This window comes from Kitasatospora sp. NPDC058492 (assembly GCF_042720685.1).
Taxonomy (GTDB): domain Bacteria; phylum Actinomycetota; class Actinomycetes; order Streptomycetales; family Streptomycetaceae; genus Kitasatospora.
In genome coordinates this window covers 1-55,871 of sequence record NZ_JBHXMU010000008.1, presented here as the reverse complement: position 1 = coordinate 55,871, position 55,871 = coordinate 1, and the positions used below count along the sequence as shown (strand labels likewise).

General features: G+C 72.4%; 51 protein-coding genes and 2 pseudogenes (1 of these 53 running past the window's edge). 24 read left to right on the top strand and 29 right to left on the bottom strand.

Features of this window, described 5'->3' with window-relative positions; genetic code table 11:
- Together ACFWPI_RS07865 and ACFWPI_RS07860 are read right to left on the bottom strand one after the other, a co-directional pair.
- Positions 1-105, bottom strand: partial view of a dihydrofolate reductase family protein gene (locus ACFWPI_RS07865; protein WP_331744967.1) — the 5' end (the start) only. Its footprint begins 468 nt before the window's first position; only the first 105 of its 573 coding nucleotides appear in the window; it begins with the start codon at positions 103-105; its stop codon lies beyond the left edge, outside the window.
- 146 nt (positions 106-251) lie between these two features.
- Positions 252-473 (bottom strand): annotated as a pseudogene (locus tag ACFWPI_RS07860) (hypothetical protein); the annotation flags it as partial.
- A gap of 249 nt (positions 474-722) precedes the next feature.
- On the opposite strand from ACFWPI_RS07860, the gene ACFWPI_RS07855 reads away from it, so the two are divergent.
- On the top strand, positions 723-2,861 hold the full coding sequence (locus ACFWPI_RS07855) for a HelD family protein (RefSeq protein ID WP_380370914.1): 2,139 nt from the start codon (positions 723-725) through the stop codon (positions 2,859-2,861).
- Positions 2,862-2,954: 93 nt separating this feature from the next.
- Here ACFWPI_RS07855 and ACFWPI_RS07850 read toward each other — a convergent pair whose 3' ends face one another.
- A complete protein-coding gene (locus tag ACFWPI_RS07850) occupies positions 2,955-4,991 on the bottom strand; it encodes a BTAD domain-containing putative transcriptional regulator (RefSeq protein WP_380370912.1) in 2,037 nt (678 codons plus the stop codon).
- 163 nt (positions 4,992-5,154) lie between these two features.
- Between ACFWPI_RS07850 and ACFWPI_RS07845 the strand changes: the two genes are divergently transcribed.
- On the top strand, positions 5,155-6,033 hold the full coding sequence (locus tag ACFWPI_RS07845; protein ID WP_380370909.1) for an alpha/beta fold hydrolase: 879 nt from the start codon (positions 5,155-5,157) through the stop codon (positions 6,031-6,033).
- A gap of 127 nt (positions 6,034-6,160) precedes the next feature.
- On the opposite strand, the gene ACFWPI_RS07840 is transcribed toward ACFWPI_RS07845, so the two are convergent.
- From ACFWPI_RS07840 to ACFWPI_RS07790, 11 genes are all read right to left on the bottom strand, one after another.
- Positions 6,161-7,477 carry a nucleotidyl transferase AbiEii/AbiGii toxin family protein gene (locus ACFWPI_RS07840; RefSeq protein WP_380370906.1) on the bottom strand — a complete coding sequence of 439 codons (1,317 nt, stop codon included), beginning with the start codon at positions 7,475-7,477 and terminating at the stop codon, positions 6,161-6,163.
- Entirely contained in the window at positions 7,474-8,163 is a 690-nt protein-coding gene (locus ACFWPI_RS07835; RefSeq protein ID WP_380370903.1) for a hypothetical protein, read from the bottom strand. Before ACFWPI_RS07835 ends, ACFWPI_RS07840 begins: the two co-directional genes overlap by 4 nt.
- A gap of 198 nt (positions 8,164-8,361) precedes the next feature.
- Complete coding sequence (locus ACFWPI_RS07830) at positions 8,362-9,291, bottom strand: ADP-ribosylglycohydrolase family protein (protein ID WP_380370901.1); 930 nt, start codon at positions 9,289-9,291, stop codon at positions 8,362-8,364.
- 117 nt (positions 9,292-9,408) lie between these two features.
- Positions 9,409-10,572 carry a hypothetical protein gene (locus ACFWPI_RS07825; protein ID WP_380370898.1) on the bottom strand — a complete coding sequence of 388 codons (1,164 nt, stop codon included), beginning with the start codon at positions 10,570-10,572 and terminating at the stop codon, positions 9,409-9,411.
- A 187-nt stretch (positions 10,573-10,759) separates the two neighbouring features.
- Entirely contained in the window at positions 10,760-11,587 is an 828-nt protein-coding gene (locus ACFWPI_RS07820; RefSeq protein ID WP_380370896.1) for a phosphotransferase, read from the bottom strand.
- Positions 11,588-11,780: 193 nt separating this feature from the next.
- Entirely contained in the window at positions 11,781-12,707 is a 927-nt protein-coding gene (locus tag ACFWPI_RS07815; protein ID WP_380370893.1) for a hypothetical protein, read from the bottom strand.
- A 359-nt stretch (positions 12,708-13,066) separates the two neighbouring features.
- Positions 13,067-13,711 (bottom strand): restriction endonuclease, encoded by a 645-nt coding sequence (locus ACFWPI_RS07810; protein WP_244293826.1) that lies wholly within the window; start codon positions 13,709-13,711, stop codon positions 13,067-13,069.
- Between the two features lie 228 nt (positions 13,712-13,939).
- Positions 13,940-14,296: an arsenate reductase ArsC gene (locus ACFWPI_RS07805; protein ID WP_380371003.1), complete on the bottom strand. Its 357-nt coding sequence runs from the start codon at positions 14,294-14,296 to the stop codon at positions 13,940-13,942.
- A gap of 52 nt (positions 14,297-14,348) precedes the next feature.
- Positions 14,349-15,353: an ACR3 family arsenite efflux transporter gene (arsB, locus tag ACFWPI_RS07800; RefSeq protein WP_380371000.1), complete on the bottom strand. Its 1,005-nt coding sequence runs from the start codon at positions 15,351-15,353 to the stop codon at positions 14,349-14,351.
- 137 nt (positions 15,354-15,490) lie between these two features.
- Positions 15,491-15,889: an ArsR/SmtB family transcription factor gene (locus ACFWPI_RS07795; RefSeq protein WP_380370889.1), complete on the bottom strand. Its 399-nt coding sequence runs from the start codon at positions 15,887-15,889 to the stop codon at positions 15,491-15,493.
- Positions 15,890-16,121: 232 nt separating this feature from the next.
- Entirely contained in the window at positions 16,122-17,405 is a 1,284-nt protein-coding gene (locus tag ACFWPI_RS07790; protein ID WP_380370886.1) for an MFS transporter, read from the bottom strand.
- A 77-nt stretch (positions 17,406-17,482) separates the two neighbouring features.
- Here ACFWPI_RS07790 and ACFWPI_RS07785 point away from each other — a divergent pair, with 77 nt between their 5' ends.
- The 3 genes from ACFWPI_RS07785 (at position 17,483) to ACFWPI_RS07775 (ending at position 19,618) form a co-directional block, all read left to right on the top strand.
- The gene (locus ACFWPI_RS07785; RefSeq protein WP_363584314.1) at positions 17,483-17,845 is read left to right on the top strand and encodes a MerR family transcriptional regulator; all 363 of its coding nucleotides are present in this window, start codon (positions 17,483-17,485) and stop codon (positions 17,843-17,845) included.
- Positions 17,846-17,954: 109 nt separating this feature from the next.
- Entirely contained in the window at positions 17,955-18,761 is an 807-nt protein-coding gene (locus tag ACFWPI_RS07780; RefSeq protein WP_380370882.1) for an alpha/beta fold hydrolase, read from the top strand.
- A 431-nt stretch (positions 18,762-19,192) separates the two neighbouring features.
- Complete coding sequence (locus ACFWPI_RS07775) at positions 19,193-19,618, top strand: hypothetical protein (protein WP_380370879.1); 426 nt, start codon at positions 19,193-19,195, stop codon at positions 19,616-19,618.
- A gap of 387 nt (positions 19,619-20,005) precedes the next feature.
- Here the strand turns inward: ACFWPI_RS07775 and ACFWPI_RS07770 are convergent, their stop codons facing one another.
- Complete coding sequence (locus ACFWPI_RS07770; protein ID WP_380370876.1) at positions 20,006-21,355, bottom strand: LGFP repeat-containing protein; 1,350 nt, start codon at positions 21,353-21,355, stop codon at positions 20,006-20,008.
- Between the two features lie 176 nt (positions 21,356-21,531).
- Here ACFWPI_RS07770 and ACFWPI_RS07765 point away from each other — a divergent pair, with 176 nt between their 5' ends.
- The 4 genes from ACFWPI_RS07765 to ACFWPI_RS07750 all read left to right on the top strand — a co-directional run bounded on the left by ACFWPI_RS07765 (position 21,532) and on the right by ACFWPI_RS07750 (position 24,588).
- A complete protein-coding gene (locus ACFWPI_RS07765) occupies positions 21,532-21,954 on the top strand; it encodes a hypothetical protein (RefSeq protein WP_380370874.1) in 423 nt (140 codons plus the stop codon).
- A gap of 47 nt (positions 21,955-22,001) precedes the next feature.
- Complete coding sequence (locus ACFWPI_RS07760) at positions 22,002-22,436, top strand: hypothetical protein (protein ID WP_380370871.1); 435 nt, start codon at positions 22,002-22,004, stop codon at positions 22,434-22,436.
- A 156-nt stretch (positions 22,437-22,592) separates the two neighbouring features.
- Positions 22,593-23,210: a hypothetical protein gene (locus ACFWPI_RS07755; RefSeq protein ID WP_380370869.1), complete on the top strand. Its 618-nt coding sequence runs from the start codon at positions 22,593-22,595 to the stop codon at positions 23,208-23,210.
- Positions 23,211-23,604: 394 nt separating this feature from the next.
- The gene (locus ACFWPI_RS07750) at positions 23,605-24,588 is read left to right on the top strand and encodes an alpha/beta fold hydrolase (protein ID WP_380370867.1); all 984 of its coding nucleotides are present in this window, start codon (positions 23,605-23,607) and stop codon (positions 24,586-24,588) included.
- 85 nt (positions 24,589-24,673) lie between these two features.
- Here ACFWPI_RS07750 and ACFWPI_RS07745 read toward each other — a convergent pair whose 3' ends face one another.
- On the bottom strand, positions 24,674-25,420 hold the full coding sequence (locus tag ACFWPI_RS07745; protein WP_380370864.1) for an SDR family NAD(P)-dependent oxidoreductase: 747 nt from the start codon (positions 25,418-25,420) through the stop codon (positions 24,674-24,676).
- A 117-nt stretch (positions 25,421-25,537) separates the two neighbouring features.
- The gene (locus tag ACFWPI_RS07740) at positions 25,538-25,843 is read right to left on the bottom strand and encodes a GNAT family N-acetyltransferase (RefSeq protein WP_380370862.1); all 306 of its coding nucleotides are present in this window, start codon (positions 25,841-25,843) and stop codon (positions 25,538-25,540) included.
- Between the two features lie 204 nt (positions 25,844-26,047).
- Here ACFWPI_RS07740 and ACFWPI_RS07735 point away from each other — a divergent pair, with 204 nt between their 5' ends.
- Complete coding sequence (locus tag ACFWPI_RS07735; protein WP_380370860.1) at positions 26,048-26,818, top strand: maleylpyruvate isomerase N-terminal domain-containing protein; 771 nt, start codon at positions 26,048-26,050, stop codon at positions 26,816-26,818.
- A gap of 15 nt (positions 26,819-26,833) precedes the next feature.
- On the opposite strand, the gene ACFWPI_RS07730 is transcribed toward ACFWPI_RS07735, so the two are convergent.
- The gene (locus ACFWPI_RS07730; protein ID WP_380370858.1) at positions 26,834-27,910 is read right to left on the bottom strand and encodes a mechanosensitive ion channel family protein; all 1,077 of its coding nucleotides are present in this window, start codon (positions 27,908-27,910) and stop codon (positions 26,834-26,836) included.
- A 326-nt stretch (positions 27,911-28,236) separates the two neighbouring features.
- On the opposite strand from ACFWPI_RS07730, the gene ACFWPI_RS07725 reads away from it, so the two are divergent.
- On the top strand, positions 28,237-28,689 hold the full coding sequence (locus ACFWPI_RS07725; RefSeq protein WP_380370856.1) for an SRPBCC family protein: 453 nt from the start codon (positions 28,237-28,239) through the stop codon (positions 28,687-28,689).
- 129 nt (positions 28,690-28,818) lie between these two features.
- Complete coding sequence (locus ACFWPI_RS07720; protein WP_063352503.1) at positions 28,819-29,187, top strand: hypothetical protein; 369 nt, start codon at positions 28,819-28,821, stop codon at positions 29,185-29,187.
- 323 nt (positions 29,188-29,510) lie between these two features.
- Here the strand turns inward: ACFWPI_RS07720 and ACFWPI_RS07715 are convergent, their stop codons facing one another.
- Positions 29,511-29,984 (bottom strand): nucleoside deaminase, encoded by a 474-nt coding sequence (locus ACFWPI_RS07715; RefSeq protein WP_063352502.1) that lies wholly within the window; start codon positions 29,982-29,984, stop codon positions 29,511-29,513.
- 182 nt (positions 29,985-30,166) lie between these two features.
- A complete protein-coding gene (locus ACFWPI_RS07710; protein ID WP_380370852.1) occupies positions 30,167-30,565 on the bottom strand; it encodes a VOC family protein in 399 nt (132 codons plus the stop codon).
- Between the two features lie 96 nt (positions 30,566-30,661).
- Between ACFWPI_RS07710 and ACFWPI_RS07705 the strand changes: the two genes are divergently transcribed.
- Positions 30,662-31,741 carry a helix-turn-helix transcriptional regulator gene (locus ACFWPI_RS07705; RefSeq protein WP_380370849.1) on the top strand — a complete coding sequence of 360 codons (1,080 nt, stop codon included), beginning with the start codon at positions 30,662-30,664 and terminating at the stop codon, positions 31,739-31,741.
- A gap of 128 nt (positions 31,742-31,869) precedes the next feature.
- Positions 31,870-32,784, top strand: a complete 915-nt coding sequence (locus ACFWPI_RS07700) for an NAD(P)H-binding protein (protein ID WP_380370846.1) — start codon at positions 31,870-31,872, stop codon at positions 32,782-32,784.
- A 27-nt stretch (positions 32,785-32,811) separates the two neighbouring features.
- On the opposite strand, the gene ACFWPI_RS07695 is transcribed toward ACFWPI_RS07700, so the two are convergent.
- The 3 genes and pseudogenes from ACFWPI_RS07695 to ACFWPI_RS07685 form a co-directional block, all read right to left on the bottom strand.
- Positions 32,812-33,057 carry a response regulator transcription factor gene (locus ACFWPI_RS07695; protein WP_380370844.1) on the bottom strand — a complete coding sequence of 82 codons (246 nt, stop codon included), beginning with the start codon at positions 33,055-33,057 and terminating at the stop codon, positions 32,812-32,814.
- 362 nt (positions 33,058-33,419) lie between these two features.
- Positions 33,420-34,103 (bottom strand): annotated as a pseudogene (locus tag ACFWPI_RS07690) (cupin domain-containing protein); the annotation flags it as partial.
- 14 nt (positions 34,104-34,117) lie between these two features.
- On the bottom strand, positions 34,118-34,252 hold the full coding sequence (locus ACFWPI_RS07685) for a hypothetical protein (RefSeq protein ID WP_380370842.1): 135 nt from the start codon (positions 34,250-34,252) through the stop codon (positions 34,118-34,120).
- Positions 34,253-34,433: 181 nt separating this feature from the next.
- Here ACFWPI_RS07685 and ACFWPI_RS07680 point away from each other — a divergent pair, with 181 nt between their 5' ends.
- A complete protein-coding gene (locus ACFWPI_RS07680) occupies positions 34,434-35,840 on the top strand; it encodes a helix-turn-helix transcriptional regulator (protein ID WP_380370839.1) in 1,407 nt (468 codons plus the stop codon).
- A gap of 41 nt (positions 35,841-35,881) precedes the next feature.
- Positions 35,882-36,565 (top strand): RibD family protein, encoded by a 684-nt coding sequence (locus ACFWPI_RS07675; protein ID WP_380370837.1) that lies wholly within the window; start codon positions 35,882-35,884, stop codon positions 36,563-36,565.
- Positions 36,566-36,743: 178 nt separating this feature from the next.
- Here ACFWPI_RS07675 and ACFWPI_RS07670 read toward each other — a convergent pair whose 3' ends face one another.
- Positions 36,744-36,917, bottom strand: coding sequence for a CsbD family protein (locus ACFWPI_RS07670; protein WP_063352486.1), 174 nt, complete (start codon positions 36,915-36,917; stop codon positions 36,744-36,746).
- A gap of 140 nt (positions 36,918-37,057) precedes the next feature.
- Positions 37,058-37,897 carry an SDR family oxidoreductase gene (locus ACFWPI_RS07665; protein WP_380370833.1) on the bottom strand — a complete coding sequence of 280 codons (840 nt, stop codon included), beginning with the start codon at positions 37,895-37,897 and terminating at the stop codon, positions 37,058-37,060.
- Positions 37,898-38,007: 110 nt separating this feature from the next.
- Between ACFWPI_RS07665 and ACFWPI_RS07660 the strand changes: the two genes are divergently transcribed.
- Both ACFWPI_RS07660 and ACFWPI_RS07655 read left to right on the top strand, forming a co-directional pair.
- Positions 38,008-38,379, top strand: coding sequence for a helix-turn-helix domain-containing protein (locus ACFWPI_RS07660; protein ID WP_063352484.1), 372 nt, complete (start codon positions 38,008-38,010; stop codon positions 38,377-38,379).
- A 182-nt stretch (positions 38,380-38,561) separates the two neighbouring features.
- Positions 38,562-40,100 (top strand): bifunctional phosphatase PAP2/diacylglycerol kinase family protein, encoded by a 1,539-nt coding sequence (locus tag ACFWPI_RS07655; RefSeq protein ID WP_380370829.1) that lies wholly within the window; start codon positions 38,562-38,564, stop codon positions 40,098-40,100.
- Positions 40,101-40,112: 12 nt separating this feature from the next.
- Here ACFWPI_RS07655 and ACFWPI_RS07650 read toward each other — a convergent pair whose 3' ends face one another.
- The 3 genes from ACFWPI_RS07650 to ACFWPI_RS07640 all read right to left on the bottom strand — a co-directional run bounded on the left by ACFWPI_RS07650 (position 40,113) and on the right by ACFWPI_RS07640 (position 47,342).
- A complete protein-coding gene (locus ACFWPI_RS07650) occupies positions 40,113-41,129 on the bottom strand; it encodes a YihY/virulence factor BrkB family protein (protein ID WP_380370827.1) in 1,017 nt (338 codons plus the stop codon).
- A 114-nt stretch (positions 41,130-41,243) separates the two neighbouring features.
- On the bottom strand, positions 41,244-43,877 hold the full coding sequence (locus ACFWPI_RS07645) for a SpoIIE family protein phosphatase (protein WP_380370825.1): 2,634 nt from the start codon (positions 43,875-43,877) through the stop codon (positions 41,244-41,246).
- Between the two features lie 12 nt (positions 43,878-43,889).
- Positions 43,890-47,342 (bottom strand): HAMP domain-containing protein, encoded by a 3,453-nt coding sequence (locus tag ACFWPI_RS07640; protein ID WP_380370822.1) that lies wholly within the window; start codon positions 47,340-47,342, stop codon positions 43,890-43,892.
- Between the two features lie 334 nt (positions 47,343-47,676).
- On the opposite strand from ACFWPI_RS07640, the gene ACFWPI_RS07635 reads away from it, so the two are divergent.
- The 5 genes from ACFWPI_RS07635 (at position 47,677) to ACFWPI_RS07615 (ending at position 52,076) form a co-directional block, all read left to right on the top strand.
- On the top strand, positions 47,677-48,621 hold the full coding sequence (locus ACFWPI_RS07635) for an RNA polymerase sigma factor SigF (RefSeq protein WP_380370820.1): 945 nt from the start codon (positions 47,677-47,679) through the stop codon (positions 48,619-48,621).
- A gap of 114 nt (positions 48,622-48,735) precedes the next feature.
- Positions 48,736-49,131 carry an STAS domain-containing protein gene (locus ACFWPI_RS07630; RefSeq protein ID WP_380338460.1) on the top strand — a complete coding sequence of 132 codons (396 nt, stop codon included), beginning with the start codon at positions 48,736-48,738 and terminating at the stop codon, positions 49,129-49,131.
- 149 nt (positions 49,132-49,280) lie between these two features.
- Entirely contained in the window at positions 49,281-49,760 is a 480-nt protein-coding gene (locus ACFWPI_RS07625) for an ATP-binding protein (protein ID WP_380370818.1), read from the top strand.
- Positions 49,761-50,010: 250 nt separating this feature from the next.
- Complete coding sequence (ctaD, locus tag ACFWPI_RS07620; protein ID WP_380370815.1) at positions 50,011-51,690, top strand: cytochrome c oxidase subunit I; 1,680 nt, start codon at positions 50,011-50,013, stop codon at positions 51,688-51,690.
- Positions 51,687-52,076: a cytochrome c oxidase subunit 4 gene (locus ACFWPI_RS07615; protein ID WP_063352478.1), complete on the top strand. Its 390-nt coding sequence runs from the start codon at positions 51,687-51,689 to the stop codon at positions 52,074-52,076. The genes ctaD and ACFWPI_RS07615 overlap by 4 nt, the downstream gene beginning before the upstream one ends.
- Before the next feature lie 45 nt (positions 52,077-52,121).
- On the opposite strand, the gene ACFWPI_RS07610 is transcribed toward ACFWPI_RS07615, so the two are convergent.
- Complete coding sequence (locus tag ACFWPI_RS07610) at positions 52,122-53,744, bottom strand: cytochrome bc complex cytochrome b subunit (RefSeq protein WP_380370812.1); 1,623 nt, start codon at positions 53,742-53,744, stop codon at positions 52,122-52,124.
- Between the two features lie 322 nt (positions 53,745-54,066).
- Here ACFWPI_RS07610 and ACFWPI_RS07605 point away from each other — a divergent pair, with 322 nt between their 5' ends.
- Complete coding sequence (locus tag ACFWPI_RS07605; protein WP_380370809.1) at positions 54,067-55,680, top strand: threonine/serine exporter family protein; 1,614 nt, start codon at positions 54,067-54,069, stop codon at positions 55,678-55,680.
- The last annotated feature ends 191 nt before the right edge of the window (positions 55,681-55,871 follow it).

The window sequence follows — 55,871 nt, the reverse complement described above, 5'->3', positions numbered from 1 at the left end:
GATGTCCTTGAAGGTCCAGCCGGAGTTCCGGTAACCGGGCTCCCCGCCCGGGCCTTCCACAACGCCGTCGAGCGAGATGAAGGCGGTGCTGATCAGGGTGCGCATCTCTGGTTCCTCGGTGTCTCGGATCTGGATTCTTCCGGGTCTGCCGACCTGGTCGGCATCGGATGCCCTGCTGCCGGCCGCCGATGTGATCAAGGTAGCCGGGCCGGTCGAACCAGGCCACCAGCCGGGGCCGCGGTGCGTTGCCGTCAGCCCCTGGGGAACTCGCCGCCGTCCACGACGAGATTGCTCCCCGTCAGCCAGCCAGCCAGCCAACCAGCCAGCCAACCAGCCGGCCAACTCGCCCGGCCGGACAGGAGGAACAGCACCGCGTCGGCGATGTCGTCGGGTTGGCCGTCGCGCCCAAGCGGGGGAGTGGTGGTGTCCTGGCCCGGCCCCGCGTCCAGGCGCGCCCACTGCTCGCGCGTCGCTAGGCGCTATAGGGGCGTCCCATGGCGTGCCGGTTCCGTCGTACGCCGTCGCCAGCCGCTCACCCTGCGGCCCCGACGTGCTCAGCGGCCACCCGTGCGCGACTATCTGGCGTTACATCAGATGTGGTGTGTGGGTTGAGAGTTGGGGAAGTTAGGCGCCGAGGGCGCAACGGCGGCGCGTTCGTCAACTTTTACTTTCCCCCGCCCGCCCCCGCATAGTGACGGCCCGAACCAGAGAGGAGGCCCGTCGTGCCGTACAGCGATGACCGTGCCGAGTGCCAGGTGCAGGCGGAAAACGTGCAGGTGGGGGCCGTGTGCGCCGAGTACGACCGGCGTCTGGAGCAGGCGCGCGCCGAACTGGCCCGTACCCTCGCCGCGCCCGCCGACGGCGCCGGGGCCGTGTACGAGCGGGACGTGGAGGCCGCGCGGTGGGCCGGGGAGGTGCGCCGCCTGGAAGGCGCCGGCCACGGGCTGGTGTTCGGCCGCCTCGACACCGCCGACGGCACCGCGCTGCGGATCGGGCGCCTGGGCCTGCACACCGAGGCGGACGAACTGCCGCTGCTGGTGGACTGGCGGGCCGAGGCCGCCAGGCCCTTCTACGAGGCCACGCCCGTCCACCCGATGGGCCTGCGGCGCCGGCGCCACCTGCGTCTGGACGGCCGCACCGTCGCCGCCGTCAGCGACGAACTGCTGGACGGCTCCGACCCCACCCGCGAGGACGTGATCGGCGACGGCCCGCTGCTGGAGGCCCTGTCGGCCCGGCGCACCGGACGCATGGGCGCCGCGGTCGCCACCCTCCAGGCCGAGCAGGACGCGATCGTCCGCTCCCGCCACCGGGGGGTGACGGTGGTGCAGGGCGGCCCCGGCACCGGAAAGACGGTGGTGGCCCTGCACCGCGCCGCGTACGTGCTGTACGCCTTCCCGCGCGCCGCCGAACGCGGCGTCCTCGTCCTGGGCCCCAACGCCCGCTTCCTGGACTACATCTGTCAGGTGCTGCCCTCGCTCGGCGAGAACGACGTCGCCCTGGCGACCTGCGCCGACCTCGCCCCCGCCACCCCCGGCCCGGCGGCGCCCGAGGAACCGCAGACCGCCCGCCTCAAGGGTGACCCCGCCCTCGCCGACGCCCTGGCCGCCGTGGTCCGCGCCCACCAGGCCCCGGCGGCGGACGGCCTGGCCATACGGGTCGGCCAGGAGGAGGTGCACCTGCCGCAGTCCGACCTCGCCGTTGCCGCCCGCGCCGCCACCGCCGACGGCCTCGCCCACAACCGCGCCCGCGACCTGTTCAAGGACCTGCTGGCCGACGCCCTCACCCGCGCCCTCGAACGCGACACCGCCGACACCCTCGACCAGCTCGACGCCGAGGTCGCCCAGCTCACCGGCCTCAACCTCGACCGCGTCGCCGCCGCCGATCTGCGCCGGCTCGGTCTCGACGGCTCACGTGCCCACGAGGCCGTGGGTAGCGACGATGCCGCGGGTGCTGGCGGCACCGCGGGAACCGACGGCACCTTCGACGCCGAGGCCGTCCGCGCGGCCCTGCTGGACGACCCGCACCTCGACCGCGTCCTCGACACCCACTGGCCCGCCCTCACCCCGCACGACGCCGTCCGCGCCCTGCTCACCGACCCCGCCGCCCTCGCCGCCCACCTGCCCCACCTCTCCGACGACCAGCGCGCCCGCCTGCTGCGCGCCCCTGACGCCCCGTGGACCGACGCCGACCTTCCGCTGCTGGACGAGGCCGCCGCCCTGCTCGACGGTCCCCCGCAGCGCAGTTGGGGCCACGTCGTCGTCGACGAGGCCCAGGAACTCACCGCGATGCAGTGGCGCGCCGTGCTGCGCCGCTGCCCCACCCGCTCGATGACCGTCGTCGGCGACTTCGCCCAGGCCGGCCCCGCCGCCCAGGCCCGCGACTGGCACGAGGCCCTCCACCCGCACACCGGGAGCCGCTTCGACCTGCACACCCTGACCGTCAGCTACCGCACCACGCAGGAGATCCTCGCCACCACCACCGACCTGCTCGCCCGCATCGCCCCCGGCCAGGCCCGCGCCCGCGCCATCCGCCACGGCGAACCCCCGCGCACCCTCACCGCCCCGGCCCACGGCCTCGCCGCCGCCGTCCTGGCCGAACTGCGCGCCCAGACGGCCGCCCACCCCGGCGACCTCCTCGCCGTGGTCTGCGCAGACGCCCGCCTGCCGGAGCTGGAGGCCGCCGGCCTGCCCGGACACGTCCGCCTCGTCCCCGCCTCCGAGGCGCGCGGCCTGGAGTTCGACGCCGTCCTCGTCGTCGACCCCGACCAGATCACCGCCGCCCGCCCGGCCGGCGAACGCGACCTGTACGTCGCCCTCACCCGTGCCACCCGCCGCCTGTGCGTGATCAGGACCGCGGGGTAGGCCGGGCAGGAGCGGGAGCGGGAGCGGGAGCGGGTTCGGCCCGGTAGACGGTGAGGTGCCGGCCGGGGGCGCCGGGTACCCGGGCGGCACCGCCTACCCCGCTCCGGCGCATGCCTCCGCCTCCGCCAGGTACCGCGCCACCGGGCCCAGCGTCAGCATTCCACTGGCGGCGCCGGCATGTTCCGCACGGGCACCGCGCAGGGAAGCCCCGGCGCGTGCGGCGATTCCGGGCTCGCCGAGGCGTACGGCGGCGCGGGCGGTCAGGCACCACATGGCCTCCTGCATGTGGTCACGCGCCGGTTCGGGCACCGCGGCGAGGGCGGTACGGGCCTCCTCGACCCGCTCCTGGGCGAGCAGCACGAGGGGGCGCGCCCAAGGCCGGTACGGGCCCCAGTCGAGGTGCGGGTCGGTGGGCGCGGGCCGGTCGTGCAGCAGGCGCAGCCCGAGGAGCGCGAGCGCGAACAGGCCGCGGTGCAACCCCGGCATTCCGGCCTGCTGGAGGGCGTTCTCGGCGGCCCGGTAGTGCGCTGCGGCCGTGGCGGCGGTCGGCCCGCCCGGTTCGGTGCTGCGGGAGGCCGTGGCCTGGGCCCGGAACCACCCGGTGAGGACGGGGACGAGGGGCGCCTCGGTGGTGGCGGCGAGCCGCTCGGCGGCCTCGGCGTGCGAGGCCGCGGCGTCGAGGTCTCCGAGGGCCGAGGCGGACTGGAGGCGGACGAGTCGGCCGAGTACGGCGAAGTTCGGCAGCTCGTGCCGGGCGGCCAGATCGAGGATCTCGGCGCCGATCCCGTCCCGTACCGCCGCGAGCCCGGGGCGGGCGAAGGACTGCAGGAACACCCCGTTGAGGGCGAAGACCAGCAGGGCGGGATCGGCCAGGCCCCGCGCCAGCGCCTCCGCCTGTTGGGCCGCCTGCCGCGCGCGGCCCAGCTCGGCCGCGGACAGGTCGGCGCTGCGGCTCTCGACGGCGACCGTGGCCAGGAGGCGGGCCGACAGGTCGGCGGGGCCGTCGGTGCTGCCGGTGCCGCCGGTGCCGCCGGTGCCGAGCGCGGTGAGCGTGCGCTCGGCAGCCGCGACGACTGCGCGGGACTGCTCGGGGTCGTCGGCCCGGCTCCAGATGGCGGGCACGTCGTAGGCGCCGATGATCCGGGCGGTCAGGGAGAGGTCTCCCGTGCGTTCCGCAGCCTGAATGGCGGCGAGGCGGTCGCGTCGCGAGTGGACGAGGGCGTCGCCACCCGCCAGTGCGAGGGTGCGGGCCAGATCCACGGTGGTGCGCGGGCCGAGCCGGACGCCCGGGCCGCGCCACCCGGTACGGGCGCCTTCGAGGGTCGCGGCCCCGTTGAGGATGTCCGTCTCCAGACGCCGGAGTTCGGCGCCAGGGTCGAGTCCGAGTTGATCGACAAGCATCGCGCGGGCGCGGCGGAGGGTGGCCAGCGCGTCGGCCTGGCGGCCCGCGCGGTACAGCGCGCGGGCCAGCAGCCCCCAGGCCGGCTCGCGCCACGGGTGTTCGGCGACGTGGGCGCCCAGTTCGGCGACGAGACCGGCCCCTTCACCGGAGTCACCGGATTCACCTGAGTCATAGGAGTCACCGGAGTCGAGGAGGAGGCGGGCGCGCAGTTCCACCGCCTCCAGCCGCAATTCCTCCAGCCGGGTCCGCTCGCGTTGCGCCCATGCGGCGCCGGTCACGTCGGCGTACGCGGGGCCGCGCCAGTCCTTGAGTGCCGCGCTGAGGTCGGCCGCCGTGTCGGGGTTGGGCACCGTGTCGGGGCTGGTCACTGTGCCGGGGCGGCGCCGGGCGCGGGCCAGGGTGTCCTGGAAGCGGTGGGCGTCCACGTCCTCACGCGGCAGGCGCAGCGCGTAGCCGGGCCCTTCGGTGACGATGACGCGCGGCGCATCGCGGGGCGGCCGGTCGGGTTCGAGGGCGCGGCGCAGCGCGGCGACGAACGTACGCAGAGCGCCCACGGCGCGGGCCGGTGGATCGGTCCACAGGTCGTCGACGAGGGTGTCGGTGGTGACCATCCGCCCCTCGGCGGCGACGAGCCGGGCGAGCACCTCACGATGGCGGGGGCCGCCCAGGTCGATCGGGCTGCCGTCGTCGCGGAAGGCTCGCACGGCACCGAGCACGTCGATTCGCATGCCCCCATCCTCCGTGCCGGGGGTCGCCTGCGCTTGACCGTACTGATCGGCTGCTGATCGGGGCGTGGTGACCGGTCTGTGCTGGCGACCGGTACTGATCCGTTGCTGATCGCCGTCGCCCAGGCTGGTCCGGTCAGCCCCCGACCGACAAGGATGGCCCTTCATGACGCTCACCATTCCCGGCTTCGACCCCGTCCGCCTGCCCGGTGCGGACGGGGTGGAGCTGGCTGCCGCCGTCGGCGGCAGCGGGAGCCCGGTCGTGCTGTTGCACGGTTTCCCCCAGACCCACCTGATGTGGCGCCACGTTGCCGAGCGGCTCGCCGACGAACACACGGTGATCTGCCCCGACCTGCGGGGCTACGGCGCCAGCGACAAGCCGGCGGCCACCGACCCCGAGGTGTACGCCAAGCGCACCATGGCCGCCGACGTCGTGAACTTGGCGGCCGCCCTCGGCCACGAGCGCTTCGCCCTCGTCGGCCACGACCGGGGCGCCCTGGTCGCCTTCCGGGCGGGGCTGGACCACCCTGAGACCGTCACGCACCTGGGCATCCTCGACGTCGTGCCGACCCTCGACATGTGGAACGTCCTGCACGGCGTCCCGGCGGCGGTCGGCTACCACCTCTTCCTGATGGCGCAGCCGCCGGGCCTGCCGGAGGCGATGATCGCCAACAGCGCGGACGCGTTCTTCGGCTCGTTCCTCGACTCCTGGGCCAACGACGCGACCGCCGTTCCCGAGGATGTCCGTGCCGAATACCTGCGGGCGAGCGCGGCCGCGGTGAGGTCGATCGTCGCGGACTACCGGGCCTCGGCGGGCATCGACGTCACGCACGACCGAGCGGACCTGGACGCGGAGTCGCAGCTGGCCATGCCCGTGACGGTCGTCCAGCAGGACTGGGGCGCGCAACTGGGCTATGACGCGGCAGCGGTGTGGAAGGCGTGGGCGCCGGACCTCGACCACCGGCTGACCCGGGCGGGGCACTTCATGGCCGAGGAGGCTCCCGACGAGATCGCGGAGGCGATCCGGGAGCTGCTGGCCCGCTGAACCTCCCCTTCCCGGCTCGCCGACTGACTGACCGACCGACCGGGCCACGGTCGGTCGGTCGGCGAGCCTTGGGCTTCCTCGGCGGTCGGGAACCTCTTCCCGTGTCGGGTACCCGCCCGGGTCGGTGTCAGGTGTGGGTGCCGTCCGCCGGGGGCTCGTCGGCGAGCTCGGCGAGCTCGGCGGCGTAGCGGGCGGCGGCCTCCGCCAGCTTGCGGGTCTTCCGGTCCGGTTTGTCGCTGAGGTGGGCGGCGACGGCGCGGTGGGCGTCTTCGAGGTTGCCGTCAAGGTCGTCGCCGAGTAGTTCGCGGGTGATCACCAGGGAGTTGTCCGGGAGCACGTGCCGCTGGGACATCCGTTGCTGGACCTCGGCCATGCCCTCGCGCGCGAGCACCTCCCGCAGTTCCTCGATCAGCGGGGCCAGCCACTGGGCGCGCAGTGCGTACTCGCCGTGGTCGGCGAAGGTCGCGTGGAGCCCGGCGAGCAGCTGCGCCGGGTACTCCTCCACGGGTCCGGTGAACTGCGGGTAGTCCTTGGCGAATTCGTCCCAGTCGACGTAGAGTCCGGCGATCTGCTCCGGGAGGACCGGCCAGCGCGACCAGCTCTCGTCGGACTGGGTGAAGACCTGCCGCAGCAGGTCGTAGGGCACCTCGTCGGTGCGCGAGAGCAGGATCGCGTCGTAGAGGTCCTTGCCCTGCGGGTGGTTGTCCGAGACCAGCCAGAGGATCTTCCACGCGAGGGAGAGTTGTGGCGTGGCGGCGAACAACCGGCCGGTGACGCCGGGGAGCTGGTAGGACTGCGGTGGGACGGGCAGGTGTTCGGTGAAGACGAAGTCCAGCTGGACGGTCCCGCCCGGGATGCCGGGTGCCGACCACGGCAGGACGAGCCGGCGCCCGGGAATCCGGCTGTACGTCCAGATCTCGTCGCTGACCGCCTGGTCCGCGTGCAGCCGCACCGCGCCCGAGAGCCGTTCGGCGTCGGCGGCGAGCTCCTCGAACATGCGGTCCGTGCGCTCGTCCTCCAGCTGCCAGTCCGTCGGGCGGACCACGAAGTCCAAGTCCCCCGGCTCCCGTGCCTGCTCGCCGTACCAGGCCCGCAGCAGGACGCTCCCGCGCAGGACCAGGTGCTCGGCCCACTGCGAGCCGGCGACGGCGGACAGCACGGTGTTCAGCGCCTCGCGCCGCGCGGCGAGCCACCGTTGGGCGAGCTGCGGGTCGGTGAAGGCGGGTTCACTGGGCCGCAGGGCCCGGGTGTACCCGGCGAGGGCGGGGTCGAAGACCGGCTGCTGGCTCACCGCCTCGTCGTCGATCGGCCGGACGCTCCTGGGCAGGCCCCGGTCCTCGCGGACGTCCTCCGGCGGCGGCTGCCGGGGAAGCCGGACGCCCTGCCACGGCCCGTATTGCAGTTCCTCCCACGCCACTGGCGACTGGGGCTGGTCCTCGGTCATCGCGGGTCTCCCTCTCCGTACGGTCCGGCACTGTGTTCGTGTCCGTGCTTCTGCTCGCGCTCGCTGATCCATCCGTCGTCCAGGGCCTCGTCGCTGTCCACGGCGACGAACTCGCGCTCCACCGACACCACCTCGCGACCGTCGGCGGCAAGGCCCCGGAGCAGCGCGTCCAGGCGCTGGCCCGCGGTGCTCAGGCCGACCAGGCGGCACCGCTGGGTCACGAACCACTCGCGCCGACCGTCGTCGCGTATTCGGCGCGGGTTGTGCGACAGGTGCGCGCCGTGGCGGACGGCCAACTCGGCGAGGTCTGCAAGGCGGGCAGGGTCGGCGAGACGGGCAGGGTCGGCCGTGGGATGCGGGTCCGGGAGCAGCAGCTTGACGTGGTGCTCGAAGTACCGGCGCGCCCCGTGCGGCACGGCGTCCTCGTCCGAGACCGGAACGCCCTCCGCCCATGGCGTGGCCTCGATCTTCGTCCGCAGGACAGTGAAGCCGGCCCGAACCAGCCGGCCCGTGGTGCGGGACGTCGCCGCAGCGACCTCGTCCAACGAGCCGTTGGCGCGCAGGGTGAGCATCGGCTGCGAGGGCGCCGCACCGCGTGCCAGCAGGATGTGGGTGAACTTCAGGCCATGACCGTCGGCCCACCCGGCCAGCGCCTCGGCGGCGCCGGGCTCCACGGTCAGGTGCACCTCGAAGTCACCCCGGAGATCGGGAGGACCGGACCGGTCGTCACGGTGTTGGTCAGGACGGATGGCGAGCATGGGAGCATCCTGCCAAGCCCCTGTGACAACGCCTCGCGCGCCCGGGCGCGCAGCGAGCTTTCGCTGGACCGGTCGCGGTCCTGTCGTCATACCGGTCGGTGGCGCGCCGCGAGTTCTCGGGCGAGGTCAGCCCCCGAGGCCGTCCACCAGGTCAAGGAGATCGGGCAGTTGCAGGACCCGTCCGCCGGAACCCGGTAGCGGGATGTGCAGCGGCTCGGTCCATCGGGAGGGGATCGCGTCCAGTCCGTAACGGGCACCCGCAAGCCCGCCGGTGACCGCGGCGACGGTGTCCGTGTCGCCGCCCAGGTCGACGGCCGCGCGCAGCGCGCCCTCGAAGCTCGTCGTGGTGCGCAGAGCCCAGACCGCTGACCCCAGGCAGGGCCAGACGGCGCCGTTGAACTCGGTTGCCTGGTCCGGGTGCCAGCCAGGATCGAGGACCGTCGCGTATCGCGGGCGGTGATCGGGATGGATGAGCGCCAGAACGTCAGGGAGCGCGCGGAGGGCGTCGTTGTCCTCCAGCGTGACGCGTATGAGTTCGTGGAAGATCGCGGTGCCTTCCCAGGCGGCGCGGTCGCCGTGGGTGAGGGCGGCGATGCGCCGAGCGGCATCCATGGTGGCGGCCTGTCCCGCACGTGCGAAGTGGACCGCGGATGTCGATGCCCGCATCAACGAGCCATTACCTGCTGCCCGCAGGTTGACCTGGAAGTGGATCGCGGCGGCCAGATCCCAGGGCATGCCGTTGGTGAGGACGTCCTCGGTCTGCAAGCCGATGTCCTTGGGTTCGGATGCCGCCCACCGCTGGAAGCGGCCGAAGATGTCCGACAGGTCCAGCCCGCCCCGCTGCACCAGTGACTCCGCCACCATCACGGCCATCTGCGTGTCGTCCGTGGCCTCGCCCGGATCCCAGCCGCCACCTCCGCACATCTCGGCACCGGCACCGGGGACGGGGAACCGCGCAGAGAACGCTCCTTGGGGACCGAACTCAAAAGGAGCTCCAAGCGCGTCACCCACAGCCGAGCCGACAACCGCGCCGGCAGCCCGCTGAATCCGCTTCATTGGTGCAGGCTATCGGTGCGGCTGGTGCCAGGCGGCGGGCAGGCGGTTGGGGACGTTCCGTCGTTCGTGCAGTTGTTGATCCCGGTGAGCCCGTGACTTGATGTCTGTGTCGGTGGGTCAGTTGGTGGCGGGCGAGTTGTTGGTGCTGCGGTCGTCGAGGACGATGTGCGGCTGGTGCAGGCGGTCGGTGCCGGCCTGCTCGTCGGCGGGCCGGGTGCTGTTGATGACGGCGGCGATGCGCTCGTAGCTGGTGACGGCGAGGGCCCACGTTCCGATGCTGGTGCCGATGCCGCCGCCGACTCCGCTGTAGGCGGTTTCCCGGAGCGCGTTGAGGAGGGCGATGGTGCTGGGGCCGGACAGGATCGTGTCCTCGTTGCCGTCGTTGACCGGCTTCGAGAAGTGGTCGGCGCCCTCGGCCTGGGCGGCCAGGAAGTCCCAGGTCTCGGGGTGGCAGGAGATCGCGACGGTCTTCACGGCTGCGGCCTTGAGAAGGGTGTTGACGTGGTTCTCCCAGAGGAAGGGCTCCGGGATGAGACCGGACACGTCGTCGGCGCGGCCGCTCGGGAGGTCGTCGGTCACGGCCTGGTCCGGCGCGACTGCTTCCGTGTTCTCCAGATCGACCTTCGTGTCCTGCTCCGTGGGGCCGGAGGGACGGTACAGGTCTGCGAGTCGGGCGGCCACCTGGGCGGCGACCTGGGCCGCGATCTGGCTGAGCTGGTCCTCGGCGAGGACGTGCGGGGCGGTCGGCGCGTCGTCGGCAGGGGTGGTCTCGGACACGGTTGTCTCCTCGCTGTCGGATTCCGCGGCCTCGCCGGTCACGGAGGGGGAGGCCGGCTCTGTGGCCTGCTGTGCGGCCTGCTCGGATGCCGGGGGCTCGGCGCCGGGGAGTTCGTTGGTACCGGGGGAGTTGCTACTGGCATCACCGCCGGGCGGGTGAGCGGCTTCCGTCGGCTGGCCCGCGGCCTCGGGGGAGTCGACGGCGGGCAGGGGCGCCTCGGCGGGGCCGCCGTCCAGGGAGGCACGGCCGCTGCTCTGCCGAGTGCTGAGTTCGTTGCGCAGGTTGCCCAACTGGAGGTGGAGGCTGCGGTTGGCCTCCTGATGTTCTCTGGCGATCGCCTCGAAGAACTCGTCGCGGTGTTCGCTCAGGCCGACCGCCAGTGTCGCGGTGAGTTCGGCTCGCAGGCTGTCGGTGTGGTTGCGGATCTCCTCCAGGCCGGCCTGAAGGGCCGTCCCGACTTCTGCGCGTAGCAGTTCGACCTGGTGGGCGGTGCCCCTCGCCATGTCCCCTCCTGATCTCGCGCACCCGTAGGGGTGGCGGCGGGTACAGCGTGGCGGCAAGGGCCCGTGCGTGATGAGCGGATCGGTGGGACTGTCGAGAACGCGTCGATCACCGTCTGAAATCGGATCATCACGCAGATGTGTCACATTGTCGGTTGATAGACCGAATGGAGCGTCATGCTGGTGTTCATCACGGTGCGGACTCCTTGTCGGAGTTCCGGAGGATGTCGGTGGTCCAGGCCGGCCTGATCGCATGCCAGCTGTACCGGTAGCCGTTGGTGCCGTGGTGGGGCGTGGTGAGGATGTGGTGGAACTCGCACCATGCGGCGAACTCCCGCCAGGAGCAACCGGGAAGACCGCGTTGCTCGGGATGGCGGTTGTAGGCGGCTACGGTCCGCCGGATGGTGTCCTCGGGTAGGGGGCCGGCGGTCATGGCGATGGTGACGATGATCTTGGCGAGGTCGTAGCCGAAGGGGGCGAGGGTGAGGGAGTCGAAGTCGATGACGGCGACCGTGGTGTCGGTGATGAGGAAGTTGCGCGGGTTGGCGTCCTTGTAGAAGGCGGCGGGCATGGTGGCGGCCTGCTCCAGCCAGCCGTCGATCGCGCCGGGGGTCAGGAGCGGGGCCGGTACGGTGCCGGTGGCCAGAAGCCGGTGGAGGCGCTCGCGGCGGCTGTCGGCGAAGTCGGCGATCGTGACCTCGGCGGTCGCGACGTCGGCGGTCGTGGCGTCGGCGCTGGTGTGGTCGGCGCTGGTGTGGGGTGTGTTCAGGTGGGCGGCGTGCAGGTCGTGGGTGTGGGCGGTGGTGTGCTGGTGGCCGAGGAGGTCGGCCAGGGTCAGCAGGTCGTCGGGGGTGCCGTGGTGACCGTCGAGGTGCTCGAAGTCGATCGCGGTGGGGTGGATGTGGACGACTTGGGGGATGCGTACGTCGGGGTTGGCGCGGGCGATCCAGCGGTGGTGGGCCAGGGAGCGCTGCTGGGTGTGGGGGTCCGTGAACGTCTTGGTGAAGATCCGCATCATCGTGTGTGCTCCTCCTCAAACGTGGCCACACCGGCCCCGCAGGCCCGCGCTGCTACAAGGACGGTACCGGCGCACGGTGGACGTTCACAGGTGGCGTCGGCACGGTATGAACAACTGCGAGTCGCTCATTTGAAGTGTTCTGGGGCCGGCGCTGGGCTGCGGCCGCGCGCCTGAACTCGGCGCTGGGGAAGGGCTATCCGACAGTGGCCAGTCTCCCCAGGTTCATGCCGGCGGTCTTCGCGGCCCGCAGGGCCGTCCTGGCGCAAGCCACACCGTGGCGGGTGGCCGCCTCGCCCCCACCGACGGCGAGCGTTCGTGTGCCGAGGCCTGCGCATGTGCGGCAGATGCCGGGGTGGGGGACTGGGTCGTGGCATTTGGTGCACTCGGTGTAGCGGGTTGCTGTGGGTCGTTCGGCGGGTTGGTCGGGTGGCATCTTGTGCTGCAGGCGGTAGCGGAGCACGGCGACCGCCGAGTGCATCGGGGTGGGCAGGCCCGGCAGCAGGGCTTGGGTGAGGTCGGTGGGTGTGCTGCCGCGTTCGAGCCATTGGGCGACCAGGGGTGCGAGTTCACGTGCTTCGGCCTCGCCCAGGTGCAGGCGTGGTTCGGGGCGGATGACCCGGAACAGGGTGGCGACCGCGTCGCGGAGTTGTTCGTCCGGCGCGTCCTTTTCGGAGTCCCTTTCCCGCCTTTCCGTCCCCGGTGTGGTGACGGGCTCTCGGGACTGCGGGGAGGGGTGGGTGGGTTCTTTCGCCGGGTTCTTTACCAGGGCGTCAGCGCCGCCGGTGGTCGCTTCACCGGGCGCCGGGCGGGTGGTACCCGGCGGCATCGGCTGCGGGGTGTCGTAGACGTGGGTCTCGGTGATGATCGTGCCCTCGGGCATCCGGATCTTCTCGGCCCGGTAGAAGCCCGCCTCGGTCAGTTCCTTGAGCGCCTTGCGGATGGCGCTGCGCCCCTGGGGGCTGGTGTCGGCCATGTGCCGACCGTCCTCGCGCCAGCCGTCCGGGCGGGAGAGGAGGTCGGCGAGCAGACCGCGAGCGGTGTAGGACAGCCGCCGGTACTGGAGCATGGTGTTGGGCAGCACGGTGAAATCGCGCACGTGGGCGCTACGATGGACACGCATTGGGAGTTGCTTCTCCTGTTGCCGGACCCCGGAGCGTTGGCGCGCTGCCGGGGTCACCTATTTGTGGTTAGGGCACGGAACGTAGCACGCACACCGATCGAAGGTCGACACGGTCGGCGAGCGCTCACGTTCACACGTCAGTCGGTCAATAACGGCCTCTCCCTGATCGCTGATTGGCAGTCAGATTCCCCGAGGCTGCCGACAGAAAGGCGCTGGCCTGCACCGTGTGGTGCAGGCCAGCGCTCACATGCACAACCCCGGCCCGAACCGCATGAACCAACAGGTCAGAGCACACACCGATCTGCCCTCCGGCCTTCTGCAACAAGTTCAGGGCCGGTGCGGGCTCGGGCGGTCAGGCGTCAGGCCCAGGGGGGTTTGCCGGTTCCCTCGGCCCACAGGGCCAGGGCCCGGCGGTCGATGGCGTGGATGCCGACGTTCGCGCAGAACGCGGCGGCGGCCTTGGTGAACGAGCTGGTCGTCACCACGGCCGCCAGGTCGCAGCGGTGGACGTCGCGGTAGGTGCCGTTGACCTTCTGGACGTCCTGGGAGCCGACGGAGGTCCGTGGCCCGTACCGCTTGGCCTGGATGAGGAGCCGCTGTCCGGACGGGGTGGTGGCCAGGACGTCCGCCGCGAGGTCGCCGGCCCCGCCGACCACCGTCACCTTCGTGCACCCGTCCCGCCTGCACAGGTCCGCCAGCGCGTGCTCGAACGCCTTCGGACTCATGGTCAGGAACGGGCCGATGTGCCGCAGCTGCGCCGTGCGCGCAGCCAGCTCCCGCCGCCGGGCCAGTTGCCGCAGGCGCAGCACGACGGCGCACACCACCAGGCCGACGGCCAGCAGCGCGGCGACCAGGAGCAGGTGGTGGGCCAGCCACGTCAGCACGAACGACACCACGGCGACCGCGACCAGCGCCGCGATGCCCAGCGTCAGCGCGTTGTCCCGGGCCTGTTGTGCGCGGCGGGCGGCAGTGGACCGGCGTCGTCGTACGGGCCTACGGGCCACGGCGTTCCCCCCTCGGACCATGGTGTGGACGCGAGCGTAGAAGCAGCCGCCGCCCGGCCGCCGACGGTCCCGGCGAATTCGGACGGCTGCGGGCCCGAGTTGTCCGGATCTCGGTGGCTGGTGGCTGGTGGCTGGCGGTCGGTGGCTGGTGGCTGGTGGCTGGCGGCCGAACGCCCGGTGTCGGGGTGCGCCCGGCGTGTAGGGCTGCCCCGGGCTACCGATGGGCTCTCACGCGCGAGGCTGGATGCCGAGGTCGGTGAGCAGGCCGCGGATCCGGGTCTCGATCTGGTCGCGGATCGGGCGGACGGCATTCACACCCTGGCCGGCCGGGTCGTCCAACTTCCAGTCGAGGTAGCGCTTGCCGGGGAAGTACGGGCAGGCGTCGCCGCAGCCCATGGTGATCACCACGTCGGAGGCCTGCACGGCCTCGGCGGTGAGGACCTTCGGCACCTCGGCGGAGAGGTCGATGCCGACCTCGGCCATGGCCTCGACCACGGCGGGGTTCACGGTGTCGGCGGGGGCGGAGCCGGCGGAACGGACCTCGACCCGGCTGCCTCCGAGGTGGGTGAGGAAGGCGGCGGCCATCTGGGAGCGTCCGGCGTTGTGGACGCAGACGAAGAGCACGGACGGCTTGGGCTCAGGCACGGGCGGAACCTCCGGGAGTGGCGGGCTGCGGGAAGAGGCGGCGGGCGGCGAGGGCGACGTGGACGAGGCCGATGAGGACGGGCACCTCGATGAGGGGGCCGACGACTCCGGCGAGGGCCTGGCCGCTGGTGGCGCCGAAGGTGGCGATGGCGACGGCGATGGCCAGTTCGAAGTTGTTGCCCGCGGCGGTGAACGCGAGTGTGGTGGCCCGCGGGTGGTCCAGGCCCACCGCGCGGCCGAGGAACAGGGAGCCGGTCCACATGAGCGCGAAGTAGACCAGCAGGGGCAGCGCGATCCGGGCGACGTCCCACGGCCGGGAGGTGACGGCCTCGCCCTGGAGGGCGAACAGGATGACGATCGTGAACAGCAGTCCGTACAGGGCGAAGGGGCCGATGCGCGGGAGGAGCGTGCCCTCGTACCAGGTACGGCCCTTGGCCTTCTCGCCCAGGCGGCGGGTGAGGTAGCCGGCGGCGAGCGGGATGCCGAGGAAGATCAGCACGCTGCGGGCGATCTCCCACACCGACACGTTGAGGGCGGTCTGTTCCAGGCCGAGCCAGCCGGGCAGGACGGACAGGTAGAACCAGCCCAGCGCGCCGAAGGTGACGACCTGGAAGACGGAGTTGAGGGCGACGAGGACGGCGGCGGCCTCCCGGTCGCCGCAGGCCAGGTCGTTCCAGATGATCACCATGGCGATGCAGCGGGCGAGGCCGACGATGATCAGCCCGGTGCGGTACTCCGGCAGGTCGGGCAGGAGGAGCCAGGCGAGGGCGAACATCAGCGCCGGGCCGACGATCCAGTTCAGCAGCAGGGAGGGGACGAGGAGGCGGCGGTCGCGGGTGACGGTGTCGAGACGGTCGTAGCGGACCTTGGCGAGCACCGGGTACATCATCACCAGCAGGCCGAGCGCGATCGGCAGCGAGACGCCGGAGACGGTCACCTTCGCCAGTGCGCCCCCGAGGCCGGGCACCAGGCGGCCCAGTCCGATGCCGAGGCCCATCGCGGCCAGGATCCACAGCGCGAGGTAGCGGTCCGTGAACGACAGCCGGGCCGCGACTGGAGCGTTCGGTCTGGTCGGTGCGGCTGGTGTGGCTGGTGCGGCTGGTGTGCTCGGTGCGTTCGGCGCGTTTTCGGTGCTCACGAGGCGGACCCGGCGGGTGCGGGCAGGGGCTCGGCCGCCGGGCGGGTCAGGATGCCGGCGAGGCGGTCGGTCATCTCGGGGACCAGCCGGTAGTACACCCAGGTGCCCCGGCGCTCGCAGTCGATCAGCCCGGCCTGCCGCAGCAGCTTCAGGTGGTGGGAGATCGTCGGCTGGGACAGGTCGAAGGCCGGGGTCAGGTCACACACGCACACCTCGCCCCCGGCCCGGGAGGCGATCATCGACAGCAGCCGCAGCCGCACCGGATCGCCCAACGCCTTGAACACCCGTGCCAGTTCCACGGCCTGGTCCTCGTCCAGTGGGGCGGTCAGCAGCCCGGGGCAGCATCCGTCCGCGTCGTCGTCCTGGCCGAGCACTCGAAGTTCCTGATTCGACATACGTCTATGTTGACGAACTTCGATCCAGGGCGCAAGGTTGCATCGGCAGATATCAATCCAGCCTGTAAGGACACCCGCATCGACCATCTCGGCGTCGAAGTCGCCACCGCCGACCAGGTCACTGCGGCCACCGCCCGCCTCACGGACGTCGGCCTCGCCACCAACCAGCAGCACTCCCGTCACCACGGCCTCGGGGATTGCCGCAGCAGAGCCGACCGGACGGCCGGACCGTTCAGCGGGGCGGGTGGCCGGTCGGGTGGCCGGTCGGGTGGCCGGTGGGGCGGTCGGTGAGGCGGGGGAAGCCGTGGCGGTGGGCGGCGGCGGTGACGGTCAGAGCGGCGGCGAGCAGGGCCAGGGCGGACCAGGGCAACGTGCTCGGGCCGCCGTGGTCGAGGAGGAGGCCGCCCGCGAGCGCGGCGCCGGCGATGCCGAGGTTCCAGCAGGTGACGAGCAGGGACTGGGCGATGTCCCCGGCCGGGCCGGCCGCGTCGGCCACCGCCGTCTGCAGGAGGGTGGCGGCGCCGCCGAAGGCGAGACCCCAGACCGCGGCGCTGCCGTAGACGGGCCAGGAGGTGCCGGTGAGCAGGGCGACGGCGACGGACAGGGCCGCGGCGGAGAGCAGGGCGCAGGCGGCGATCGTCAGGGTGCGCAGGTGGCGGTCGATCAGCGCCCCGGTACCGAGGATGCTCACCAGGGAGGACAGTCCGAGGACGAGCAGGACGGTGTCGGTCCGGCCGCCGAGCCCCAGGGGTGCGAGCAGCGCCGCGACGTACGTGTAGAGCAGGTTGTGGGCGAGGACGAAGGCCGCCGTGACGGTGAGGACGGCCGCCACCCCCGGGATCCGCAGCACCTGCCGGACGGGGGTGCGGGCGTGGCCGGGCCGCCCCGGGACGGCCGGGAGCGCGACGAGCATCCAGGCGGTGAGTGCCACGGCGACGGCGCTCATCAGTCCGAAGGTGGTGCGCCAGCCCACCAGCGCCGCGACCAGGGTGCCGGCGGGCACGCCCACCGACAGGGCGGCCGTCGAGCCGCCCATGGCGACGGCCATCGCCCTCCCGCGCTGCTCCGGCGCGACGATGCTGCGGGCGTACCCGGCCAGCAGGGCCCAGAGCAGGCCTGCGACCAGGCCCGCGGCGAAGCGCGCCGCCATGGTGAGGGGATAGTTCGTCGAGACCGCGGTGACGGCGTTGGCCGCGGCGAAGCCGCCGACGGACAGCAGCAGCAGGCGCTTGCGCGGCCAGCCGGCGGTAGCGGCGGTCAGCGGTATGGCGGCCGCGATGGAACCGGCCGCGTAGAGCGTGACGGACTGCCCGGCGCCGGACTGGCTGACGCCGAGGTCCGCACTCATCGCGGGCAGCACGCCGGCGGGCAGGGCCTCGGTCATGATGGTGACGAATCCGGCGGTGCTCAGGGCCAGCAGGCTGGGCCAGGGAAGCCGGATGGCGGGCCGGTTCGGGGGCTGGGGAAGCCGGGTGGCGGGCGGGTTCGAGGGGCTGGGGGAGTGAAGTTCGGGCATGGGCCCGATCGTCTATCCTTGACATTCATGTCAAGGTCCAGCCCGGAACGGCACCGGTCGGGCGTGAGGGTGGTCACATGCGTATCGGCGAACTCGCCCGGCTGACGGACACTCCTCCGCGCCTGCTGCGCTACTACGAGCAGCAGGGTCTGATCACCGCGCACCGCGAGGCGAACGGCTACCGCGCCTACGACGACTACCTCGTCGACCGGGTCCTGCAAATCCGCGGACTCCTGGACGCCGGACTGCCCACGCGGATCATCAGGCAGATCCTGCCCTGCCTGGACAGCCCGCGGACGATCCACTTCGCCGACGCCACACCGGAGATGATCGGCACCCTGGAGTCCGAGACGGAGCGGATGACCCGTCGGATCCAGTGCCTGACCCGTAACCGTGATGCCATCCGGGAGTACCTCACCGAGGTCAAGAGCCGGGCCTGAGGCGTGAGCCCGAGGTGTGCGTCTGAGGTGTGTGCCCGAGGTGTGAGCCGACGTCGGGATGCCTGTCGGCTTGACCTTGCCATTGGTGTGATGGTTGGACCCTTCCGTCATGACCGACTCCGCCATCCGGCACCTCGAATTCGGCGACGGCACACCGCTCGTCATGATCCACGGCTACACCGTCGACCACCGGGTCCTGCTCCCCGTCGAACCCGCCTTCGCCGACCGCCCCGGGTGGCGGCGGCTCTACCTCGACCTCCCCGGCCACGGCACCAGCCCCCGGCTGCCGGGGACGACGTCGGCGGCAGCCCTGGCCGACGCCGTCTTCGACTGGATCCACACCGAACTGGGTGAGCAGCCCTTCGCCGTGCTCGGGCAGTCGTTCGGCGGACAACTGGCCCGGGCGGTGACGGCGAGGTTCGGGGCGCAGGTCCTGGGCTCGGCGCTGCTCGTACCGGTCGTGCACTGGGGCCCCGACCGGACCCTGCCCGGCGTGACCGTGGCCGAGCGCGACGACGAGCTCCTCGACCGGCTCCCGCCCGCCGACCGCGAACTCTTCGGCCTCGTCATGGCCCGTCACACCACGCGCAACTGGAAGCTCTTCGAACAGTACGTCCGGCCGGGATGGCGCGCGCACGACCAGGCGGCCGCCGCCGAACTCGAAGCCGACTTCCTGCTGCCGCACTGGCCCGAACACCGCGCGCCAGCCCACCACGGCCGGCACCTGCTGGTCACCACCCGGCAGGACGCCCTGGTGGGCTGGCGCGACCAACTCGCCCTGCTCGACCACTACCCCCGGATGGCGGCGACGGTGCTTGACGGCGTCGGCCACAACCCGCAGGTCGAGTGCGCCGAGACCGTCCAGGGCCTCATCGGCGCCTGGCTCGACGAACTGCCCCGACCCGCCCGCCAGTGAACGGGGCGGCGCTGTGGTCGCACCGGACCGTCCGCCCGAACGCTGACCTCGTCGCCAGCTCGGCCACCACGGTCACCCCTGCGAGTGGGGGCTGGCCGCTCTACGACAACCCCACGGCGGTCGAGGACATCGACGGACCATAGGGTCATCGTGAATCCGGCCCTGCCACCGATGAGTTGGACGGTCGGAGGAGAATGAGTCGCATGACGTGCTTCCTCGCGAAACTCCGTGCTGTACTCACCATGGAGAAGGTCGAAGCCGTGCAGCGCTGAGCGGCCGGCCGGGACGCGCGGTGCCCCATCTTTCCTGCCGGGGAGGGAGGCGTACCGTCGTGCTTCCGCCAGCGTTTCCCGATTGACCAACCCGCTTGGTTCGCCAGGGCCGGCTGTTTCGGAGTGGATCAGATGAGGGTTCTTCGCCGGGTATTCGCCGTGGCCGCCGCCGTGCTGGTGCTGGCTGTGACGGACTTCGTCGTCACTGCCGTCCATGACCGATCCGCGGCCGGGGACCGTCGCGTCCGGGCGCAGGCCGAGGCCGGGGCGGATGCCCATCGGTACGCGGCCGGGCTGGTACCGGCCTTCACCGCCGGTCCGCAGACGGCCATGTCGCTGGAGGCGCTCGCGGCGCGCACCGCGGTGCACGTCGTCACGCTGGCCGGGGACGGGGGCTCCGTCGTGGTGGGCGTGATGGCTGACGTGGTGTACCCGACGGGGTGGGGGGCCTCCGAAGTCGGAAGTGCCTGCCTCCGAGTCGTCCTCGCCCGCACCGGCGAATCGATCACCGAACAGGCGTCCGACATTCCGTGCTCGGAGCTTCCCCCCGGCGGGTCCCTCACCGAGGCCTTCATCGTGCGCTGACCGAGGCCTGCTGGCCCCGTCCGGGCAGGCCGGGCCCGGGTGTCGGCAGGGTGGGGCGGTATCGAGGCGCGGTATCGAGGCTGTCTGGTGTCCTGTCGTACCGGACCTTGAGCGGTCTCATCTCACCGTGAGCGCTCATCGAGGTGGCCGCGAACGCGAGAAGGCCCGACCGGTGCGGCGCTTTCCAGGGGCCCCACTGCTCGTGAAGTTCCGGCCGGTAGGACATGTTGTCCCCCGGCCGGAACTTCACGCGTACAGGGCCTCCAAAGCGACCAGTCCCTCGCCCGGCCACCTCCGCAGCGCCGGAATCGGCGCCCGCTCCGCCAGCGCGTACATCGTGCCGGTGGACTGGGCGGGAGACCGGACGGACCGGCCCTGCCGCGTCGATCAGTTGCAGGTCATGTTGACGGGTGCGTGGTCCGGGTCGTTCCGGTGGCACAGGTGCTGCGGGGCCTTCAGGTCCGTGATGGAACCCTGCCACACGGCGCCCTGCCACAGGGCCTGCGGGGAACCGGAGTTCTCCAGCAGGCGCGGGTAGCGCAGGACCTCCCAGGACGGGTACCTGTCCTTGTTCGTGTCGACGTCGAAGCCGGTGAAGTTCTTGTTCTTGTCGTCGTAGCGGTGCGGGTAGATGTGGAACGTCGCGTTGATCCGGCCGAGGTCCGCGTACTGCGAGCCAGGGACGTCCACGAACGAGTTGACCGCTGACACGTCCACCCGGATGCCGCCGTCACCGTAGGGCTCCGCCCAGTACTCGTTCTGCGGGGTCCGGTCGTCCTGGACCACCTTGGCGTGCTCGGTACGCACCAGAGGCTTGGCATTACGGCACGTCAGATCCCCGACACAGGACTGGTCGACGTAGATCCCGACCTGGCCCGTGGCGGTGTCCCAGGCGATGGCCACCTTGGAGCTGGCTTCGGGTTCGGTGCTCCACAGGCGGTGGTTGCCCAGGGCGTGGTTGATCGGGCTGCCGTCGTCGCCGATGTAGCCGCGCACCACGACGATGCCCCGGTCGGGGCCCTTGGGCAGCAGCGTGGCGCTCTCCTTCAGATCGCCCGGGGCCGGGCTGCCCTGGAAGAACTGGGCGTTCGCGCGGGGGATCAGCGGGTTCGCGGTCTCGTTCGGCGACCACCGGATGGGCCCGTGCTCGAACATCTGGGTGACGCCCTCCTGCTGGAGTTCGTCGGTGACGGGGTAGCCGTACACCCCGCCTTCCCAGCCCGCCTGTCCCCAGCGCTGGCCGATGAGGCCCCAGACGGGGTGGACGCCGTTGGAACGTGTGGGATGCCAGTAGAGCGAGCCACCCTGGAACACCTGGCGCTTCCCAGCACCGTCAGGGAGGGACAGTTCGTCGCTGGTGGGGTAGCCGAGGGAGCCCTTCTCCCAGCCCATGGCGGCCCACTTGTCGCGGATGAGGCCCCAGATGGCGTGGGCGTCGGTGGAGGGGCTCCAGTAGATCGAGCCGCCGTCGAAGACACTGAACCGGCCCACCCCGTCGGGAGCGGTCTGCTCGTTGTCCTTGGGGCAGCCGAGCGTGGTCCGGTACTCCCGGTACTTCTCCAGGATGCGGCCCTGGACCGTCTTGCCACAGATCTGTTCCGGGTCCTGCCCGGCGGCGGAGGCCGTCGCCGGGAGGAGGGTGGAGCCGGCGAGAAGGACGGTGAGCAGGAGCGAGATCTTCGCTCCCCGTCGGCGGGTTCGTCCGCGGGGCGTTGAGTGTTCGCTGATGATGTCCACCGAATGATTCTCGCGTACATGTCAACAGGTGGACAGTGTCCGAGGAGCCAAGGAATGGGCAGGTCTGCGACAGAAGCACACGGGTAGGCCCGGTCGAGAGGTTCGCCGCGAAGGGACACCGGTCACTACTGTTCTCGGTGCTCGAATGTCATGTGAATTGGTCGATCAGATATTCGATGGAGGATCGTGTGGCGAGGGGACGGCGCGTCCTGTTCGGCGTGCTGGGTGGGGTTCTCGGTGTTCTCGGCGTGGGCGTGGTCGTGTGGCTGACGTTCCGGCCTTCCTGGCCTGACGTGCCCGACCCGGTCGGACGGTGGAGCGGCGGTACGGCGGTGCTCGAGTTCCTCCCGGACGGACGGATCGGGTCCGCGACGGTGCCGGCCTACGTGTGCGACAGCGCGGCGGCCGATCCGGCACAGCCGACGGAACTGGAGGGGAGTTGGAAGAAGTCCTACCTCGACGACGCCGGTCGGGGGGTGTATGTGACGGCGACCCGTAAGGACGGGGGAGGCAACTGCAGGATCTGGCTGACGGCCATGACCAACGAGAAGGACCTGTGGCTGCTGGCGAGCAAGGGGTTCGTCATGGAGAAGGGCTGAGGTGCCGCGGTGACTTCGAGTACGACGGCGTGGAGTGAGGGGGAGCTGTGGCTGGTCGATGGAAGTACCTGAAGTCCCGGGAGGGCGCTGTCCTGTTGGTGGGTGTCCTGCTGATCGCGGGGCTGACGGGGTATCTGAAGGCCCGGTCGGGCGGGCCGGATCCGAAGGACTACGTGGGGCGTTGGGCGTCGCGGGACGAGGTGATCGAACTGCGGGAGGGGGGCCGGCTCGGTGAGGTGCGGCTCGACGGGTACTTCTGCGCGAAGGATCCCGTCGGGCAGGGGGCGGCGTTGGGGGAGTACCAGGGGAGTTGGCGGGCGGGGAGTGTGGACGACGCGGGGTCGGGGGTCTTCGTGGTGCTGCGGGACTACTACTCCGGGGGCGACTGCGAGATCTATCTGCAGGAGGAGCGAACGGGCACGGTGGCCAGCCTGGGCGGCCAGCCGCGGGGGAGCGCGCAGCGGGTCTTCTCCAGGGGGTAGGGGCGTCGGAGAACGGTTGCACCCATGACCGGGTGGTCGTCCACGACGGCCCGGCCGGTTGGGGGCATCGACGAACCGGCGGCGATGTCACGGTAGAACCCCGGACCCTGACAGTGCCCGGGCGGAGAGAAACAGCGGCACACCGCACCGCTCAGTGTGATCATCGTAGTCATTACCGGACCGAAGACCACAGCACGGCAACTGGAGCGAACCGTCGCCTCACTGCGCGGCCTGCTCATCGACCAGGTCGACTACGTCGTGCCGACCGGTGGGCCCGACGGGCTTGAGCCCGCGGAATGGGACCTGCGCCAGGGGCACGAGCCGACCTTCGGCTGCCAGTTCACCACGCACCTCGGCGTGGTGTTCACTCTGATCTGGAACGACAGCTTCGACGGCTATGGCATCGAAGTATTCGACCAGCCGATCGAGACGTTCCCGACCAGGCCCGGCAATTCCGGCTTCCCCGCGCTTATATCGGTCACCGACCACCCGCGCTGGTCCGGCCTGCTCCACCGCGAGATACTCCACACCGAGCTGGCCTGGGTCGAATGGGGTTCCGGAGGCGCCACCCCCGTCTGGATCCGGCTCGACTTCGCGCCCGTCCGCCATGACCAGGGCGATCCCCACCGGTCGGACTCGGTCTGGCTCGTTGCAGGACGTTGGGCGCAAGGGCGATTCACCATCCCCGCCGACGATCTGACCGTCATGTTCGACGAATCCGAGGCAGTACGGGCCAATCTCGTACGCCCACGCCCGGCCAGCGTGAATCGGTGACCCGCAGCGCGAACCTGTGTCGTCTCGGCGCCACCTTGCACACCTTCGCGAGAACATGTGCGCTGTGCCGAACGACTCGGTGGGTTTGATGCCGCTTCGACCGCCCGGAACTGGGCGTTTGCCTACGGAACACCTGGATCGGGCAGCTGAGCGCGTTGCTCGCGAGGACGTAGCCGTGCGGGCCATAGGGGCGACCGATCGGAGCATTGTCACGGGCGGGCCGCGGGTCGGTTTGCTGAAACGGCAACAGGCCTCGCCCTCCGCGGTACGCGCGCAGCATGATCGGCACTGCGTCAGCACTGCATCGGCATCACGCCGCCGAACAGCGGGTCGTCGAATGTCGGTTCGCCGAACCGAACTTGGCGTACGCCGGATCGAGATCCCAGGAGGACACATGTCACCGTCGCGGACCACGGGCCCCACTCACCGGCTGGTCCCCTCGCCCGCCGGCCGGATCCACCTGGTGGAGCAGGGCACCGGGCCGCTGGTCCTGCTGCTGCACGGGTTCCCGGAGTCCTGGTACTCCTGGCGCCACCAGTTGCCGGTGCTGGCCGCTGCCGGATACCGCGCGGTCGCCATCGATGTCCGCGGGTACGGGCGCTCCTCCAGGCCCGAGGAGGTGGCCGCGTACCGGATGTTCGACCTGGTCGAGGACAACGTCGCGGTGGTCCACGCTCTGGGTGAACGGTCCGCGGTGATCGTCGGCCACGACTGGGGCTCGACCATCGCCGCCAACTCCGCCCTGATCCGACCGGATGTCTTCCGTGCCGTGGGGCTGCTGAGCGTTCCCTACCTCCCGCGGGGCGGCCCGAGGCCCGGCGAGGTCTTCGCGCAACTGGGCGGCGACGAGGAGTTCTACGTCTCCTACTTCCAGGAGCCGGGCCGGGCCGAGGCCGAGATCGAACCGGACGTGCGTGGTTGGCTCGCGGGCTTCTACGCCGCGTTGTCCGCCGACACCATGCCGGCGGCCGGCGCACCCGACCCGCACTTCGTCAGCCGTGGCGGGACACTTCGTGACCGGTTCCCCGCCGGACGGCGGCCCGGTTGGCTCGGCGCGGAGGAACTCGACGTCTACGCCGGAGAGTTCGAGCGAACCGGCATGAGCGGGGCGCTGGGCTGCTACCGGAACATGGACCGGGACTGGGAGGACCTCGCCGACTTCGACGGTGCCCCCGTCACCCAGCCGTCCCTGTTCATCGGCGGAAGCCGGGACGCCTCCACCACCTGGCTGGCCGACGCGATCGCGGCCTACCCCGCGACCCTGCCCGGCCTGCTCTCCAGCCACATCCTCGACGGCTGCGGGCACTGGGTCCAACAGGAACGCCCCACCGAGGTCAACCGGATCCTGACCGACTGGCTCGCCGCCCTCCCCTCCTGAGCGGGGGGAGCAGGGTGCTGCGCGGGCTCGACGGTCGGGTCGAACTCGCGGCCCATCAGCGCCGTGCTGCTCCGGAGCGCCGCGCTCACCAGGCCACGGTTCGGCCGAGGTAGTCGACGTAGTGCAGGCCCGGGCTGCTCCGGAGGGCGTCGAGCGTCCTGACCACGTTCGGGATGCTCTCGTCGATGCCGAGCAGGGCGTCCGAGCCGCCCATGTCGGTGCGCACCCAGCCGGGGGCCATGAGGACCAGGGGCCGGGGTTCGCCGCTGTGCCGGGCCGCGTAGCTGCGCATGAACGTGTTGAGCGCGGCCTTGCTGCCGCGGTACACCTCGTGGCCGCCGCGCTCGTTGTTGGCCACGCTGCCCTGGCCCGAGGACATCACCGCGATCGTGCCCGCTGGCTCGACGAGGTCCTGGAGGGCCTCGATGACGCGCAGCGGGCTCAGCGCGTTGGTGACCATGACGCGGACGAACTCCTCGGTGGAGGTCTGTGCCACCGTGCCCTCGGGCTGGTTCGTGACGCCGGCGTTCACGAAGAGCAGGTCGAACGTCCGGCCGGTCAGGCGACCGTGCAGCGCCGCGACCTGCTCGGGCTCGGTGATGTCGACGGTCTCGATCTCGACCTGCCCGGCGTGGGCGTCGGCATCGGCGAGCTCGTGCAGGCCGGTCCGGCCCGAGCCGCGCACGGTGGCCACGACCTGCCAGCCGGCCCGCGCCCATTCCTGGGCGAGGGCGAGGCCGAGGCCCCGGGACGCGCCGATCAGGAGCACGCGCCTGCCGGGGGCCGGAGCCGGGGACGGCGCGGAGTGGCTTTCCGAGGTGTTCGTCGACATGACAGCGATTGTGCGAGGCATCACTGCGCCCGGCAAGCCGCCTCCCCGGAAGGGAAGTTGGCAATCCGGGGCCGGGTGGCCTCGTGCTTCTCGCCGTGGCGTCGGCCGACGTGCGGCTCAGAGGCCGAAGCGGGCTCGGTGGGAGGCGGGGACCAGGTCGGTGTATTCGGGGTGCTTGGTGATCCAGCTGCGGATGAAGGGGCAGTAGGGGAGTACGGCGAGTGCCTGCTCGCGGGCCGTGTCCAGTGCCGCGCGTGCCAGGCGGCCGGCCAGGCCGCGGCCCTCGAAGCGGGGGTCGATCTCGGTGTGGATGAAGGCGATCTCGTCGCCGGAGCGGTGGTACTCGGCGAAGCCGGCGAGTTCGCCGCCGTCCTGGATCTCGAAGCGCGACTTCTCGGTGTTGTCGGTGACGAGCTGGTCCATGGTTCCTCCGCAAGGTGGGGGACGGCCCTGGAGGGCCGGTGGCGGGGTGGCGCGGCATCGCCACTATAGTTGAAGAATCAACATTTGTCGTCCGGTCGCCGACGAGGGCCCACGGATACCGGCCGGACCGCCAGGTGACCATCCGGCAGCCGAACTGCCGGGCGGCAGGTTTGCCCGGCGCGGCTGCCGGGATACCCATGGCGCATGATTCCCGCCGCGGTCAGTGACGTCCTGCCGGAACTCGTCCCGTTCGTGCGGGCGGTCCAGGAACGCAGGCCCGACGACGGGACGTGGTGCGAGGCGTGGACGGTGCGGGACGTCCTCGCCCACCAGACCGGCAACGCCGAGGAACTCGCCCGCGTCCTGCGCGCCTTCCACGCGGGCGAGCCCGTGGAGACCCGCGGCTTCGATCGGGAGGAGCCGTACCGGCGGATGTCCGACGCACAGCTGTGGGAGGCCTTCGCCGCCCGCTGTGCCGAACTGGCCGAGGTCGCCGCGGCCGCGGAGAGCGACCTGCCCCCGGCCACCGAGGTGCGGTGGACCGGCCGGACCGTGACGGTGCCGTTCTTCGCCGAGCACCTGCGCGAGGAGCTGATCCTCCACCGGTGGGACCTCACCGGCGACGACCGTACGGCCCGGGAGGCGCTCGCCGAGCCGTGGATGACGTCGCACAGTGTGCGGCTGGTCGGCCGGCCGCTGCTGGCCCGGGGCGTGGCGGGACTCGACCTCGGGCCCGGGGGGCGCGTCGAGGCCCGCCTGCGCGTCCCCGGGACCGACGACGTCCTGGTGACCGCGGACGCCGGTGGTGCGTCCATCGCCCTGGCCCCGCCCGAGGGCCCGGCCACCATCGAGAGCGACGCTGCGGTGCGCGTCCTGCTGTTGTGGGGGCGACGTCCGGCGGACCCGGGCCGCTGGCACAGCACGGTCGGTCCGGAGGAGCTGCGACGGGTGCGTGCTCTGCTGAGCGGCTACTGAGGGGCTACTGGGTGACTACTGAGCGGGTGGCGGGTAGGGGGCGCGCGGGGTGTCCGGCTCGGTCCGGGGCGCCGGGGTGACGGACACCCGGGGGAGCGCCTCGGGGTGGTGTTCGCAGATGTGCGTCACCAGGTGCTCGCGGAGCTGGCAGCGGAGGGAGAACGCGTCGTCGGCGTTGGCGGCGGTCGCCAGGAGCCGGACCACGATGGTGGTGGGCGTGGTGTCGACGACCTGTAGGGCGCTGCCCTGGCCGTCCCAGAGGGGGCTGTCGGCGAGGAACGCGTCGAACTCCTTGCGCAGCAGGGGGACCGGGGCCCGGTGGTCGAGGTGGAGGAAGGCGGTGCCGGTGATCCGGCTGGAGCGGCGCGACCAGTTCTCGAACGGGCGGCCTGCGAAGTAGGACATCGGCATCACCAGGCGGCGCTGGTCCCAGGTGGCGATCACCACCGCGGTGAGGGTGATCTCCTCCACGGTGCCCCACTCGCCGGACACCACGACCACGTCGCCGATCCGGACCAGGTCGCCGAAGGCCAGCTGCACCCCGGCGAAGAGGTTGGCCAGCACGCTCTGCGCGGCGATGCCCGCGACCACACCGACCAGGCCCGCCGAGGCGAGCAGACTGGTCCCGATGCCGCGTACGGAGGGGAAGGTCATCAGCATCGCGCCCAGGGCGGCGATCGCGATGATCGCCTGGCAGATCCGGCCGAGCAGACCCGCCTGGGTGCGGGCGCGGCCGGCCGAGGAGGGGTCGCGGCGGTGGACGGCGAGGCGGACGGCGCCTTCGACGACGAGCCCGACCGCCCGGGCGCCGAGCCATCCGCCGGAGGCGATCGCCAGTAGGACCAGGAGGTGGTGCAGCTGCTCCCGGGTCTCCGGCGAACCACCGACCCACGGCTGGACGGCGAGGGACAGGGAGGTGGCGAGCACGGTGACCAGGGGGCGCCGGCAGCTGCGCAGCATCCCCGGCATGACGCTGCCGGGCCGGTGCGGGGCGAATCTGCGGACCAGCCGTTCGGCGGTCCGGTCCAGGACGTAGGTGGTCAGGGCCACCCCCGTACCTGCCAGGAGCAGACGGAACAGGCTCCACCACACGCTCGCTCTCCTCCCGCGACGGCCGCAGCGCGGCGCTGTGGGCCGGCCTTCCCCGGGCCGGCGCTGTGGGCGGGCCTTCCCCGGGCCCGCTTCCCGGACCCCGTTTTCCCGTTCGGCGGGATTCACACCTGCCGGAGGTGAGGTGGGGGCCCGGCAACGGCGATGGGCCGTTCGGGTGAGGGGGGTGGGCCGGGGGAGACGGGTGAGGAGGACGGGCCGAGGGTCCGCGTCGAGGGTTCAGGCGGGGTGCATATCGGCCCGGGAACGGGGCAGCCGGGGCTTGAAGGCCCGCCGGCCGGGCGGGCACCGACATGTCAGGAGGAGCGATGCACCGGATCGAGGAGTCCGTCGAGGTGGCGGCGCCGCTCGGCACGGTCTACGAGAGCTGGGTCAGGTGTGAGGAGTTCCCGCAGTTCATGCGGGGTGTGGTCAGGGTCGACCGGTCGGGCCAGGACACCAGCTGGGTGGTCCGGACCGCCGCCGGCCCGCGCGAGTTCAGGGCCGTGACCACGGAGCTGGTGGAGAACGACCGCGTGGCGTGGGACAGCGGCCCTGGCCCGGTGCGGCACCAGGGTGTGGTCACCTTCCACGCCGTGGGCGACGCCGCCACCCGGGTGATGTTCCAGCTGGAGGTCGAACCGCACGGGCTCTGGGAGCACCTCGCCGAGGCCCTCGGGTTCGTCGACCGGCGGGTGATCGACGACCTGACCGACTTCAAGCGTCACGTCGAGGAGGGCGGCGGACCGGTCGAGGCCACGGTCGACGACACAGCGGCATGAACCTCCGGATCGGGGGCAGCCGAAGCGTACCGACAGCCCGATCCGACAGCCCGATCAGGCAGTCAGACCTGACAGCCAAACCTGACAGCCGGACCCGACAGCCAGACCCGACGACGGAAGGAGACGGTCGTGAGTGATCGCGTCAACATCTGGGAGTTCCGGGACACCGCCGGTCACACGGCGGGCACCGACCTCATCGGCTTCCACGTCGAGGCCACCGACGGAGCGATCGGCAAGATCGACAAGCTGTCCGAGGCCGTCGGCGCCCAGCACCTGGTCGTCGACACCGGTCCGTGGATCCTCGGCAGGCGGGTGCTCCTGCCCGCCGGCACCGTGATCCGGATCGAGATCGGCGAGCAGAAGGTGTACGTCGACCGGTCCAAGGACGACATCAGGAACGGTCCCGGCCTCGACGACGGCGCGGCCGACGTGTCGGCCGACGTCCGCGACCGCTACGGGCTCTACTACGACCCGTTCTACGGCGGTCGGATCTTCTGACGAAAGGGAGCAGCAGCCATGCCGTACGGTTCCACGCAGCTCCAGCCCCAGCCGCAGTCCCAGTCCGTCGGACCCGTCAGTCCGCCGAAGCCGGCCGACCCGTCCGCCCCGCCCCTGGTGCCGGATCCTCCGCTGCCGCCCGGTGTGCCCGAGCCGCCGCCGGATCCGGTGCTCCCGGGCCCCGCTACGCCGTCACCCGCGCCGCCCGGGCCTGAGCCCGAGCCTGAGCCCGGCGTGCCCCGCCCGCCCGAGCCGCCGGACTGAGGAGCCCTGAGCAGCCCTGAGCAGTCCGACCGAGGAGTCCCAAGAGGCGGGCCGGAGCGTTACCCCCAGTACCCCGTGTGCACCGCGGCGGCCTCCTCGAAGAGGTGCGGGCCGGACGCCTCCACGGTGCTGCCGCCGGCGGCGAAGACCTGGCGGCACGGCAGGTCGAGCACCGGTTCCTCCGGGTCCACCCCGGCGATGGCGTTCAGCTCCGCCCCGGCGAGCGCGTAGACGACCTTGCGGATTCCGCTCCAGTAGATCGCCCCGGCGCACATCGCGCACGGTTCGGTACTCGTGTACAGGACGGCGTCGACGAGCTGCGTCGGGGCCAGGGTGCGCGAGGCCTCCCGCACCAGATTGGTCTCCGCGTGGGCGGTGACATCGCGGTCGGTGAGCACCGAGTTCTCGGCCGTGAGGAGGACGTTCCCGGCGGGGTCGGTCAGCAGCGCTCCGAAGGGATGGTTGCCGTGCGCCCGGGCGTCGGCCGCGATCTCGATGGCCGCGAGCAGGTGCTCGCGGGTGCGGTCGGTCATGACGTGCTCCTCAGGGGATCGGCGGTGGGGCGGGCCCATGGTGTCGCGGTCGGGCGGGGTGGTGGTACCAGGTTGCCCCAGCCGCCCTCCGCCCGCGACCACCCCCGGCGGCGGCCCGGGCCCGCGGGCCGGCGCGGAGCGTGCCGCCGGGACCGGCCACCGCCCAGGCGGCCGGGCTGTCGTCAGTGGGCGAACTTCTCGACGGCCGCCGGTGTGACGGGGGTGAAGAAGTTGACGAGGTTGCCGTCGGGGTCACGGAACAGGAGCGACCGGTTGCCCCAGGGCATCGTGGTGGGCTCGGTCACGAAGTCGGTGACGAAGCCGGTCAGGTTCCGGTACACGTCGTCCACGTCGGCGACGAGGAATTCGAAGATCACGCTGTTGTTGTCGGCCGGACGGGCGGAGCCGGGCGCGAACAGTGCCACCGTCCGGGTGCTGCCGATCGCGAGGGTCCCGCCGGCGGTCCGCAGTTCGGCGAAGTCCTCGGTGGACCAGTGCGCCTGTACCCCGGTGGCCCGCTCGTAGAAGCCGACGAGGCGTGCGATGTCGCCCGTGATGATCCGGATCGAAACGAAGCCCATGGTGCGCTCTCCTCAGGTCGGTGAAGCCGTTGCACCCCGGACGGTAGAGGAAATAGTGGACAGAATCGGTCCGGTATCAGCGCTAGGCTCGTGGACATGGGCCGACCTACCAGCCGCGTGCTCACCCTCCTGGAACTCCTGCAGTCGGGCGGCATCAGAACGGTGGCCGAACTCGCCGACCGGCTCGGCGTCGACGGGCGCACCGTGCGGCGGTACGTGGACCACCTGGTCGACCTCGACATCCCCGTCGAGGCGGTCCGCGGCCGCTACGGCGGGTACCGGCTCGCCCCCGGGTACCGCCTGCCTCCGCTCATGCTCAACGACGACGAGGCGCTCGCCGTGCTGCTCGGCCTCGTCGTCGGCCGCAGGGCGGGGCTGCTGACGGCGACCGGGGCGGCGACCGGGACCGGGACCGGGACCGCGACCGGGACCGCGACCGGGACCGCGGGCGAGACGGCGGCGGCCAAGATCCGCCGGGTACTGCCCGAGCGCCTCGCCCGTCGGCTCGATGCCGTCCTGGAATCCCTCGCCTTCACGGCCGAGCCCGGCGAGGCGGCCACCCCGGAGACGGGCGTCCTGCTCGCCGTCGCCGACGCGGTGCGCCACCGCCGCCCGATCTCGATCAGGTACACCGCCCGGGACGGCCGGCGGAGCGAACGCACGCTGCACCCGTACGGGATCGTCACCCATGCGGGGCGGTGGTACGTCACGGGCACCGATCCCGAGGTCGATCCCGAGATCGGCCAGGACCGGACCTTCCGGCTCGACCGCATCGCGGACGCGAGGCCCCTGCCGGGCTCGTTCGAGCCGCCCGCCGGGCTCGATCCGGCCCGGCGCGTGCTGTCCGGGCTCGCCAAGGCCGCGTACCGGTACGAGGTGACCCTGCGGATCCACGGGACGGTCGAGCAGATCCGCGCCCGGCTCCCCGCCAGCGTCGCGAGCATCGAGGAGCCCGCACCGGCGCCCAAGGAAGGAACGGATCCGCACACCGAGCGGTGGCTGCACGTCGAACTGCGGGCGGAGCGGCTCGACTGGCTGCCCCCCGTACTCGCCTCGCTCGACCGGCCGTTCGTCATCGAGCGACCGGACGAACTCCGCGGCCTCGTCATCGCGCTCGCCGACCGGCTCGCCGCCTCCGCCCGCCAGGCCTGCGACCCGGACCGGACCGGACACTGATGCGCCCGACGTGCCCCCACGGACGCCGATGCGCCCGTCCTGGCGTCAAGGACCCGCGGAACCTTCCCGGCGCGGGAGCGTTGGCAGTGCACCGGAGGTCCCGGTCAGGTAGGTAGGAGGCAATCGCCGTGCTCGTAGAACCTGTCCTTGTCACCGGCGCCGGCGGCGGCGTCGGCGGAGTCGGGCGAAGGATCCTGGAGCGGTTGCGGGCGCACAACGTGCCCGTCAGGGCTCTCGTGCACCACGACGACGAACGGGCCTCGGACCTGAGGACGATGGGCGGCGTGGAGGTGCTGGTCGGTGACCTCACCCGTGGTGCGGACGTGGTCGAGGCGCTGGCCGGCTGCCGCCGGGCCTACTTCGGGATGAGCGTGTCGTCCGCCTACCTGGAGGCCGCGGCGACGGTGGCGGCCGCCGCCCGGGAGAGCGCCGGCCTGGAACTGCTGGTCAGCATCTCGCAGATGACCGTCTCGCAGATGGACCTCACCAGCGACGCCGAGTCCCGGCAGCAGCGGCTGCACTACCTCGCCGAACACGTCCTCGACTGGTCCGGGGCGCCGGTCGTCCACGTCCGGCCCACCGTGTTCATGGAGAATCCGCTCTTCACCGAGGTGGCGGCCGCTTCGATCCGGCGGGACGGCACGATCCGCCTCCCCTTCGGCTCGGCCCGGACCTCACCGGTCGCGGCCGCCGACGTGGCCGAGGTCGTCACCGCACTCCTGCTCGATCCTGCTCCCCGGGCCCGCCGCGTCTACGAGCTGACCGGGGCTCGATCCCGCGACATGACGGCCATCGCGGCCGAGTTCTCGGCCGCCCTGGGCCGCGACGTGACGTACGTCGACGTGCCCTACCAGGAGTGGCTGGAGCACGACCTCAGGAACCAAGGCCTGCCGGACCACGTGTTCGACCACATCGCCACGATGGCCAGGCTGCACGGCGAGAACCGGTACGACCGGGCGACGAACGACGTCGCCGACCTTCTCGGTCGCCCCCCGCGGGGGTTCGACACCGTGATCAAGGACCTGCTCGCCCGGCAGCCGTAGCCGGCCGGGTGCCGGGGGAGCGGTCGCTCAGAGCCAGCCGCGCTGCGCCGCCTTGAGGCCGGCCTCGAAGCGGCTCGACGCGTCGAGGCGTTCCATAAGCCCGGCCATCTGGCGGCGGACGCTGCGTGCCGACAGGCCCAGGCTCCGGCCGGCGGTCCCGTCGGTGAGGCCGGACGCGAGCAGCCGCAGGAGTTCCTGCTCGGTGGCGCTGAGGCCGGTCCCGGTGTCCTTGCGCCGGTCGGCGCCGAGCGGGACGGCGGCCTGCCAGCCCACGCGGTGCCCGCTCCGGCGAGGGTCACCGTTCCCGTCGTCTGGTTGCGGGTCAGGCGTGCACGGGGCGCTGTGAGTACGACCTTCACCCTCCTGGTGATGGTCTCGCCGTCCTCGCTCCGGGGCGTCGGAAGGCCGATGACGAACGGAAGCGAGGGAGCCTGACGGCCCCCGTGCGTGGTGTCCAGCGATTCCGCCCACCGGGCGGGCAACTCCGGGTCGTCGAGTTCGGAGACGACCGCCCGCCGGAGAGCTGAGACGTAGGCCGCCTGGTCGTCCGCCGGCGCGAAGCGCGGCACGTCCAGGCGTAGGGCCGCGTCGGCGCGCAGCAGGTCGACGACCCAGCCGAGGAGGTCGGCTCCGGTGTGGGAGACGAGGCCGAAGGTCAGGTGGAGGGACTCGCTGCCCTGGTCGGCGGTGACGGCGTGCCACCACCTGCGGGGGAGGTAGAGCATGTCGCCGGCGGTCAGGACGAGGTCGGCGATCGGTTCGCCGGTCGGCTCGGCGGGCGCCTCGACGTCGCGCCAGGTCGGCGCGGTCCGGGTCGGTCCGTAGAGGCGCCAACGCTTCGCGCCGTCCAACTGGACGACCACGACATCGTGGTCGTCCCAGTGGGTGCCGAAGCCCTCCCTTTTCGTCCATGAGGCGTAGGCGTTGGCCTGGACGGGGGTACCGACGAAGCGTTCGAGGTCCTCGGCGGCGGACCGGATCGGTGGGTGGATCTCGTCGATGGCGTCGAGGACGAGGGAGGCCCCTTCGGCCAGGCGGGCGTGGAGATCGGCAGGTTGGAGCCTGTGCCAGGTGGCCGCGCGCCGGTTGGTGGTGGCGGTCGCGTACCGGTGGGCCGGCAGGGTCTCCCCGTCAGCGGAAAGACGGAGTCGGGGCGGTTCCAGACGGTGGGTGGACAGGATGCTGTTCAGGTCGTCCCAGGACAGCAGGCCTGCGACATCGGCGGGGTCGCCCGGGATCACGAGGTGGGAGCGGTGCAGCGTCCGGGCGAGGAACTGGTCCCCGCCCAGACGCGCCGCCCACGAGGCGGTGTCAGGCATCGTGGGCACTCCGGCTAGTTGTCGTTGCCGTCGGAACGGCCGCCGGAGACGTCGGAGGGCTGTTCGGACCTCGCGCGGGCGGCGGCGATGTTCCGCTTGGCCACCAGCAGGCCGTCCTCGTCGGCCTTCGTCTGCACGGTGATCTCCATGCCTTGACCTTCCTTCCCGATCGTGCTCGCCGGTTCATCCGGCGAGACCTCAGAGAACCGCTGCGAACGTGCTTTGAACAGAGCAGAATTGATGCATCGATGAGGCATCCGTGTGGCAAACCGGCGTCTGGCCTGGCATCTCCTGCAGCGGACGGACTTCCAGCGCGGCAGGAGGTGGGTGATGAGTGCACGGCGCGAGCGACTCGTCACGCAACGCGTGAGCGCGGGATTCACGCAGGAGTCCTTGGCGGCCGCGATGGGGGTCGACCGGACGACGGTCGGCCGGTGGGAGCGCGGCGCCGGACTTCCACGCCCGTGGCAGATGGCGAACCTCGCCAGACTACTGAGGGTTGCTCCGACTGAACTCGCCTTGCTGCTGGCGCCTGCCGAAGTGGCGGTGCCCGCTGGCCATGCGCGGTCGGCGCGAACCGCGTCGCCCTCCGGCGGACCTGCTCGGCATGCCACACCCGCGGAGTGGGACGGGTCTGGCGTCAGCGGAGCCCTGGCCGGCGCGGAAGCCGGCGCCGTGTCCATGGCGCTCATGGACGGCGGCGTCCGGGTCGGCTGCCGGACCGCCGACGGGAGGATCGTCTTCGTGACCATGCCGCGCCAGGCCCTGCTGCGGGGTGTCACCACCGCTGAGGGTGCCACTGCCTCGTCGAGGTTCACGGTGCCGGACGTTCGATCCGTCCTTTCCCCGGATGTCCACCCGGTCGAGAACATGAGATCGCTCCGCAGATCGCTGGTCGAGTGCGACAACGTCCTCGGGCCTCGCGAGGTCGTCGCCACGGCACAGGAACACGTCCGCCTCATCCAGCACCTGCGCCGCGAGGCTTCCGGTCGGGACCGGCACGACCTGCTGCAAGTGCAGGCGGAGTACGCCGAGTTCTGCAGCTGGCTCTACCAGGACAGTGGTGACCACCGCGCCGCCCAGTACTGGGCGGACCGAGCCGTCGACTGGGCGACTGCTTCCAGCGACCAGGACCTCACCGCCTACATCATGGCCCGGAAGTCCCAGCTCGCCGGCGACATGCAGGACTCGATCGAGGCCATCGATCTCGCCGCGTCCGCCCAGCGCCTGGCCGGTCCCGGAAGCCGGCTGAGTGCGATGGGGGCGGTGTACGCGGCGCACGGGCACGCACTGGTCGGCGACGAACGGACGGCCCAGCACACCTTCGACCAAGCGTTCTCGCTGCTCGCCGAGCGGCCCGAAGCACCGGTCGGGCGTGGCCGCTGGCTGAACGAAGCGTACGTGGAGGCCCAGCGTGCCCGGTCGTTGACGCTGTTGGGCCGCCACCGCGAAGCGGTGGCAGGATTCGAACAGGCGATCCGGTCCCTACCCGCGACCTACCGACGCGATCGCGGTGTCTACCTCTCCCGCTCGGCCGTCGCCCAACTCTCCGTCGAGGGCCCCGAACGGGCCGCCGAAACCGCCTGTGCGGCGTTGTCGATCGCCGCGGGCACCGGATCAGCCCGGATTTTCACCGAACTGGCCCGACTCGACGCCCTGTTGCGCGGATGGGGTGGTGTACCAGAGGTCGCCCGGTTCCGGCAGGCACTCGACAGCCTCCTGCTCCATGAAGTGTGATCACCAAAGTCTCTGCCGACCTTGAGAGAACGGACCCCACGATGGCTTCCCGCCCCTTCGTCCTGCTGAGCGTCGCCACCACCATCGACGGCAACATCGACGACGCCTCACCCGAGCGTCTGCTGCTGTCGAACGCCGAGGACTTCGACCGCGTCGACGAGGTCCGTGCCGAGTCGGATGCCATCCTCGTCGGCGGCAACACCCTGCGTAGCGACAACCCGCGACTCCTGGTCAACAGCGACAAGCGCCGGGCCGACCGAATCGCGGCAGGCAAGCCCGAATATCCGCTCAAGGTCACCATCTCCGCCAGCGGCGACCTGAGTCGCGACCTCAAGTTCTGGCACTTCGGCGACAAGAAGGTCGTCTACACGACCGACACCGCCGCACCGAAGCTCCGCGAAGCGCTCGACGGCCTGGCCGACGTCGTGAGCACCGGTCCCACCGTCGACTTCGGTGCCCTGCTCGACGACCTCGCCACCCGCGGCGTCGAACGCCTCATGGTCGAGGGCGGCGGGCAGATCCACACCCAGTTCCTCGCCCAGGGCCTGGCCGACGAGATCCACCTCGCCATCGCCCCGCTGCTCGTCGGCGACGCCACCGCCCCGCGGTTCCTCCACCCGGCGAACTACCCCGGTGGCAGCAACCGGCGGATGACGCTTCTCGGAACCCGGACGATCGGCGACGTCGTGCTGCTGCGATACGCGCCCAAGGTCGCGTCCAGCTGATCTTCGGAGGGCTACCCGCCCGCTGGCGAGTCTCCTCGCGACGGCAGGCCACCCCGGTCGACCTCGGGCGTGCCTCTCGACGGACATGGCAGGCTCGGTGGCCCTCCGGCCGGTGGGCAGCCCACGAGTAGCCGGCCGGGGCGGGGCGGCCGCGCGGGCGCGGCCGCCGTGCGCCGGGTCAGTCCTTTCCGACGTCCTTGATCTTCTCGCCGGCCTGCTTCAGGTCGCTCTTGATCTGTTTGCCCCGGCCCTCGGCCTCGACGACCCGGTCGCCGGTGGCCCGTCCGGCGGCCTCCTTGGCCTTGCCGTGGACCTTCTCGGCCGCGTTGTGCAGCTTGTCCTTGGCGCTCATCGGATCACTCCTCTCGGTAGTGGGGGCTCGGTCCGCCCCGGACGGCGTCTGCCCGGGATCGGTGGTTCCACACCCGGAACATCCAGAGTCGGCCGTGGGCCGTGAGCCGGTGTGGTGCCGACAGGGCCGGTTGGGCGGGCTCAGCGGAAGGCGGCGACGTTGCGGGCGGCCCAGGCGGCGAAGGGGCGCGGGGCGGTGCCGAGGACCCGCTGGACGTCCGGGCTGACGCGCAGCTCGGACGGGTTCGGGGAGCCGAGGATGTCCAGGGTGTCCTGGGCGAGCTCCACCGGCATGCCCTGGGCCATGGCGGCGCCGGCCTCGTCGCGGGTGAGGTCGTGGAACCGTACCGGCGAGCCCAGGGCGGCCGCGATGGCCTGCGCCTGCTGGCGCGGGGTGATCACCTCCGGGCCGGTCAGCTCGTACACGCCGCCGTTGTGCCGGTCCTCCAGCAGGCAGGCCGCCGCGACGTCGGCGATGTCCGCCGGGTCGACGATCGGCACCCCGACGTCGCCGAAGGGCGCGGCGACGACCCGCTGTGCGCGGACGGACTCGGCCCACCACAGGGCGTTGGAGGCGAAGCCGCCCGGCCGCAGGATGCTCCAGTCCACGCCGGACCCCCGCAGGACGTCCTCCAGTTCGCGCATCGCGATCCGCGTCGGGCCGAAGGGCCTGGTCGCCACGCCCTGCGAGGAGAGCAGGACGATGCGGCGGACCCCGCCGGCCACGGCCTGGCCGATGAGGTCGGCCGGGTTGGCCCCGGCGGCGTGCAGGTCGCCGGACAGCAGCAGGAAGAGCGCCTTCGCCCCGGCCAGCGCGGGTTCGAGGCCGGCCGGCCCGGCCAGGTCGGCCGCCACGTGGCGGACACCGTCCGGCACCGCCGCCGCGTGCCGCGACACCGCCGTCACCTGCTGGCCCGCCTCGGCCAGCGCCCGCGTCAGCGGCCGGCCCACATTGCCGGTAGCCCCGGTCACCACGATCATGGTCAACTCCTCGTTCGACGTCCGCCGTGGCCGCTGTGGCCTCGGTGGTCCTCACGCTAGGAGCCAGGGCTAACCCTTGGTAAGGACATACCTTGACGTAAGCTCAGGACATGGTGGTAGGTGTGCAGCACAGGCAGGGCGAGGCCGGGAAGCGGTATGAGGTGTTTCACACCGACTGCCCCGCGCGCGACGTGGTCGACCACGTGACCAGCAGGTGGGGCATCTGGGTGTTGATCTCCCTGCAGAGCAACGACCTCCGGTTCTACGAGCTGCGCGAGAGCATCCACGGCATCAGCGAGAAGATGCTCGCCCAGACCCTGCGCGCGCTGGTCCAGGACGGCCTGGTCTGGCGGAAGGTCGAGCCGACGACACCGCCCCAGGTCACCTACGGGCTGACCGAGTTCGGTCAGGACCTCGGCGAGCCGCTGGCCGAGCTGTTCAACCGGATCACCCGAGGGTTGCCGCCGCGCGACGCGGGGTAGCGGCGCGGGGTGGCAGCGCGGGGTAGCGGCGTGGGACGGCAGCGCGGGGTAGCAGCCACACCGAGCCGCCCTGCTGGGGGAGTTCCGGACCCTGTACGCGGCCCGTCACGGCCGGCCGGCCGCCGCGACACACCCCCGGCCTCCTCCCCGGCGTTGTCGCCCGCGCGCCGTAGGTTCGTCGGATGAAGCGACTGAAGACCACACGACTGGACGCCATAGACCGAGCCCTCTTCGACCGCATCGCCGCCGCGCCGCTGCACGGCACCCGCCCCTGGCTGCGGGCCCTGAGCCGGGCCGCCGACCACGGGGTGCTGTGGATGGGCACCGCCGCCGTCCTCGGCGCGGTCGGCGGACGCCGCGGGCGCCGAGCGGCCCTGCGCGGCCTCGGCTCGCTCGCCATCGCCTCGGCCACCGCCAACACCGTCGCCAAGCACGCCACCCGCCGGCCCCGCCCGGTGCTGGACGCCGTCCCGGCCGTGCGTCGGCTGCTGCGCCAGCCCGTCACCACCTCCTTCCCCTCCGGTCACTCCGCGTCCGCGGCCGCCTTCGCCGCCGGTGTGGCGATCGAGTCCCCGCTGCTGGGCGCGGCCGTCGCGCCGGTCGCGGCGGCGGTGGCCCTCTCGCGCGTCTACACCGGCGTGCACTACCCGGGCGACGTCCTGGCCGGTGCGGCGCTGGGTACGGCGGCGGCCGCCGCGACCCTGCACTGGTGGCCGCGCTCGTCCGACGTGCCGCCGCCCGCCGCCCCGGCCGCCTGTCCGGCCCCGGCCCTGCCGCAGGGGAGGGGGCTGTCGGTGGTGGTCAACTCGGGCTCCGGCAGCGGCTCTCCGCTCGCTCCCGCCGCCGAGGACGTGGCCGGGACGCTGCGCGCCCTGCTGCCCGAGGCGGACGTCCGGGTGTGCGGGCCGCAGGACGACCTGGCGAAGACATTGACGGAGGCCGCCGACCGGGCCGCCAGGGCCGGCGGCGCGCTCGGGGTGTGCGGCGGCGACGGCAGCGTCAACCTGGCCGCGGCGCTGGCCGTCGAGCGCGCGCTGCCGCTGGCGGTCTTCCCCGGCGGCACCCTCAACCACTTCGCCCTCGACCTCGGTGCCACCACCCACGAGGCCACCGCCGAGGCCGTCCAGGCCGGCACCGCCGTCGGCGTGGACCTGGGCCTGGCCGCCGACGACGCCGGCGCCCGGACCTTCGTGAACACCTTCAGCCTCGGTATCTACCCCGAACTCGTCCACCAGCGGGAGAAGTTGGAGAAGCGCATCGGCAAGTGGCCGGCCCTCGCGGTGGCCGTCGCCAAGCTGCTGCCGACCGCCGAACCCGTCACCGTCCACGCCGACGGCCGCCCGCACCGGCTGTGGCTGCTGTTCGCCGGCAACGGGGCGTACGAACCGGCGGGCTTCGCCCCCACCCACCGCGCCGCCCTGGCCGACGGACAGCTCGACGTCCGGGTCGTCGACGGCGGCCGGCCCTTCGCCCGCACCCGCCTGGCCGCCGCCTTCCTGTCCGGCACCCTGGACCGGTCCCGGGTCTACCGGGCCGCCCGGCTGCGCGCCCTGGACCTGGACTCCCTCGGCGACGCCGCCCGCATCGCCGTCGACGGCGAGAGCGTCCCCGCGCGCGGGGCCCTGCGGCTGTCCAAGGCCCCGGCCGGGCTCACCGTGTACCGGCCCGCGACCGCCGCCCCGGCGAGCGAGCTGCACCGCCCGGGCCGGGACGGGCGGTAACCGCAGGGGGTGTCACCGGGCGCCGGGGGAGGACGGGCCGTGCGGGCCGTCCTCCCCGGCCCCGCCGGGCCGCTCCCCGTCGTGGAAGGAGACTTCGACGTGCTGTTCGGGGCGGCGCTCCTCCTGACGGGCGACGGAGGACAGCACCTTCTCGTCGGCGGCGGTGAGCGGCGGCTGCAGGAGGCTGCGGGGCCACAGCCGACGGGCGAGCACCGCGTTGGCCTCGGCGGCGTACACGGTGATCTGCGCGGCCAGGTAGAGCCAGGAGAGCAGGCCGATCACGGTCGCGAAGAAGCCGTAGACCTGGCCCGCGTGGCGCAGTTCGTGGGTCACCAGGAGCGAACCGAACGCCTGGAGGACGGTGAACAGCGGCCCGGCGACGACGCAGCCGGGCAGCAGGGCCCGGGTCGGGATCTCGCGCGGGGTGAGCACCCGGAAGCAGGCCAGGCACAGGGCGGTGTTCAGCAGCGCCGAGACCAGCAGGCCCCCGACCCGGGCGGGCACCCCGCCCAGGGCGCTGCCGACCAGCGAGGCGGCCGCCGTACCCAGCACCAGGCCGGCGGCCAGGACCGTGAACAGCAGCAGGCCGCGCGCCAGCCGGGGCCAGTAGCCGGGCCGCTGCACCCCGGGCACGTTCCAGACCTCGGCCATGGCGTGCTGGAGGACCTGCGTGATGCCGAGCGCCCCGTACAGCAGGCCGAGCGCGCCGATGGCCAGCGCCAGGCCGCTGCCCTGGAGGGAGTGGACGTTCTGGCGCAGCTGGTCGCCGATGATCGGGAAGTCGGCGAGCGCCGAGTTCAGCACCGACTGCTGGGCCCCGGGGTGGCCGTGCAGGACGAAGCCGAGGACGGTGCTGAGCAGGAGCAGCAGCGGGATCAGGGCGACGAAGCCGTAGTAGGTGATCAGGGCGGACAGCAGCCCGCCCCGGTCGTCCCCGTACTTGCGCAGGACGCCGATGACGACGGCGGGCACCCGGCGGTGCTGCTGGAAGCGGTCCACGGCGCGCAGGCCTTGTTCGATCGGGTTCATGCCCCGGCGTCTGCCCCGGTCCGCGCCCGCGACACCCGCCGGTTCCGCCCCCCCCGTGGCGGCTCGGCTGCCCCGGTTCGCCGCGGACATGCGCCTGCCCTGCCCGTCCGACCGCTACCGCACCATCACTCCGACCAGGCAGGTGTCGTCGTCGGTGTCGGCGTTGCTGTAGCGCAGCAGGTGGTCCAGGAGCTCTTCGAGGTTGGCCGAGCCGGTGTCCGACCCGGCGGCGGGCCCGGTGGCCGACCCGGTGCGGGACTCCTCGGCGAGGGCCGTCAGGCTGGTCAGCGACGCCTGGAGGGATTCGTCGCGGCGCTCGATGAGTCCGTCGGTGTACATCACCAGCGTGTCGTCGGCCTCCAGGACGAGCTCGCCCTGCTCGTAGTCGGCGTGGCCGATCGCGCCGAGGAGGATGCCGCCCAGCTGGGGCAGGATGTCCGCCCGCCCGCCACGCAGCAGGACCGGCGGCGGGTGCCCGGCGCGGGCCCACCGCAACCGGCGGGTCGCGGGTTCGTAGAGGCCGCACACCGCGGTGGCCGTGACGTTGTCGGTCAGGTGGTGGGTGACGCTGTTGAGCCAGCTCAGCAGCTGGGCCGGCCCGGCGCCGGTGGCGGCCAGGCCGCGCAGGGCGTTGCGCAGCGCGACCATGCCGGTGGCGGCCTCGATGCCGTGTCCGGAGACGTCGCCCACGCACAGCAGGACGTCTCCCGAGGGCAGGGCGAGGGTGTCGTACCAGTCCCCGCCGACCAGGTGGTCCTTCTCCGCCGGGCGGTAGCGCACGGCGACGCTCAGATCGTGCAGGTCCAGCGGGCCCCGGGTGGGCGGCATGATGGCGTGCTGGAGCTGGAGGGCGAGGCGGCTGCGCTCGGCCGCCTGCTGCTCGCTCTGCGCGAGCTGGTCGCGGGTGGCGGCGAGCGCGACCTCCGTCCAGTGCTGGGCGGAGATGTCCTGGTAGGCGCCGCGGACGGTGCCGAGCCCGCTGCCGGGGTCGCTGTCGAGCCTGCTGCCGGGGTCGTTGCCGAGCCCGCTGCCGGGATCGCGGACGGGCTCCGCGACGACGCGGATGTGGCGGGTGACGCCGTCCGGCCGCTGGAGGCGGAAGGCGGTGGAGGCCGGGCGCTGGTGGTGCAGGAGGGTGCGCAGGAACCGGTCGATGGCGTGGCGGTCGTCCGGGTGGGCGTGGTCGGGGAGCTGGTCGAGGGCCAGGGGCGCGGCGGTGGGCGGCAGCCCGTGCAGTTCGAACACCGTCTCGTTCCAGGCGATCTGCCGGGTTCGCAGGTTCTCCTCGAAACCGCCGATCCGGCCGAGCCGCTGGGCGTGCTGCAGCAGGCGGGCGACGCGCGGGGTGCCGTCGTCGAGGCGCCAGACGACCGCGAGGTGGCTGCCGTGCCGGCTGATGCCCACCTGTGCCCGGGTGGTCAGCGGTACTCCGTCGACCAGGGCGGCGAGGCGCATGTCCTGGGCGCGGAAGGGTTCCCCGGTGGCGAAGACGTGTTCGACCTTGTCGGCCAGGCCGCCCGGTTCGGCCGCCAGCGGGTACGCCTCCAGCAGGCGGGTGCCGGTGAGTACGCCGGTGGGCCGGCCGGCGAAGTCGACGAAGGCCGGGTTGAGGTGGCGGATCACGAACCGGGGCGGGAACTCGTCGCTGTCCGGCGCCGCCCGCAGGATCATGCACGGGTCGAGCAGGCCGTCCGTGAGCTGCCGCAGTTCGCCGAACTGCGCGTCGGCCGGGTCGCAGGCGGCGGGTTCCTGCCCGCTCCAGGACTCCAGCGTGGTGGCGGCCAGCTCGGCGAGCGCCTCGAACTGGCGTTGGAGCGGCTGGGAGCGCTCGGGCAGCGTGTCGGGCCAGCAGATCTCCAGGACGCCGATGAGCCGCCCGCCGACGCCGGCCGGGACGGCGAGCCGGCCGCCGTGGATCTCGTGCTGGCCGATCGAGGGCAGCGAGGCGCCGGCGAGCGTCGGGTAGCCGACCGCCGCGCGCTCGTCCAGGGCACGGCGGGCCGGGGTCGGCACGCCCGGCGGGACGTGGCGCCAGCGGCGTGCCTCCTCCTCGGGGAAACCGGCGCTGCCCGCCAGTGACAGGGAGAGGTCCGGGTGGGCGGCCCAGATGGCGACGGCGGCCGCGCCGAGCGGTCGCAGCGCGTGCTCCAGCATGGAACGCGCCGCCGCCGCGGCGTCACCGCTCGCGAGCACGTCCGCCTCGGCACTGCGCAGCCGCACGGCCACCGCTTCGGTGGGGGGAACCGAGGCGTCGGCGACGAACTCGCGGGCGAGGGCGGAGATCTCGTCCGCCGCGGCCTGGTTGACCAGGTCGGCGGCGAGCGCCAGGACCGTCACCCCGGCCTGCTCCGCGAGGCTCTCCAGCTGCCCGGCGGCCTCGGTGGGCCCGCACCGCAGGCGTTCCACCAGCACGCCGACGCCCATCTCGACGACGCCGCGGCCCGCCGCCTGGGCCTGGGCCCGTTCCAGTTCCAGCCTGAGCCGCTCCACCGTGGTGGCGAGCCGGTCGACCGCCGCGGACTCGCCTTCGGCGCGCGCCCGGGCCGCTGCCTGCGCCTCCGCAGCGCGCCGCTGCGCCCCGACCCTCGGCGTGTCGGCGGCCGGACCGGTCGGTGAGGCCGCTGCGGGACGGTCCGTGGCGCGCGGCTCCTGCGGACGGTCCGTGGCGCGCGGCTCCTGCGGATGGTGCACGGCTGTCGGCTCCTGAGCTCTGGACTGTCGGGGTGGGTGCGAGGGGACGCGGGGCATGGGGCAGGGCGACTACCGGGCGAGGTGGTCCCTGATCCTGCCGATCACCTCGTCGGCGTCCACCGGCTTGGTGATGTAGTCGCTGGCTCCCGAGGCCAGGCTCTTCTCCCGGTCGCCGATCATCGCCTTGGCGGTGACCGCGATGATCGGCAGCCCCTCGTGCTCGGGCATGGCGCGGATCGCCGCGGTGGCGGAGTAGCCGTCCATCTCGGGCATCATCACGTCCATCAGGATCACGTCGATCCCGGGGTGCGCGCGGAGGGCTTCGAGCGCGGCGAGCCCGTTCTCGGCCTGGAGGACCCGCATGCCGCGCAGCTCCAGGATGCTGGTGATCGCGAAGAGGTTGCGGTCGTCGTCGTCGACCACCAGCGCGGTGCGACCGGAGAGCACCGGGTCGCCTCCGCGGCCCCGGGCGGGGTTCCCGTCCGCGCGGCGTGCCGGGGGCAGGACGCGCCCGGGCCCGTCGGCGCTCATGTGGAGGGCGATGCGTTCGCGCAGCTCGTCGAGGCTGGAGATGAGCTCCAGTGGCCGTTCCCCCTCCCGGCGGACGGCGTGCTCGTCGCCGGTGGTGACGCCCCGGCTGTTGTGGGCCAGCACCGGGACGGTGTGCAGGGCCGGGTCGCGTTCCATCTCCGCCAGGAGCGTGGCCGCCGCGCTGTCCGGCAGGTCGAGCTCCAGGACGACGCAGTGGTACGGGGCGGTGGCGAGCGCAGTGGCGGCCTCCGGGGCGCCGACCGTGGTGACTATCTCGACCCGGCGCTGCGCGCCGGCGGAGCGGGCGAGGTCGGCGACGGCGTTCTCCGCCACCAGGGACAGCAGGCCGTTGGGGCGGCCTTCGACCACGAGCAGGCGCCGCGGCCGGCCGGCGGCGGGAGGCGAGGGGGCCCGCTCCGGCGCCTCGGACGGGCCGGTGCCCCCGGCGCCCAGCGCCTTGCGGGCCCCGTCGGCGCCGGTCTCGGCCAGGTCGGGGCGGGTCGCGGGGACGTAGAGGGTGAAGGTGCTGCCCCGGCCCAGGGTGCTCTCCACCGTGATCGCGCCGCCGAGCAGGTAGGCGATCTCGCGGCTGATGGACAGCCCGAGGCCGGTGCCGCCGTACTTGCGGCTGGTGGTGCCGTCGGCCTGCTGGAAGGCGCCGAAGACGCTCTCCACGTGCTGGGGGGCGATGCCGACTCCGGTGTCGCTCACGTGGAAGGCGAGCACCGGGCCGCCGCGCCGGACGGCGTCGGGCAGGTCGGTCTCGTCGGCGGGCTCGATGCGAAGTTCGACCCGGCCCTGCTCGGTGAACTTGACGGCGTTGGACAGCAGATTGCGCAGCACCTGGCGCAACCGGTAGTCGTCGGTGAGGAGTTCGGCGGGGATCTGCTGGACCGTCCGCACCGTGAAGGCGAGGTTCTTCTGGCTGGTCAGCGGGCGGAAGGTGGCTTCGACGTAGTCGAGCAGCGCGCGCAGCGGCACCGCCTCGATGTTGAGGTCCATCTTTCCGGCCTCGACCTTGGACAGGTCGAGGATGTCGTTGATCAACTGGAGCAGGTCGGAGCCCGCGGAGTGGATGATCCCGGCGTACTCGACCTGCTTGGCGGTCAGGTTGCGGGTGGGGTTCTGGGCGAGCAGCTGGGCGAGGATGAGCAGGCTGTTGAGTGGCGTGCGCAGTTCGTGGCTCATGTTGGCCAGGAACTCCGACTTGTACTTCGAGGCGAGGGACAGCTGGTGGGCGCGCTCCTCCAGTTCTTGGCGGGCCTGTTCGATCTCCAGGTTCTTGGTCTCGATGTCGCGGTTCTGTGCCGCCAGCAGGTCGGCCTTCTCCTCCAGCTCGGCGTTGGAGGCCTGCAACTCGTCCCGGCGTGCCTGCAACTCCTGTGAGCGGACCTGGAGTTCGGCGGTGAGCCGCTGGGACTCGTCGAGCAGCTCGTCGGTGCGGGCGTTGGCGATGATGGTGTTGACGTTGACGCCGATGGTCTCCATGAGCTGGTCGAGGAAGTCCAGGTGGACCTGGGTGAACGGCTGGACGGAGGCCAGTTCGATGACGCCGAGGACCTGGTCCTCGACCACGATGGGCAGCACCACCAGGGACAGCGCCCCGGTGCGGCCGAGGCCGGAGGAGGCGGCCAGGTAGTCCGGCGGCAGGGCGTCGACGGTGATGGCGCGCCGGCTGCGCGCGGCCTGGCCGACGAACGACTCGCCGAGGCGGAAGCGGGTGGGGCGCTCGCCGTCGGGGAAGGCGTAGGAGCCGACCAGCTGGAGCACCGTCCCGACGGGGCTGTCCTCGGCGAGGTAGAAGACGCCGCACTGCGCGCCGACGAGGGGGGCGAGTTCGTCCATGACGGACTCGGCGACGACCCCGAGGTCGCGCCGGCCCTGCATCAGGGCCGAGAAGCTGGCGAGGTTGGTCTTGAGCCAGTCCTGCTCCTCGTTGGCGCGGGTGGTCTCGCGCAGCGACCCGACCATGGCGTTGATGTTGTCCTTGAGGTCGGCGACCTCGCCGGAGGCGTCCACGCTGATCGAGCGGGTGAGGTCGCCGGCGGCGACGGCGCTGGTGACCTCGGCGATGGCGCGGACCTGCCGGGTGAGGTTGCCGGCCAGCTCGTTGACGTTCTCGGTGAGGCGTTTCCAGGTGCCGGAGACGCCCTCCACCTCGGCCTGGCCGCCGAGCCGGCCCTCGGTGCCGACCTCCCGGGCGACCCTGGTCACCTCGTCGGCGAAGGAGGACAGCTGGTCGACCATCGTGTTGATGGTCTCCTTCAGTTCCAGGATCTCGCCGCGCGCGGTGACGGTGATCTTCTGTGACAGGTCCCCGCGTGCGACCGCCGTGGCCACCTGGGCGATCGCGCGGACCTGGCCGGTGAGGTTGCCGGCCATGAAGTTCACCGAGTCCGTGAGGTCGCGCCACGTCCCCGAGACGCCCTTCACGTCGGCCTGGCCGCCCAGGATGCCCTCGGTGCCGACCTCCCGCGCCACCCGGGTCACCTCGCCGGCGAACGAGGACAACTGGTCGACCATCGTGTTGACGGTGTTCTTCAGCTCCAGGATCTCGCCCCGGGCATCGACGGTGATCTTCTGCGACAGGTCCCCCTTGGCCACCGCGGTGGCGACCTGGGCGATGTCCCGCACCTGGGTGGTGAGATTGCCCGCCATCGCGTTGACCGAGTCGGTCAGGTCCTCCCAGGTGCCCGACACCCCGGGCACCTGGGCCTGGCCGCCGAGCCGGCCCTCGGTGCCGACCTCCCGGGCGACCCTGGTCACCTCCGAGGTGAACCGCGACAGTTGGTCGACCATGCCGTTGAACACCGTGGCGATCTCGCCCAGCAGCCCGTCCGCGTCGCCCGGCAGCTTGGTGCTGAAATCGCCGTCGCGCACCGCCGTCAACCCGGCCAGCAGCAGCCGCAGTTCCGGCTCGCCCACCTGCGCGGCGCCCGCCCCCTCGTCCGGGCGGTGCTGTGAGTCGCGGGACGTGGTCGGGCCAGCCATCGAACGTCGCCTCCGTGGAACGCCGGGCCGACTGGCCCGAATCCGGTCGTGGGCACCCCGAAGGACGGGCCGGGGGACCTGGCCGTCGTTCCAGGTGTTGTACCGCCTTCGGAGGCTACCCCAGCCCGCACACCGCCGGACAACGGTTGCCCCCCGGCCGTGCGCCCCGCCCGCCGCCCGGACGCGCGTCCGCGCCCCGGACAGGCCGCCGCCCACCTCGGAGCCGTTGCGGGCTTCACGAAACCTCCATGGGGGGCGGCTGCATCGATCCGCCGGCACGGGGTACCGGGGGGCAGACCGCGCCGACACGAGAGAGCACGAGAGAGGGAGTCCGATGGCCACGACCACTGGGGAACTGCCCGCCTCCGCCCACCCGTCGACGGGAGGTCCGTCCCGCACGGCCGCTCCTGCCGGAGAGCCCCGGGACCTGCCTTCGCCGGAACTCGCCGACGCCGGAGGGCTTCGGGACCTGCTCCCGCCGGAGCTCGCCGACGCCGGTGACCTGCGGGAGATCGCGCCGGCCGACGCGCGCGAGCTCAACAAGGTGCTGCTGCGCCGGCTCCGCACGCTGGAGGAGGGGACGAAGGAGTACTCGTACGTCCGCGCCACCCTGGTCGAGACGAACCTGTCCCTGGTGAGGTTCGGGGTCCGCCGCTTCAACTCGCACCGCGAGCCGCAGGAGGACCTGCTCCAGGTCGGCGCGGTCGGCCTGATCAAGGCCATCGACCGCTTCGACCCCGACCTCGGCGTCGAGTTCACCACCTTCGCCATACCGACCGTCCTCGGCGAGATCCGGCGCCACTTCCGCGACACCACGTGGGCCGTCCACGTGCCACGCCGCCTCCAGGAGCTGCGCATCCTCCTGGCCAAGGCGCAGGAACGCCTGTCGCAGGACCTGGACCGGGCCCCCACGGTCGCCGAACTCGCCGAGCACCTCGCGCTCTCCCCCGAGGAGGTCGTCGAAGGGCTGACCGCCGCGAACGCGCACACCGCCGGCTCCCTGGACCTCGGCGGCAGCAACGACGACGACGCCCCCGGCCCGCTGGGCGACCGGCTCGGCGAGGACGACCGGGACCTCGCCCTCGTCGACGACCTGGTGGCGCTCAAGCCGCTCATCGCCGACCTGCCGGAGCGGCAACGGCTCATCCTGTCCATGCGCTTCTGCGAGGACATGACGCAGTCGCAGATCGGCGCCCGCCTCGGGCTGTCCCAGATGCACGTCTCCCGGCTGCTCAGCCGCACCCTGCGGCACCTGCGCGACGGGCTGGAGGACGGCTGAGGACGCGTCGCCGCACGAGCCCCGGGCAGGACCAAGCCGGGTGCACACCCCCGTGTTTGGCAGTCCGGCACAACCTCCGTATGGTCGGAAGGCATGGACATGGAGGAGACGACGATGATGCCATTCGACGACGTTCGGGCGGCCGCCGCGCCGGCAGCGTCCCCGCGCCCCGCGGAACTGGTGGTCGAGACCCGTGCCACGGCCTCCGGTGCGGTGGTGTGCGCCCTCGTGGGCGACCTCGACATCGAGACGCTCGCCTCGGCCGCCAACCTGCTCACCAGCGTGATCGCGCAGCGCCGCGGCGCGGTGGTGATCGACCTCGCCGGGGTGGGCTTCTGCGACTCCTCCGGCCTGAACCTCCTGCTCAAGACCCGCCTCGCGGCGGCGGAGGAGGGGCTGGACCTGCACTTGGCCGCCGTGGCGCCCACCGTCATGCGGGTCCTCGAACTGACCGGCGCGCAGGCGGTGTTCTCCATCCACGACTCGGTCGACGAGGCCCTGGCGGCCTGACCGCCCCGACTCGGGCCGCCAGGGCCTCGGTCCGAGGCCGGCCGGCCGCCCGCTCCGGCCCCGGTTCGACGCCGGCACGGGGCATAATCCGAGAACTGCCGGGAAACCGACCGTGCGAGACCGCCGTCGATCCGAAAGGGTGTCCTCACATGACGATGAGCCGGGGAACCCTGGACGGTGACCCGCACCAGCCGGGCCCGGCGCTGCCCGTCGGCGGCCAGCGCAGGCGGCTGACCCTGTCCGGCATCCCCAAACCGGTCGCCCACGCCAGGACCTTCACCGCCCGTGCCCTCGACGACTGGTACGCGTCCGCTGCCGGGCCCGGCGCCGGCGAAGGCACCCTCGCGGACGTCGTCCTGCTGGTGGCGGAACTCGTCGCCAACGCCATGCTCCACGGCGACGGCCCGCTGGAACTGGTCCTGGACGCCACCGGGATCCGCCTGCGGGCCGAGGTCAGCGACCGCAGCCCGACCCTGCCCACCCCGCGTCGCCCGCACAACCCGGCCCTGCCCGGCGGCCACGGCCTGTTCATCGTGGAGCGGACCGCCGACCGGTGGGGCGCCGAACCGCACAGCCACGGGAAGACGATCTGGGCCGAGTTCGACGCCGCACGGCTGATCCGTAGCTGATCCGTAGCTGACCCGCGGCTGATCCGTAGCTGACCCGCGGCTGACCCGCGGCTGACCCGCGGCGGCGCCTCGCCGGATCGCACCAGTGCGCCGACTTCGTCATCCGCGCCCGGCCGGGGCCGCCACGCCGACTCCGGTTCAGGGGCCCTTGCGACGGTGGGTGATTGCATGGCGACAGCATGTGTCCCGGCGAGCGTCTCCGCGTCTTTCTCCTGCGGGTACGGGCGGCCCCGGCAGGAGGAGGAAGCGGATGGCGCAGACCCGGCGGCGGGCCGCCGCCCGCCCGGCGCCCGGCGTGGCCCGTCGGCGTCAAGGCTCGGCGGTGCTGCGGTGGTTGAGCACGACCGACCACAAGGCCATCGGCAACCTGTACCTGACGACGGCGTTCGGGTTCTTCCTGTTCGCCGGGCTGCTGGCGATGCTCATGCGCGCGGAGCTCATGCGGCCGGGACTGCAGGTGGTGAGCAACGAGCAGTACAACCAGTTGTTCACCATCCACGGGACGATCATGATGCTGCTGTTCGCCACACCGACGTTCGCCGGTTTCGCGAACGCCGTGATGCCGCTGCAGATCGGTTCCCCGGACGTGGCGTTCCCCCGGCTGAACGCGTTCACGTACTGGGTGTACCTGTTCGGCGGCCTGATGGTGGTCGGGGGCTTCCTGACCACCGACGGCGCCGCGTCGTTCGGCTGGTTCGCCTACGCCCCGCTGAACGGGCCGCTCCACAGCCCGGGAACGGGCGCCGACCTGTGGGCCGTCGGGCTGATCGTGGCGGGTCTGAGCACGATCCTGGGAGCCGTCAACTTCATCACCACCATCGTCTGCCTGCGGGCACCGGGCATGACGCTGTTCCGGATGCCGGTCTTCACCTGGAACGTGCTGTTCACCTCGATCCTCGCGCTGCTCGCCTTCACCCCGCTGACCGCGGCGCTGTTCGCGCTGGAGGCGGACCGCAAGCTGGGCGCCCACGTCTTCGACCCGGCCAACGGCGGGGCGATGCTGTGGCAGCACCTGTTCTGGTTCTTCGGCCACCCCGAGGTGTACATCGTGGCGCTGCCGTTCTTCGGCATCATCTCCGAGGTCATCCCGGTGTTCAGCCGCAAACCGGTCTTCGGCTACTACGGACTGATCGGTGCCACGATCGCGATCACCGCGCTGTCCGCGGTCGTGTGGGCCCACCACATGTTCGCCACCGGCCAGGTGCTGCTGCCGTTCTTCTCCCTGGCCTCGCTGCTCATCGCGGTGCCGACCGGGGTGAAGTTCTTCAACTGGATCGGCACCCTGTGGAACGGCTCGCTCTCCTTCGAGACGCCCATGCTGTTCGCCCTCGGCTTCCTGGTGACCTTCCTCCTCGGCGGGCTGACCGGCGTCCTGCTGGCCGCGCCTCCGATCGACTTCCACGTCACCGACAGCTACTTCGTGGTCGCCCACCTGCACTACGTCCTCTTCGGGACGGTCGTGTTCGCGATGTTCGCCGGCTTCTACTTCTGGTGGCCCAAGATCACCGGCAGGCTGCTGGACGAACGCCTCGGAAGGATCCACTTCTGGATGCTGCTGCCCGCGTTCCAGATCACCTTCCTCGTGCAGCACTGGCTCGGCGCCCAGGGCATGCCGCGCCGCTACGCCGACTACCTGCCCTCGGACGGCTTCACCACCCTGAACACCGTCTCCTCGATCGGTGCGTTCCTGCTGGGCGCGTCGACCCTGCCCTTCCTGTACAACGTGTGGCGCACCGCCAGGTACGGAGTCCCGGTCACCGAGGACGACCCGTGGGGCTACGGGCGCTCCCTGGAATGGGCGACCTCCTGCCCGCCGCCGCGCCACAACTTCCACGCCCTGCCCCGCATCCGCTCCGAAGGCCCGGCCTTCGACCTGCACCACCCGGAGTATTCGCGCATGGCGCTCGAAGGCGAGGAGAACGCGCGGTGAAGACCGAGTCCTACCTGTTCGCGGGCGTCGCGCTGTTCTTCGCCGTCGCCGCTTCGATCTACGGCTGGTTCGCCCGGGAGCCGGCCGGCAAGGCGGCGCTGGTCGTGGCCTTCATGATGTCCACGCTGATCGCGTTCTTCTTCCGGACCCAGTACTCCCGCCGCGGCCGCCGGCCGCAGGACCGCACCGACGCCGAGATCGTCACCGGTGTCGGGCCGCTGGAGTTCTTCGCACCGCGCAGCTACTACCCGCTGCTCACCGCCGCAGGCGTCGCGGTCGCCGGGCTGGGGCTGGTGTACGCCTTGTGGCTCTTCCTCATCGGAGCGGGTGTGACGGGCGCCGGCGTCCTGGGCTTCGTCTTTCAGCACGCCCAGCGCGGGCAGTGAGTCCGGCCGGTCGGCGACCGGCGGTCAGTGGTCGGTCATCGGGGGTCACCGCTCGGCGCGTCCCGCGTCGGCGGGCGCGAGCGGCTCCGGCTGCGGCTCGTCCACCGCCGCCGCCATGTTGTCCCGGTAGTACCAGGAGCTCAGGGCGGCCCGCAGCCGTGCGCGCCGCGAGGCGCCCTCGCCCGGCGCCGGCAGGGGAAGCGGGGCGTCGCGCAGGGCCAGCGTGTAGCGCAGGCCGGCGGGAAGCGGCCGGTGCTCGCCGTGGAAGGCACCCTCGACGGCCTCGTGCACGAATCCGGTCTCGTCTCCCTCCGTCACCCGCTCCAGGTCCCGCTCCTGCAAGGCCAGGCACAGGCGCCGGGTGATCCAGAAGGCCACCGCCGGCCCGACGAACAGGCCCACCCGCAGGAACCAGTTCAGGCCCTCCACCGGCACGTCCAGTGCCCGGGCGACGACGTCCTGGCCGCCGGCGACCAGCAGCACGACGTAGAAGCACGTCCCGGCGACAGCCAGCGCCGTCCGGGTCTGCCGGTTGCGGGGGCGGTCGCACAGGTGCTGCTCGCCGCTCCCCGGGGTGATCCAGCGCTCGAAGAACGGATAGCCGTACAGGGCGGCGAAGAACAGCAGCGGGAACAGCACGGCCGGAATCAGCGGGTTCCAGGCGACGGTGTGGCCCCACAGCCGCGTCTCGGCCCCGGGCATCAGCCGCAGCGCGCCCTCGATGAACCCCATGTACCAGTCCGGCTGCGCGTCGGTGGAGTCCTGGTCGGGGCGGTAGGGCCCGTACAGCCAGATCGGGTTGACCTGGGCGATGGCGGCGGCCAGCGCCAGCACCCCGAAGACCATCGCCATCAGGCCCGCCGTCTGGACGCTGAAGTGCGGGAAGAGGGGCTTCCCGACGACGTTGCGGTTGGTGCGTCCGGGCCCGGCCCACTGGGTGTGCTTGAGGTGGAAGACCAGGATCAGGTGCGCGGTGATCAGGCCGAGCAGGAGACCCGGCAGCAGCAGGATGTGCGCGCTGTACAACCGGGGGACGATGTCGTGCCCGGGAAGCTCCCCGCCGAAGAGGAAGAAGCTCAGGTAGGTGCCGACCAGCGGGACCGACAGGATGAAGCCCTGGGCCGTGCGCAGGCCGGTGCCGGAGAGCAGGTCGTCGGGCAGCGAGTAGCCGGCGAAACCCTCCAGCAGGGCGAGTTGGAACAGCGTCAGTCCCACCAGCCAGTTGACCTCCCTGGGGCGGCGGAACGCGCCGGTGAGGAAGATGCGCAGCAGGTGCGCGCAGATCGCGGCGGTGAACACCAGTGCCGCCCAGTGGTGGATCTGGCGGATCAGCAGGCCGCCGCGCACGTCGAAACTGATCGACAGCGTCGAGGCGTACGCCTGGGACATCCGCACCCCGCGAAGCGGTGGGTACGTTCCGGCGTACACGATCTCGGTCATGGACGGTGTGAAGAACAACGTCAGGAAGACGCCGGTCAACAGCAGCAGCACGAAGGTGTAGAGCGCCAACTCGCCGAGCAGGAAGGACCAGTGGTCGGGAAAGACCTTCCGGAGCAGGCCCTTGGCCCCGTCGAACAGCGGCAGCCGCCGGTCCAGCGCGACCGCCGTGCTCCGGGCGGCCCGCTCCGCCCGCCGCCCGGCCCGCGCCCTCCACCTCGACAGCCGCACGCCGTTCCTCCCGTCCGCTCCGATCGTGTGTCCCGATAGCCATATCCCGTGGCGGCGGGACGGCCGGACGGGGCTCGCCCACCACTACGGGCTTCACTCGGACGGCCGCGGCTCGGTGCTCCTCCGCCCTCCCAGGTTCCGGCGTCGGCCCGCTGACCTGCGGATTCTCCCCGAGCCCTGGTCTGGAGGCAGCGGGCCGACCCACGGACGGCGGGCGTGAACGGACCCCCGCGCTCCGGTCGGGACGTTCACGAAATGATGGCTGCGGGTAGTCGAGTGGGTGCGAAAGGTCATCAGGTGGGGGGTGCGGCAGGGAGCGACGATGCCGGAACACGAGCAGTTCGGCGTGCGGGCCGAGGCGGACGGGCCGGCGAGCCGGACCGGAAGAGTCCCGCCCCAGGCGAGTCCGGAGGAGGCCCCCGGGGCCGCCCCCGCCTCCGGGGAAGGCCCCGCCCCCGCCTCCGGGGAAGGTCGAGTTCAGGGGGAGGGCCGGGCGCCCGGCCGGCCGGCGCCGCCCGGGGCGGAGAGCGGACCCGCCGATGCCGACGGCACGGCGGCCTGGCCGGACCTGATGCTGCCGCTGCTGCGCACCCCGACCACCGACCGCCCGCTGGTGACCGGCGAACCCGGCGCGAACGACCCGGGGCCGGCCGCGGTGGCCGCCGTCCTGGACCTCGCACTGCTGGTGGGCGAGCTGATGCTGGCCTGCGGCGAGGCCGCCGAGGACGTCGAGGCCGCCATGCTCGCCGTCGCGCAGGCCTACCGGGCCCAGCCCTGCGACCCCCAGGTCACCTTCACCCGGGTGGCGATCTCGTACCAGCCGGGCCCCTCGGAGCCGCCCGTGACGGTCGAGCGGTCCGTGCGCCACCCGGCCGGGGACTACGCGCGGCTGGCCGTGCTCTTCCGGCTGGTCACCGAGATCACGACCGGCGGACTCGTCGTCGACGACGCCCACCACCGGCTGAGGGCCGTGCGCCGGCACTGCCGCCACTACCCCGCGTGGCTCCTGGTCCTGTCCTCCGGCCTGCTGGCCGGCGCCGCGACGCTGCTGGTCGGCGGCCGGGCCGACGCCCGGGCCTGGCTGGTGTTCGTCAGCGCCGTCGCCGCGGCACTGGCCGGCGACCGGCTCTCGGCGCTGGTCGGACGCCACGACCTCCCGGAGTTCTACCGGATCGCGACGGCCGCGACCCCGGCGGCGGCGATCGGCATCCTGCTGTCCTTCAACGGGCTGAACCTGGGCGGATCGGTGGTGATCACCGGAGGGCTGTACACGCTCCTGCCCGGATGGCCCATGGTGGCGGCGGCGCAGGACGGCCTCGCGGGTTTCTACCTCACCGCGGCCGCACGCCTGATGGAAACGCTGTACATGATGGCCGGCGTGGTGGTCGGGGTGATGACCGTGCTCTACATCGGCGTCAACAACGGCGCCGACCTGGCGGCCCGACCCGTCCCGGTCGCCGCGTCGAACCCGCCGCTCCAACTGGTGGCGGCGCTCCTGCTCACCCTGACCTTCGCGGTGCTGCTCAACACCGAGCCGGGCACGCTGCCGGCCGTCCTGCTCAACAGCGGGGTCGGCTGGACGACGTACGGCGTGCTGGTCAACGCCGGCGGCGAGCCCATCATGGCCACCGGCCTCGCCGCCGGGCTGGTGGGCCTGTCCGGCCAGCTCATGGCCCGCTACCGGGGAAGCTCCTCGCTGCCGTACGTCACCGCGGCCCTGGGGCCGCTGCTGCCCGGCTCGTTGCTGTACTTCGGGCTGCTCGCCTTCGTCCGGGGCGAGCCCGAGATCGGGCTCGTCGGCGTCGGGCGCGCCACGGCCACGGCGATGGCGGTGGCGATCGGCGTGAACCTGGGCCGCGAGGTCGCCCGGCTGTTCCTCCCCGCCCCGGGCGTGGTCCCGGCGCCCGGCCGCAGCGCCGGGCGGCACCGCCGCTGAGGGCCGGCCGCCACCGTCGCTGACGGCCGGCCGCCACCGTCGTTGAGGGCGGCGGGCGGCGGGCGGCGGGCGGCGGGCGGCGGGCGGCGGGCGGCGGGCGGCGCCCGCGGCCCCCGGGGGCGCGCCCCCCACCACCCACCCAGCCCCCACACCCAACCCCACCAGAAAGAACGACAAAAAAACCACCAACC

Coding starts and splice junctions, on each gene's coding strand:
- ACFWPI_RS07850 (WP_380370912.1), bottom strand. CDS start 4,991: ATGCGAATCGACGTGCTCGGTGCCGTGCGAGCCTTCCGCGACGACGGC.
- ACFWPI_RS07845 (WP_380370909.1), top strand. CDS start 5,155: ATGACGCTCACCATTCCCGGCTTCGACCCCGTCCGCCTGCCCGGTGCG.
- ACFWPI_RS07840 (WP_380370906.1), bottom strand. CDS start 7,477: ATGACCGAGGACCAGCCCCAGTCGCCAGTGGCGTGGGAGGAACTGCAA.
- ACFWPI_RS07830 (WP_380370901.1), bottom strand. CDS start 9,291: ATGAAGCGGATTCAGCGGGCTGCCGGCGCGGTTGTCGGCTCGGCTGTG.
- ACFWPI_RS07825 (WP_380370898.1), bottom strand. CDS start 10,572: ATGGCGAGGGGCACCGCCCACCAGGTCGAACTGCTACGCGCAGAAGTC.
- ACFWPI_RS07820 (WP_380370896.1), bottom strand. CDS start 11,587: ATGATGCGGATCTTCACCAAGACGTTCACGGACCCCCACACCCAGCAG.
- ACFWPI_RS07815 (WP_380370893.1), bottom strand. CDS start 12,707: ATGCGTGTCCATCGTAGCGCCCACGTGCGCGATTTCACCGTGCTGCCC.
- ACFWPI_RS07805 (WP_380371003.1), bottom strand. CDS start 14,296: ATGGCCGCCGCCTTCCTCACCCACCTCGGAGGCAGCCGGGTCGAGGTC.
- arsB (WP_380371000.1), bottom strand. CDS start 15,353: ATGGGCCTCGGCATCGGACTGGGCCGCCTGGTGCCCGGCCTCGGGGGC.
- ACFWPI_RS07795 (WP_380370889.1), bottom strand. CDS start 15,889: ATGTCGAATCAGGAACTTCGAGTGCTCGGCCAGGACGACGACGCGGAC.
- ACFWPI_RS07790 (WP_380370886.1), bottom strand. CDS start 17,405: ATGCCCGAACTTCACTCCCCCAGCCCCTCGAACCCGCCCGCCACCCGG.
- ACFWPI_RS07785 (WP_363584314.1), top strand. CDS start 17,483: ATGCGTATCGGCGAACTCGCCCGGCTGACGGACACTCCTCCGCGCCTG.
- ACFWPI_RS07780 (WP_380370882.1), top strand. CDS start 17,955: ATGACCGACTCCGCCATCCGGCACCTCGAATTCGGCGACGGCACACCG.
- ACFWPI_RS07765 (WP_380370874.1), top strand. CDS start 21,532: ATGGAGGATCGTGTGGCGAGGGGACGGCGCGTCCTGTTCGGCGTGCTG.
- ACFWPI_RS07750 (WP_380370867.1), top strand. CDS start 23,605: ATGTCACCGTCGCGGACCACGGGCCCCACTCACCGGCTGGTCCCCTCG.
- ACFWPI_RS07745 (WP_380370864.1), bottom strand. CDS start 25,420: ATGTCGACGAACACCTCGGAAAGCCACTCCGCGCCGTCCCCGGCTCCG.
- ACFWPI_RS07740 (WP_380370862.1), bottom strand. CDS start 25,843: ATGGACCAGCTCGTCACCGACAACACCGAGAAGTCGCGCTTCGAGATC.
- ACFWPI_RS07735 (WP_380370860.1), top strand. CDS start 26,048: ATGATTCCCGCCGCGGTCAGTGACGTCCTGCCGGAACTCGTCCCGTTC.
- ACFWPI_RS07725 (WP_380370856.1), top strand. CDS start 28,237: ATGCACCGGATCGAGGAGTCCGTCGAGGTGGCGGCGCCGCTCGGCACG.
- ACFWPI_RS07715 (WP_063352502.1), bottom strand. CDS start 29,984: ATGACCGACCGCACCCGCGAGCACCTGCTCGCGGCCATCGAGATCGCG.
- ACFWPI_RS07710 (WP_380370852.1), bottom strand. CDS start 30,565: ATGGGCTTCGTTTCGATCCGGATCATCACGGGCGACATCGCACGCCTC.
- ACFWPI_RS07705 (WP_380370849.1), top strand. CDS start 30,662: ATGGGCCGACCTACCAGCCGCGTGCTCACCCTCCTGGAACTCCTGCAG.
- ACFWPI_RS07685 (WP_380370842.1), bottom strand. CDS start 34,252: ATGGAGATCACCGTGCAGACGAAGGCCGACGAGGACGGCCTGCTGGTG.
- ACFWPI_RS07680 (WP_380370839.1), top strand. CDS start 34,434: ATGAGTGCACGGCGCGAGCGACTCGTCACGCAACGCGTGAGCGCGGGA.
- ACFWPI_RS07675 (WP_380370837.1), top strand. CDS start 35,882: ATGGCTTCCCGCCCCTTCGTCCTGCTGAGCGTCGCCACCACCATCGAC.
- ACFWPI_RS07670 (WP_063352486.1), bottom strand. CDS start 36,917: ATGAGCGCCAAGGACAAGCTGCACAACGCGGCCGAGAAGGTCCACGGC.
- ACFWPI_RS07665 (WP_380370833.1), bottom strand. CDS start 37,897: ATGATCGTGGTGACCGGGGCTACCGGCAATGTGGGCCGGCCGCTGACG.
- ACFWPI_RS07660 (WP_063352484.1), top strand. CDS start 38,008: ATGGTGGTAGGTGTGCAGCACAGGCAGGGCGAGGCCGGGAAGCGGTAT.
- ACFWPI_RS07655 (WP_380370829.1), top strand. CDS start 38,562: ATGAAGCGACTGAAGACCACACGACTGGACGCCATAGACCGAGCCCTC.
- ACFWPI_RS07650 (WP_380370827.1), bottom strand. CDS start 41,129: ATGAACCCGATCGAACAAGGCCTGCGCGCCGTGGACCGCTTCCAGCAG.
- ACFWPI_RS07645 (WP_380370825.1), bottom strand. CDS start 43,877: ATGCCCCGCGTCCCCTCGCACCCACCCCGACAGTCCAGAGCTCAGGAG.
- ACFWPI_RS07640 (WP_380370822.1), bottom strand. CDS start 47,342: ATGGCTGGCCCGACCACGTCCCGCGACTCACAGCACCGCCCGGACGAG.
- ACFWPI_RS07635 (WP_380370820.1), top strand. CDS start 47,677: ATGGCCACGACCACTGGGGAACTGCCCGCCTCCGCCCACCCGTCGACG.
- ACFWPI_RS07630 (WP_380338460.1), top strand. CDS start 48,736: ATGATGCCATTCGACGACGTTCGGGCGGCCGCCGCGCCGGCAGCGTCC.
- ACFWPI_RS07625 (WP_380370818.1), top strand. CDS start 49,281: ATGACGATGAGCCGGGGAACCCTGGACGGTGACCCGCACCAGCCGGGC.
- ctaD (WP_380370815.1), top strand. CDS start 50,011: ATGGCGCAGACCCGGCGGCGGGCCGCCGCCCGCCCGGCGCCCGGCGTG.
- ACFWPI_RS07605 (WP_380370809.1), top strand. CDS start 54,067: ATGCCGGAACACGAGCAGTTCGGCGTGCGGGCCGAGGCGGACGGGCCG.